The organism is Prevotella sp. C0026C3, assembly GCF_056590795.1.
Genome location: NZ_JBWPWW010000016.1, coordinates 1 through 57671 on the forward strand (window position 1 = coordinate 1; position 57671 = coordinate 57671).

General features: G+C 38.7%; 46 protein-coding genes, 8 tRNA genes and 1 other RNA gene (1 of these 55 running past the window's edge). 28 read left to right on the top strand and 27 right to left on the bottom strand.

Annotation, left to right across the window (positions count from 1 at the left end; all coding sequences use genetic code 11):
- The first annotated feature begins 172 nt into the window (after positions 1–172).
- Positions 173–568 carry an acyltransferase family protein gene (locus AC1EK4_RS09570; protein WP_480358059.1) on the top strand — a complete coding sequence of 132 codons (396 nt, stop codon included), beginning with the start codon at positions 173–175 and terminating at the stop codon, positions 566–568.
- 862 nt (positions 569–1430) lie between these two features.
- Here AC1EK4_RS09570 and AC1EK4_RS09575 read toward each other — a convergent pair.
- Positions 1431–3050 carry a glycoside hydrolase family 10-like protein gene (locus AC1EK4_RS09575; protein WP_480358062.1) on the bottom strand — a complete coding sequence of 540 codons (1620 nt, stop codon included), beginning with the start codon at positions 3048–3050 and terminating at the stop codon, positions 1431–1433.
- 103 nt (positions 3051–3153) lie between these two features.
- Between AC1EK4_RS09575 and AC1EK4_RS09580 the strand changes: the two genes are divergently transcribed.
- The 8 genes from AC1EK4_RS09580 to AC1EK4_RS09615 all read left to right on the top strand — a co-directional run bounded on the left by AC1EK4_RS09580 (position 3154) and on the right by AC1EK4_RS09615 (position 8156).
- Positions 3154–4671 carry a carbon starvation CstA family protein gene (locus AC1EK4_RS09580; RefSeq protein WP_480358065.1) on the top strand — a complete coding sequence of 506 codons (1518 nt, stop codon included), beginning with the start codon at positions 3154–3156 and terminating at the stop codon, positions 4669–4671.
- A 12-nt stretch (positions 4672–4683) separates the two neighbouring features.
- Complete coding sequence (locus AC1EK4_RS09585; protein WP_036900527.1) at positions 4684–5169, top strand: outer membrane beta-barrel protein; 486 nt, start codon at positions 4684–4686, stop codon at positions 5167–5169.
- Positions 5169–5780: a recombination mediator RecR gene (recR, locus tag AC1EK4_RS09590; protein WP_036900529.1), complete on the top strand. Its 612-nt coding sequence runs from the start codon at positions 5169–5171 to the stop codon at positions 5778–5780. The genes AC1EK4_RS09585 and recR overlap by 1 nt, the downstream gene beginning before the upstream one ends.
- Before the next feature lie 8 nt (positions 5781–5788).
- Positions 5789–6220 carry a hypothetical protein gene (locus AC1EK4_RS09595; RefSeq protein ID WP_036900531.1) on the top strand — a complete coding sequence of 144 codons (432 nt, stop codon included), beginning with the start codon at positions 5789–5791 and terminating at the stop codon, positions 6218–6220.
- On the top strand, positions 6217–7410 hold the full coding sequence (locus AC1EK4_RS09600; protein WP_036900533.1) for a glycosyltransferase family 2 protein: 1194 nt from the start codon (positions 6217–6219) through the stop codon (positions 7408–7410). Before AC1EK4_RS09595 ends, AC1EK4_RS09600 begins: the two co-directional genes overlap by 4 nt.
- Positions 7403–7906 carry a GNAT family N-acetyltransferase gene (locus AC1EK4_RS09605; protein ID WP_062434042.1) on the top strand — a complete coding sequence of 168 codons (504 nt, stop codon included), beginning with the start codon at positions 7403–7405 and terminating at the stop codon, positions 7904–7906. Before AC1EK4_RS09600 ends, AC1EK4_RS09605 begins: the two co-directional genes overlap by 8 nt.
- 75 nt (positions 7907–7981) lie before the next feature.
- Positions 7982–8055: transfer RNA gene (locus tag AC1EK4_RS09610), tRNA-Asp, on the top strand.
- 27 nt (positions 8056–8082) lie between these two features.
- Positions 8083–8156 (top strand) — tRNA-Asp (locus AC1EK4_RS09615).
- A 44-nt stretch (positions 8157–8200) separates the two neighbouring features.
- On the opposite strand, the gene AC1EK4_RS09620 is transcribed toward AC1EK4_RS09615, so the two are convergent.
- The 6 genes from AC1EK4_RS09620 to lon all read right to left on the bottom strand — a co-directional run bounded on the left by AC1EK4_RS09620 (position 8201) and on the right by lon (position 17542).
- Entirely contained in the window at positions 8201–9019 is an 819-nt protein-coding gene (locus tag AC1EK4_RS09620; RefSeq protein WP_062434046.1) for a FimB/Mfa2 family fimbrial subunit, read from the bottom strand.
- A gap of 231 nt (positions 9020–9250) precedes the next feature.
- A complete protein-coding gene (locus tag AC1EK4_RS09625) occupies positions 9251–10585 on the bottom strand; it encodes an NADP-specific glutamate dehydrogenase (RefSeq protein WP_036900712.1) in 1335 nt (444 codons plus the stop codon).
- Positions 10586–11058: 473 nt separating this feature from the next.
- Complete coding sequence (locus tag AC1EK4_RS09630) at positions 11059–12648, bottom strand: DEAD/DEAH box helicase (RefSeq protein WP_062434049.1); 1590 nt, start codon at positions 12646–12648, stop codon at positions 11059–11061.
- Positions 12649–12656: 8 nt separating this feature from the next.
- Positions 12657–13928 (bottom strand): LptF/LptG family permease, encoded by a 1272-nt coding sequence (locus AC1EK4_RS09635; RefSeq protein WP_036900714.1) that lies wholly within the window; start codon positions 13926–13928, stop codon positions 12657–12659.
- Positions 13929–13941: 13 nt separating this feature from the next.
- Positions 13942–15069 (bottom strand): tRNA guanosine(34) transglycosylase Tgt, encoded by a 1128-nt coding sequence (tgt, locus tag AC1EK4_RS09640; protein ID WP_062434052.1) that lies wholly within the window; start codon positions 15067–15069, stop codon positions 13942–13944.
- Position 15070: 1 nt separating this feature from the next.
- Positions 15071–17542: an endopeptidase La gene (lon, locus tag AC1EK4_RS09645; RefSeq protein WP_062434055.1), complete on the bottom strand. Its 2472-nt coding sequence runs from the start codon at positions 17540–17542 to the stop codon at positions 15071–15073.
- Between the two features lie 171 nt (positions 17543–17713).
- Between lon and AC1EK4_RS09650 the strand changes: the two genes are divergently transcribed.
- The gene (locus tag AC1EK4_RS09650; RefSeq protein ID WP_062434058.1) at positions 17714–18412 is read left to right on the top strand and encodes a tRNA1(Val) (adenine(37)-N6)-methyltransferase; all 699 of its coding nucleotides are present in this window, start codon (positions 17714–17716) and stop codon (positions 18410–18412) included.
- 3 nt (positions 18413–18415) lie between these two features.
- On the opposite strand, the gene AC1EK4_RS09655 is transcribed toward AC1EK4_RS09650, so the two are convergent.
- Complete coding sequence (locus tag AC1EK4_RS09655) at positions 18416–19447, bottom strand: diacylglycerol/lipid kinase family protein (protein ID WP_036900297.1); 1032 nt, start codon at positions 19445–19447, stop codon at positions 18416–18418.
- A 187-nt stretch (positions 19448–19634) separates the two neighbouring features.
- Between AC1EK4_RS09655 and spt the strand changes: the two genes are divergently transcribed.
- The 6 genes from spt (at position 19635) to AC1EK4_RS09685 (ending at position 28100) form a co-directional block, all read left to right on the top strand.
- On the top strand, positions 19635–20822 hold the full coding sequence (gene spt, locus AC1EK4_RS09660; RefSeq protein ID WP_480358072.1) for a serine palmitoyltransferase: 1188 nt from the start codon (positions 19635–19637) through the stop codon (positions 20820–20822).
- Positions 20823–21250: 428 nt separating this feature from the next.
- Complete coding sequence (locus AC1EK4_RS09665; RefSeq protein ID WP_036900288.1) at positions 21251–24454, top strand: TonB-dependent receptor; 3204 nt, start codon at positions 21251–21253, stop codon at positions 24452–24454.
- Positions 24455–24668: 214 nt separating this feature from the next.
- Positions 24669–24743, top strand: a tRNA-Arg gene (locus AC1EK4_RS09670).
- Between the two features lie 82 nt (positions 24744–24825).
- A complete protein-coding gene (gene mtaB, locus AC1EK4_RS09675) occupies positions 24826–26172 on the top strand; it encodes a tRNA (N(6)-L-threonylcarbamoyladenosine(37)-C(2))-methylthiotransferase MtaB (RefSeq protein ID WP_062434063.1) in 1347 nt (448 codons plus the stop codon).
- Positions 26169–27179, top strand: coding sequence for a glycosyltransferase family 2 protein (locus tag AC1EK4_RS09680; RefSeq protein ID WP_062434066.1), 1011 nt, complete (start codon positions 26169–26171; stop codon positions 27177–27179). Before mtaB ends, AC1EK4_RS09680 begins: the two co-directional genes overlap by 4 nt.
- 150 nt (positions 27180–27329) lie before the next feature.
- The gene (locus AC1EK4_RS09685; protein ID WP_036900278.1) at positions 27330–28100 is read left to right on the top strand and encodes a gliding motility protein GldB-related protein; all 771 of its coding nucleotides are present in this window, start codon (positions 27330–27332) and stop codon (positions 28098–28100) included.
- On the opposite strand, the gene mnmL is transcribed toward AC1EK4_RS09685, so the two are convergent.
- On the bottom strand, positions 28090–29028 hold the full coding sequence (gene mnmL, locus AC1EK4_RS09690) for a tRNA modification radical SAM protein MnmL/YtqA (protein ID WP_036900275.1): 939 nt from the start codon (positions 29026–29028) through the stop codon (positions 28090–28092). The genes AC1EK4_RS09685 and mnmL overlap by 11 nt on opposite strands.
- Before the next feature lie 71 nt (positions 29029–29099).
- Here mnmL and AC1EK4_RS09695 point away from each other — a divergent pair, with 71 nt between their 5' ends.
- A complete protein-coding gene (locus AC1EK4_RS09695) occupies positions 29100–31304 on the top strand; it encodes a S9 family peptidase (protein ID WP_062434070.1) in 2205 nt (734 codons plus the stop codon).
- Positions 31305–31392: 88 nt separating this feature from the next.
- On the opposite strand, the gene AC1EK4_RS09700 is transcribed toward AC1EK4_RS09695, so the two are convergent.
- The 9 genes from AC1EK4_RS09700 to rnpB form a co-directional block, all read right to left on the bottom strand.
- Positions 31393–31659: a PqqD family protein gene (locus tag AC1EK4_RS09700; protein ID WP_036900300.1), complete on the bottom strand. Its 267-nt coding sequence runs from the start codon at positions 31657–31659 to the stop codon at positions 31393–31395.
- A 5-nt stretch (positions 31660–31664) separates the two neighbouring features.
- The gene (locus AC1EK4_RS09705) at positions 31665–32150 is read right to left on the bottom strand and encodes a S24/S26 family peptidase (protein ID WP_480358073.1); all 486 of its coding nucleotides are present in this window, start codon (positions 32148–32150) and stop codon (positions 31665–31667) included.
- Entirely contained in the window at positions 32117–32944 is an 828-nt protein-coding gene (locus AC1EK4_RS09710; RefSeq protein ID WP_231725619.1) for a hypothetical protein, read from the bottom strand. The genes AC1EK4_RS09705 and AC1EK4_RS09710 overlap by 34 nt, the downstream gene beginning before the upstream one ends.
- A gap of 144 nt (positions 32945–33088) precedes the next feature.
- On the bottom strand, positions 33089–33577 hold the full coding sequence (locus AC1EK4_RS09715; RefSeq protein WP_036900260.1) for a hypothetical protein: 489 nt from the start codon (positions 33575–33577) through the stop codon (positions 33089–33091).
- Between the two features lie 22 nt (positions 33578–33599).
- Positions 33600–34463: a sigma-70 family RNA polymerase sigma factor gene (locus tag AC1EK4_RS09720; RefSeq protein ID WP_062434079.1), complete on the bottom strand. Its 864-nt coding sequence runs from the start codon at positions 34461–34463 to the stop codon at positions 33600–33602.
- 172 nt (positions 34464–34635) lie between these two features.
- A complete protein-coding gene (locus AC1EK4_RS09725; protein ID WP_036900257.1) occupies positions 34636–36102 on the bottom strand; it encodes a Do family serine endopeptidase in 1467 nt (488 codons plus the stop codon).
- A gap of 197 nt (positions 36103–36299) precedes the next feature.
- The gene (locus tag AC1EK4_RS09730) at positions 36300–36707 is read right to left on the bottom strand and encodes a YkvA family protein (protein WP_036900255.1); all 408 of its coding nucleotides are present in this window, start codon (positions 36705–36707) and stop codon (positions 36300–36302) included.
- A 27-nt stretch (positions 36708–36734) separates the two neighbouring features.
- Positions 36735–37160: a hypothetical protein gene (locus AC1EK4_RS09735; protein ID WP_036900252.1), complete on the bottom strand. Its 426-nt coding sequence runs from the start codon at positions 37158–37160 to the stop codon at positions 36735–36737.
- Positions 37161–37201: 41 nt separating this feature from the next.
- Positions 37202–37566: RNase P RNA component class A (gene rnpB, locus AC1EK4_RS09740), an RNA gene on the bottom strand.
- 270 nt (positions 37567–37836) lie between these two features.
- On the opposite strand from rnpB, the gene AC1EK4_RS09745 reads away from it, so the two are divergent.
- The 9 genes from AC1EK4_RS09745 to AC1EK4_RS09785 all read left to right on the top strand — a co-directional run bounded on the left by AC1EK4_RS09745 (position 37837) and on the right by AC1EK4_RS09785 (position 41986).
- Positions 37837–38481: an HAD family hydrolase gene (locus AC1EK4_RS09745; RefSeq protein WP_062434081.1), complete on the top strand. Its 645-nt coding sequence runs from the start codon at positions 37837–37839 to the stop codon at positions 38479–38481.
- Positions 38482–38596: 115 nt separating this feature from the next.
- A tRNA-Gly gene (locus AC1EK4_RS09750) sits at positions 38597–38669 on the top strand.
- A 41-nt stretch (positions 38670–38710) separates the two neighbouring features.
- A tRNA-Leu gene (locus AC1EK4_RS09755) sits at positions 38711–38792 on the top strand.
- A gap of 28 nt (positions 38793–38820) precedes the next feature.
- Positions 38821–38907 (top strand) — tRNA-Leu (locus AC1EK4_RS09760).
- A gap of 9 nt (positions 38908–38916) precedes the next feature.
- Positions 38917–38989, top strand: a tRNA-Gly gene (locus AC1EK4_RS09765).
- 30 nt (positions 38990–39019) lie between these two features.
- Complete coding sequence (locus tag AC1EK4_RS09770) at positions 39020–39571, top strand: hypothetical protein (RefSeq protein WP_062434088.1); 552 nt, start codon at positions 39020–39022, stop codon at positions 39569–39571.
- Positions 39572–39602: 31 nt separating this feature from the next.
- Entirely contained in the window at positions 39603–40016 is a 414-nt protein-coding gene (locus tag AC1EK4_RS09775) for a single-stranded DNA-binding protein (RefSeq protein WP_036900893.1), read from the top strand.
- Between the two features lie 16 nt (positions 40017–40032).
- Positions 40033–41358: a gliding motility-associated protein GldE gene (gene gldE, locus AC1EK4_RS09780; RefSeq protein ID WP_082721713.1), complete on the top strand. Its 1326-nt coding sequence runs from the start codon at positions 40033–40035 to the stop codon at positions 41356–41358.
- Between the two features lie 4 nt (positions 41359–41362).
- Positions 41363–41986: a 4'-phosphopantetheinyl transferase family protein gene (locus tag AC1EK4_RS09785; protein WP_036900891.1), complete on the top strand. Its 624-nt coding sequence runs from the start codon at positions 41363–41365 to the stop codon at positions 41984–41986.
- Between the two features lie 40 nt (positions 41987–42026).
- Here the strand turns inward: AC1EK4_RS09785 and AC1EK4_RS09790 are convergent, their stop codons facing one another.
- From AC1EK4_RS09790 to AC1EK4_RS09820, 7 genes are all read right to left on the bottom strand, one after another.
- On the bottom strand, positions 42027–43280 hold the full coding sequence (locus AC1EK4_RS09790) for a phosphoglycerate kinase (RefSeq protein WP_036900889.1): 1254 nt from the start codon (positions 43278–43280) through the stop codon (positions 42027–42029).
- A gap of 263 nt (positions 43281–43543) precedes the next feature.
- Positions 43544–44101 carry a hypothetical protein gene (locus tag AC1EK4_RS09795; RefSeq protein WP_062434106.1) on the bottom strand — a complete coding sequence of 186 codons (558 nt, stop codon included), beginning with the start codon at positions 44099–44101 and terminating at the stop codon, positions 43544–43546.
- Between the two features lie 66 nt (positions 44102–44167).
- Positions 44168–45529: a nucleobase:cation symporter-2 family protein gene (locus AC1EK4_RS09800; protein WP_036899837.1), complete on the bottom strand. Its 1362-nt coding sequence runs from the start codon at positions 45527–45529 to the stop codon at positions 44168–44170.
- 4 nt (positions 45530–45533) lie between these two features.
- Entirely contained in the window at positions 45534–46106 is a 573-nt protein-coding gene (gene xpt, locus AC1EK4_RS09805) for a xanthine phosphoribosyltransferase (protein ID WP_036899830.1), read from the bottom strand.
- A gap of 52 nt (positions 46107–46158) precedes the next feature.
- Positions 46159–49032, bottom strand: a complete 2874-nt coding sequence (locus AC1EK4_RS09810; RefSeq protein WP_480358083.1) for a PD-(D/E)XK nuclease family protein — start codon at positions 49030–49032, stop codon at positions 46159–46161.
- A 5-nt stretch (positions 49033–49037) separates the two neighbouring features.
- On the bottom strand, positions 49038–52241 hold the full coding sequence (locus AC1EK4_RS09815) for a UvrD-helicase domain-containing protein (protein WP_480358086.1): 3204 nt from the start codon (positions 52239–52241) through the stop codon (positions 49038–49040).
- A gap of 3 nt (positions 52242–52244) precedes the next feature.
- Positions 52245–54266: a DUF5686 family protein gene (locus AC1EK4_RS09820; RefSeq protein WP_036899823.1), complete on the bottom strand. Its 2022-nt coding sequence runs from the start codon at positions 54264–54266 to the stop codon at positions 52245–52247.
- 133 nt (positions 54267–54399) lie between these two features.
- Here AC1EK4_RS09820 and AC1EK4_RS09825 point away from each other — a divergent pair, with 133 nt between their 5' ends.
- Together AC1EK4_RS09825 and AC1EK4_RS09830 are read left to right on the top strand one after the other, a co-directional pair.
- Entirely contained in the window at positions 54400–55893 is a 1494-nt protein-coding gene (locus AC1EK4_RS09825; protein WP_036899821.1) for a glycoside hydrolase family 10-like protein, read from the top strand.
- A gap of 8 nt (positions 55894–55901) precedes the next feature.
- Entirely contained in the window at positions 55902–57155 is a 1254-nt protein-coding gene (locus tag AC1EK4_RS09830; RefSeq protein ID WP_480358088.1) for a D-alanyl-D-alanine carboxypeptidase/D-alanyl-D-alanine-endopeptidase, read from the top strand.
- Positions 57156–57276: 121 nt separating this feature from the next.
- On the opposite strand, the gene AC1EK4_RS09835 is transcribed toward AC1EK4_RS09830, so the two are convergent.
- Positions 57277–57347, bottom strand: a tRNA-Cys gene (locus AC1EK4_RS09835).
- A 119-nt stretch (positions 57348–57466) separates the two neighbouring features.
- Positions 57467–57671: part of an IS30 family transposase coding region (locus tag AC1EK4_RS09840; protein WP_480358091.1), annotated on the bottom strand (this coding region is incomplete at its 5' end). 479 nt of the annotated region lie beyond the right edge of the window; the window shows 205 of its 684 annotated nt.

A 57671-nucleotide genomic window follows, 5' to 3' on the forward strand; every position in this document is an offset into this window, starting at 1 on the left:
AAATTAAACTTTTCTACTCCAAAGTGTGAATTCTTCAAATACGTTTTATAATTTTGCACTTGCTGGTTGACTCTGCGGCACTCCATGGTAGCTCGGACTTTCCTTTGTTTCTAGAGAGTATTGTCTATTTATTATTTTATTTTTCGTATCTTTGCAAAATAATAAGAAAAGAATGAAAGCTGATAGCAAAAATCGTATTGCAATATTTGATGAATTGAAAGGTATCGGAATCATCTTAGTCGTATTAGGGCATTCTATTCAATATTGTAGAAAAGGTGATGTGAATAATATATTCTTACTTGATAATGTTCTTTTTGAATTTATATATTCATTTCATATGCCTTTATTCATGCTGGTTAGTGGATACCTTTTTTATTATAGCTGTGAACGAAATTCTTTAAGACATAATCTCGGAAGAAAATTTAAAGGGCTATTAATCCCCATCATTACTTATACCTTTGTTTTATTTGTCTTGGCTCGTCAATGGAGAGTTGATATGCCTGTATTAGAGCATCTAGTCAATTTCTTTGGGAATCTTTGGTTTCTATGGTCAGTTCTTTTTTTCTAGTATCACTTTGGGTATTATACATAGTAAATTTAAAGGTCATAATAAATTTAAAACTTATTGGTTTCTTCAAGCATGTATCATTATTCTTTTTTTGCTATTACCGGATAACTACTTCGTAACATTTGCTCGTATTAAATGGATGTATCTATGCTTTTTATTAGGGTTTGAAATCAATAAATGGAGTTTGTTCGTACAATTTTCTCGAAGAAAAATGATGATTGCTACATCCTTTTTTAGTGTAATATTTTTAATACTGTTTCAGTATTATAATCAAGAGAGTTTTATATATACGTCTGGCTTTTCTTTATATTCTTCAAAGTATTCTGCAATCCATCAATTATATATAGATGTTTTTAGATATATGATTGGTATATTTGGTAGTTTTGCTATTGCAGGTTTGACTTTGTTGTATCCTGTAAATCTATTTCGAAAGAATATTTCCCATGTTATATCAACTCTTGGACAGAATTCAATAGGGATTTATATTTTTCAGTGTTATTTATTCATTGTAGTCCATAGGTTAACAGCAGGATTAGATTATTCTTTACCGAGAAGTGTAGGATGCTGTATTGTGGTTATATCGGTATGTATGCTTTGCACTTCTATCACAAAACGGTCAAAGTATTTAAGTATTTTAATCTTAGGTGTCTAGAGACATAAACAAACAGATAAACTTATAACCTTCATTTGCTGCAAAAGCTTGTCAACATTGCTGTTGGTGCTTTTCAGTATTACTGCGGAGTCGGGGCAGCGATGTTGCCCGGCCATTGCAGTTTTGAGGTTAACAGGTAAATGGGTAAATAAATAGGTGAGAGGCTATCTCATATCTGTGGGATTGGGAGGATAGAAATGTATCTGCCGATTATCTATTAATCGTAAAATAACCGATACGATGGCTTTGACCGTTGGCACTAAGGGTACGTAAGATGTATGAACCATTAGCGAGTTGATGCACATCAACATTGTTGGTACGCACTGTGGCAGTTGAGAGGATGACACCGGTGAGGCTTGTAATTGCCACGGTGAGATTAGGGGAGTCTTGTAAATAGAGTGCAGGAATGGTCACTTTCCGCCCATCGCATGGTAGCGAAACGTTGATATCTTGTTTGGGAGAAACTTGTCTTATGGTACTTGGCCGACTCTCTATGCCGTATCTATCCATTGCTGTGACAGCATAATACATGTTTGTATCTTCTATTTCCAAGTAGTCGGTGGCTATCTTTGCGGCTAAAAGATTGTCTCCATTCTGTATGTCTATAGGCCAAGTGCTACTGCTATATATATTATAATAGGTGTCGTCGGCTTTCTCCCATTTTAGTATCTGTTTCTCCAATCGGAGATTTTGAGGTGCCGGGGGAGTTTGTTTGGAGGCCCATGTCATTGGCGGAACCAAAGCCGGATGTCGGTTGAATTTCGCTGTGAAGTCGTAAATATCTTTCAGATTGTCGGTGAAAAACTTGCTACGGAAAAAGGCGTAGCCCAATTTATAGCTGCGTAACATGTGCATTTCACGTTCAATGACGCTGGAATCCCAGTTTTTTTCTGCCGGAGACATGAAGTAGATGCCTAGTCCGGATACAATTATTCGACCACTAGCTTGTTCAGACCAATCGATAGCAAAAGGGTAGAACTGGTTTCCACGGAAGTACATCATGGGGAAAAGTTCGTCCATCAGGCCGTCGCGTAGCCATCCTTGTGCATCTTGACATACCTTATTATAAGCATTCCAGTCGTAGCTATAGTATCTTGTCAAGTCGTCGGCTTTTCCCACAGGAGAACAACTGAGTTTCACCCAAGGCTTTCGGCTTTTGACGGCATCGTGTATGCGACTTACAATATCGGTGATATATTGACGTGCACGGTCTTTGGGAATCTTGATATTCCATGTCTCCGGATAGCGAAGGTAGTCGAGGTGGATACCGTCAACATCGTAGTTCTCTACTATCTCGCTACATATCCGACTCAGGTACTCGCCTGTACGGGCATCCTCAGGACTCATGTATCCATCGGCACCTATCTTTTTGAGTGTCGTTACTCTTTGATTTTTAAGGTTCTTGATACCCAGTCCATTCCACTTCCCGATGGGTATCGTCACGACCCATGCTTGCAATTCCATGCCGCGTTTATGGCATTCGGAGATGGAAAATTGTAACGGATCGTAGCCCGGAGAACGCCCCGGAATGCCACTCATGCACCCATCCCAAGGCTCATAGCGTGATGGGTAGATGACGGTTCCGCGAATACGAGTTTGCAACAATACCGTATTGATACCTGCTTCTTGCAACTTGTCAAGGATTTGAATGAGTTCTTGTTTTTGTGCTTCGATAGAGGTAGATGAACGGGCATAGCGATGTGGCCAGTCTAGACCGCCAATGGTGGTAAGCCATACGGCTCGAACCTCGTATTTACTTTTTTGAGCCACGATCGTGCTGTCGAAACATAAGAGAAACAGCGTTATAATGATTGCTATTATTCTATTCATTTATTGGGTGTTTATTGTTCCAAATTAGTCACAAAGGTACTTATATTTTTTCTCTTTTCAAATTTAATGTTTACTTTTGCAATAGGCTTAAATTCATATTATAATGATATCTTTTACACTTAGTCTATTGGCTTTAATAGTGGGTTATCTCATTTATGGGCGTTTTGTAGAGCATGTTTTCGAACCGGATAATCGGCCGACGCCTGCTGTAGCAAAGGCCGATGGAGTGGACTATGTGGTGCTTCCGGGATGGAAGGTATTCATGATTCAATTTTTAAATATTGCCGGTACCGGTCCTATTTTCGGTGCTATCATGGGAGCATGGTATGGTCCTTATGCCTATTTGTGGATAGTGTTGGGATGTATATTTGCCGGAGCTATGCATGATTATTTTTGTGGTATGTTGTCGGTTCGGCATGATGGTACAGGTTTGCCCGACTTGGTTGGAAGATATTTGGGATTAAGGACGCAGAAGGTCATGCTTGTCTTCTCGGTATTACTATTGATGATGGTGGGCGTGGTATTCGTATATAGCCCCGCTATCGTTCTGTCTAATATTGTGGGTAGCAAACTTCTTTGGATTCTGCTTATCTTCATTTATTATATCATAGCGACGTTGTTGCCTATAGATAAGATTATAGGTAAGATATATCCACTTTTTGCTTTCTCGCTTCTTTTTATGGCTGTAGCTCTCTTGATAGGTCTGTTTTTGAAGATGCCTACACTGCCTGAGCTATGGAGCGACTTGCCTACGAGCAATTTGAATGCTGTCCCGGCTTGGTTGGGCGTATCTCAATTTGCCGAAACCAACCCTATATTCCCCTGTTTATTTATAACGATTGCATGTGGAGCTATTAGTGGATTCCATGCGACTCAGAGTCCATTGATGGCTCGTTGTATGAAGAGCGAGAAGCAAGGGTGCCCTATCTTCTATGGTGCAATGATAACCGAGGGGCTCGTAGCATTGATTTGGGCTACGGTATCTATCTACTTTTTCTATCATGGAGGATGGAAAGAGGTGGTTTCACCGGAAGTTGCCAATCAGTTTATTGCCCAGTTTGAAGGTGGTAAGACGCTTGTACAATATTTCGATGCACCTTCCGTTGTCAAGTATATCTGTGAAGGATGGCTGGGTGTTGCCGGTGGTATATTGGCTTTGTTGGGTGTCGTGGCTGCACCGATTACGAGTGGTGATACGGCTTTTAGAAGTGCTCGACTTATCGTAGCAGAGTCTTTAGGGCTTGAACAGAAGGCCCTGCATAAGCGTCTGTATATTGCTGTGCCGATGTTTGTGTTAGCTCTTGGGCTACTCATTTGGCAGATGGAGAATCCTAATGGATTCAATGTCATTTGGCAATATTTTGGCTGGGCAAACCAAACACTGGCAGTATTCGCTCTTTGGACGACGACGGTGTATCTAGTTCAACGTAAGAAACCCTTTGTCATTAGTTTGGTTCCGGCAGTCTTTATGACAGTAGTGTGCTCGACGTTTTTGCTGGTTTCAAAGCAAGCGTTCGGACTAAGCCAGTCAAAATCTTATGTAGGGAGCATTGTAGTATTGGTTGCTTCGTTGGTATGGTTCTTCGTATGGTATAGGAAACAGTATAATATTAATCAATAATATCAATTTGTAATGAGAAAAAAAATAGTTTTAATGATTGCTGCTTTGCTTATGACGGTAGCAGCAAATGCCCAGTTTGAAGGTGGCAAGACGTATATAGGAGGTTCATTGACAGGCTTGAATATGAGTTATAATGGCTTGAGTCATTTCAGTTATGGCCTTCAGGCACAGGCCGGATATATGATTGTCGATGATTTGATGGCTTATGGTACGGTCGGATATTCGCACATTGGTAATGACGGGATAGGCGATAGCTACAGTTTGGGTGTAGGTGGTCGCTATTATATTGAGCAGAATGGTATCTTCCTCGGAGTAAATTGTAAGTATAAACATGCACCTCATTACAATGATTTGATGCCGGGTGTAGAGGTTGGATACGCTTTCTTTTTAAGTCGTACGGTGACAATTGAGCCTGCCATTTATTATGACCAGTCGTTCAAGAAGCACAGTGATTATTCCACGATTGGTCTTAAAATCGGTATAGGAGTCTATCTGTAATGTACGAATCATACCCATCTTCGCTACTTGAAAAAGCAGTAGATGAGTTCTCTAAGTTGCCGGGCATAGGGCGTAGAACGGCTCTACGTCTGGTTTTGTATCAGCTTAGACAATCTTCACAGTCGGTGGATAGCTTTGTTGAAGCGATTCATCGACTGCGTCATGAGGTGAAATATTGTACCGTATGCCATAATATCAGCGATACGGATATTTGCTCTATATGTGGAGATCCTAAACGAGATGCCTCCATGGTTTGCGTCGTTGAGAATGTACAAGATGTGTTGGCTATAGAGAATACACAACAATATCGAGGGTTATATCATGTATTGGGTGGTGTTATATCACCCATGGATGGTGTCGGTCCTAGCGATTTGGAGATTGATTCATTGGTAGATAGGGTACAACAAGGCGATGTAGAGGAGGTGATTTTGGCTTTGGGGTCGACCATGGAAGGCGATACCACCAATTTCTATATATCGAAGAAGCTCGCACCTTTCGATATTCATATCTCTGTTATTGCGCGTGGTATCTCGGTAGGAAATGAATTGGAGTATACGGACGAAGTAACATTGGGGCGTTCTATCGTGAATCGTATACCGTTTAAAAGTTAGTTTATAGCATGAGAAGAACCTGTAATATATTATTAGGATTGTTCTGGGGAAGTATCGTACTGTCTCTGCTGATGGTTGTTTTGTTTGAGAGCGACTTGTTGTTACCGGGTGATTGGACTACAGATAAGAGTGCTGAATTTCTTTGGGCGGTTGTGATGGAGTTGCTAACCATCTGCGTGATTCCACTAGCATTGAGATTGTTTCATTTCACAAAAGTAGAGAAGCAGATTATTTCTAGCTCTTCTGAGACATCGGGCGCTTATAGGCGATTGGCTATCCTTCGCCTATTGTTATTAATGATTCCGCTAGTTGCTAATACATTCTTATATTATATGTTTATGAATGTAGCTTTCGGATATATGGGAATCATCCTCTTATTGAGTGCTTGTTTTATTTATCCATCTTTGTCGCGTTGTCTCTCTGAAACCCAAGAAGTTTGAAATTATCGGTTATTATCGTCAGTTATCAAGTCAAATACTATCTTGCGCAGTGCCTTCTATCATTGTCTAAGGCTTTGCAAGAGATAGAGGCAGAGGTGTTTGTGGTGGACAATCATTCTACAGATGGTACTGTTTCATTGCTGAAAAAAAACTTTCCTTGGGTTAAAATCATACAGAATAGTGATAACTTAGGATTTTCCAGAGCCAATAATATAGCTTTTAGACAAGCTGTGGGAGAGTATGTCTTATTGCTCAATCCCGATACAATCGTAGGGGAGGACGTACTTCGTGAAGCCTTGAAGAAGATGGACGAAGATCCGAAAATAGGTGGTGCTGGTGTCAGAATGGTATCAGAAACCGGACAAAAGGCGCCAGAATCGCGACGTGGAATTCCTACCCCCATGACTGCGTTCTATAAGTTGATTGGACTATGTAGTCGTTTTCCGGCGCATCATCGGTTCGGACATTATTACATGGGGTATCTTTCTTGGGATGAAGTTTGCGAAATAGAGATTGTCAGTGGGGCTTTCTTTTTGGTAAGAAATGGTGCCATCAAAGATAAAGACTTGCTAGATGAAGCCTTCTTTATGTATGGTGAAGACATTGATTTGTCCTATCGACTGTTGCAGAATGGCTGGAAGAACAATTATTTGCCATTGTCTATCTTGCATTATAAAGGTGAGAGTACGAAGAAATCTTCTTTTCGTTATGTCCACGTATTCTACAAAGCAATGCTTATCTTCTTTCGAAAATACAACCAAAATCTTTGCTTTTTGGTATTCTGGGCTATACAATTAGCCATTGGACTGAAAGCCGGGCAGGCTTTAGTAGGGCTATTGATTGAACAGTTGAAAAAGAAGTTGGGATTGTTGCCGAGCATTGTTGCGCCTATGACATATTATTATTGGGGTGATGAGGAACAAATATTGCTTTTCGAGAAGTTTGCACAAGGGCATGGATTAGATCTTCATCCGAAGGTGTTAAATGAAAATGAGCAGCTTGATATTGATAAATTGTGTTCTGAAAATCTCACAGGAGAGTTATGTATCGTATTTGATACCGATAGATTTAGATATGATACTATCATAGATACGCTTTCGGAGAATCCTAAAGATAATATTCATTTAGGACTATTCTATCCACAATATCATTGGTTAATAACAGCAAAGGAGGTGCTGACAGATGAGTAAAGTAACTTTGAGGGCTTTAGAACCGGAGGATTTGGATATACTTTATAAGATAGAGAACGATAAATCTGTATGGAATGTAGGGGCGACTAGTGTGCCTTATTCTAAGTATTTGCTACATGATTATATTGCGAATTCTACTTGTGATATCTATACTGATAAGCAAGTTCGACTGATGATACTCAATGAAGATGGTTATGGAGTAGGGGTAGTTGATGTAGTTGACTTCAGTCCTCGGCATCTTCGAGCAGAGATAGGCTTTGTTATTATGAGTCAATATCGTCGAAAGGGCTATGCCGGAGCTGCCATCAAGCAAGTCATGGCCTATTGTAAGAAGACATTGAATATGCATCAATTATATGCAATTGTCGATAAACGGAACACAGTATCAATCAAACTGTTGGAGAAGTGTGGCTTTCATGCCTCTTCAGAGCTTAAAGATTGGCTCTTGGAAGATGGATGTGCTCATTCTGCATTATTATTGCAAACTTTTCTATAAAAAAGTTGTTTGATTCTTGGTGGAATAAAATATAATCGTTACCTTTGCACTCGCAATTGACAAGATGGTCTATAAGGTGCGTTAGTTCAGTTGGTTAGAATGCCTGCCTGTCACGCAGGAGGTCACGAGTTCGAGTCTCGTACGCACCGCCTGAAACCTCTTCGATAAAGCACTTTGGTGCGTTAGTTCAGTTGGTTAGAATGCCTGCCTGTCACGCAGGAGGTCACGAGTTCGAGTCTCGTACGCACCGCTCCAACTTAAGGGTTATTTGTTGAAGCTTTCATTATTTCGTATTTAGAAAGTTACATTATAATAGCTTGAATCCCAACTATCATCTATTGAAATTTTAATTCCTGCTGGTGAGTTGGCTTGAATGCCACTAAAAAACTGTCCGGTGTATTGTGTAATTCGGTTGGTTGTTACAGGTACGAGTGGAAATTCAGCTCCCTGAATGCTATTCCCTGCTACGTCTATTGCATCTATTTTCATTTTTAATTCTTTGCCATCTGCATGTGGAAAGGTATAGACATCGAAGATATAGTATCCATCAGAAGATTTAGTCGGAATATCCCTATATTCCGTTTGGCGTGAGTTGACTTCTCCAAATCCTGTGACACAGTTCAATGTGCTACTTCCACCGGTATAATAGAATTTAAACTGTTTGACTTCTGCCGGTATTTGGTCGTCGTTGATGCGTAGCCGGAACTTGGCAACAGCTCTTTTTAACTCAATATTGTAGTCAGAGGATTGGTCACCCACCGTTATGTTAGCTACATAATTAAACGTATCTGTTACTTTGTTTTTGTAGAAACTAACCTTTGTAGGGCTGGATAAGGTTGCATTACCTAATCCACTATGGGCGACTATCACTATTGTATAGTTGCCTTTGGGGAGTTTGATTTTAAGAGTCCCAAAGCCCGGAGTATCCGAAGTCTGGTCAAAAGAAGTAACTTTGTTTTCGCCTTCAAATACAGCAAGATTAATTCTTGAGCATACTTTTGATAGATCGTTGACCGCTCTTGAAGTGATATTTGACGTTTCAAAGGGGATTTGTTCTAGTTTATCAACTCTAAAGGTGATGTCGACTCCATCTCCACTTGCATATTTCTCCATGTCAACATGTTCACATGCGCAGAGGCAACAGGCAAGTACTAGGAGAAACGCATAAGTCAATCGGTTTGTTTTCATGGTGATGTATAAGTTTGTGTTTAATAGATTTGAACACAAATATAAGAATTATTCAAATATGCTCAAAATAATTCTTACTAATAATTTTGTACAGTAAAGGGGAAGCTAGAATAAAACTAGCTTCCCCTTTCTCATTTATTTTAATCGCAATATCGTTTATACAATACCTTGAGCCATCATAGCTTTCGCTACTTTCATAAATCCTGCTACGTTTGCACCCTTTACATAATTGATGTAACCATCGGGTTGTGTACCATACTTCACACAATTCTCATGAATGTCTTTCATAATGTTGAAGAGTTTGGCATCAACCTCTTCGCGTGTCCAATGGATTCTTTCAGAGTTTTGAGACATCTCAAGGCCTGATACAGCTACGCCTCCTGCGTTAGATGCCTTACCCGGACAGTAGAGAATTTTTGCATCTTGGAATACCTGAATAGCCTCCGGTGTGCTGGGCATATTGGCTCCTTCGCTCACTGCAATCACTCCGTTGGCAACCAAAGTTTTGGCAGCTTCCTCGTTGATTTCGTTTTGCGTAGCGCATGGAGTAGCGATGTCGGCTTTCTCTGCCCAAGGTTTTGCGCCTGCAACATATTTACAGCCATATTTCTCTGCGTACTCTTTGATGCGGCCACGCTCAACGTTTTTCAGTTCCATCACATATGCTAACTTCTCAGCTGTGATTCCATCCGGATCATAAATATATCCATCTGAGTCGGAGAGTGTAACAGGCTTAGCACCTAGTTGAATCAATTTTTCCACCGTATATTGAGCTACGTTGCCGGAACCGGAAACCAATACAACTTTGTTTTTTAAATTTTCATTGCGTGTAGCAAGCATGCTTTGCAAGAAGTATACATTTCCATATCCTGTTGCTTCAGGGCGAATCAATGAGCCACCGAATTCCAAACCTTTACCGGTCAGGATGCCTTGGAACTGATGGGTGAGCTTCTTGTACATGCCAAACATATAACCTACTTCGCGTCCACCAACTCCAATGTCGCCAGCAGGCACGTCTTCGTCGGGGCCAATGTGGCGGTACAGTTCACTCATAAAAGCTTGACAGAAGCGCATTACTTCGGCATTTGATTTGCCACGTGGCGAGAAATCAGAACCACCTTTGGCTCCACCCATGGGAAGAGTGGTCAGTGAGTTTTTGAATGTCTGCTCGAAAGCAAGGAATTTAAGAATAGAAAGGTTTACAGATTTATGGAAACGAAGACCACCTTTGTACGGACCAATTACGTTGTTGTGCTGAATACGGTATCCCATATTGGTTTGTACGTTGCCCTTATCGTCTACCCATGTGACGCGGAATTGTACCAAACGATCTGGAATGCAAAGACGTTCTATCAGATTAGCTTTCTCGTATTCAGGATGTTTATTGTACTCATCCTCAATACTTACTAATACTTCGTGCACAGCCTGAATGTACTCCGGTTCATTCGGGAATCTCCTTTTTAGAGTCTCTAATACTTCTGTTGCTTTCATCTTCTTGTCTTTTATTTAATTGTAAAACGAATCCTGCATGATGATGGAGCTTTTATTGCCCTACATAAACATTCTCTTATCTATTGATATTGCAAAGATAAATCATTTCTATCAAATTAAAAACAAAAAGAAAGAATATTTTATGAAAAAGTAGAAAAAAGATAGTTCTGTGCTCAAAAACGTATATCAATTTACATATATACCTTATTATATATACATTTCTGTTTTTTCCAATTGCATATAAAGACCGTTACCTTTATTTAAAATGTGCGTGATAGAAATTTGATATAGTTATGATGGAAATGGCATATCGAAGTACTTGGATTGCTGCTGAGGCTTTGCAAAATTGCTGCTGGGGCTTTGCAAGATTGTTGGCGAAACTTTGCAGCGATGCTGGAAAGGCGTTGCAGTAAATTAAAAATGAAAAAGGCAGAAGCCAATAGTATGGATTTCTGCCTTGATAAATTAATCTATTATTTCTTGATACCAAAGATACGTTTAAAGAATTTCTTCAGTCCGCCCTCTTGTTTTACTGGTTGTTGGGCAGTAACTTGCTTCTTTTGTGGACGTTGCTTTTTGTTTTGACGATAATTCTTTTTATGTTCTTTGAATTCGGAACCACTGTCATTTCTCCTTGCTTTATTGGGTCTATCTTTCTTGGAACGGTATTCTTTGCTTTGACTAGCAGCATCGCCTTGCCCTTGTTTTGGGGCTGATTGAGGGGTAGGATTGTTGTTGTCGCGACGGTTACGATTCCTTTTAGGATGATGAGAACGCTTTTCTGCCTGCTCTACATTAGGTGTGGTATCGTTAGTTTTGCGACTTGGTTTCCGCTTGTGTGCCGTAACCTCACGGTCTTTTCTTCGCCTATTCTTCGCCTTATCGCCTTGACGCCTATTTTGATAGTCTGCTTTATATTCCGGTCCATTGCCTAATTCCTTTGGCAATTCGTTCTTGACGATCTCTTTTTCTAAGAATTTCTCAATCTGCTGGAAGTAAGATATATCCATATCATTGACCAATGTAATAGCTTGGCCATCTCGGTCGGCACGTGCCGTACGTCCAATACGGTGAACATAGTCTTCTGCATCATGGGGCACATCATAGTTGATGACCATGGCAATATCGTCGATGTCGATACCGCGAGAGACAATGTCTGTGGCTACGAGTACGTCCAGCTGACCGCTCTTGAATTTGAACATGATGTCGTCGCGTTCTGCTTGGTCTAGGTCGGAATGCATCTCTCCTGAGTTGATGTGCTTATCTTGTAGCGCACCGTTGACTTGCTTTACCTTCATCTTGCTGCCACAGAAAATGATGACACGCTTCAAGTCGCCACTCTTGAAGATGCTCTTGATGATACCAAGCTTCTGTGTTTCGTGACAGATGTAGGCACTTTGCTTGATTTTCTCGGCAGGCTTGCTGACCGCCAATTTGATTTCTGTAGGATTCTTCAGCAGCGTTTTGGCCAGTTCTTCTATCTTTGTAGGCATCGTAGCCGAGAACATAATGGTCTGACATGTTTTGGGTAGGCCTTTGGCTATGGTCATAATATCTTCAGAAAATCCCATATCCAGCATTCTATCGGCTTCATCAAGCACAAAGAATGATACTTTGCTAAGGTCTACATTGCCTAGACTGATGTGAGAGATGAGGCGTCCCGGTGTAGCGATAACGACATCGGCACCTAGTCGCAGACTCTTGAGTTCCTGATCATATCTGTTACCATCGTTGCCACCATAGACTGCAACGCTACTTACACTTTGCAGATAATACCCGAAACCTTGCATGGCTTGGTCTATCTGTTGGGCGAGTTCGCGGGTCGGGCTCATTATGATACAGTTGATGGCATCGCTAGGATAACCGCCATCATCAAGTTTACTAAGGATTGGTAATAAGTAGGCTGCCGTCTTTCCGGTTCCCGTTTGTGCTACGCCTAGCACATCGTTACCCTTTAATATTTCCGGTATACAGTTTTCTTGTACGGGTGTACATGTGTCGAAATGCATATCGTATAAGGCATCCAATACATTCTCATTTAATTTTAATTCGTCGAAATTCATATTCTAATTTAATTCGGTGCATGTCGATAGCAGAAATATGCCACGACAGCAAATATAACATTGGGTATCCATGCTGCAATGATGGGGGGCGTGTTAGCCTGAATAGCAAATGTCGCAGAGACAGTTTGCAGCATGATATAAATAAAACTTAATGCCAGTCCGATACCTAAATACATACCCATACCGCCTTTGCGTTTCTTGGAAGAGAGCGAAAGACCGATGATGGTGAGGATAAAGGAGGCGAAACTAGAGGCAATACGCTTGTGATATTCTACCTGATATTGAACTACATTGCCCGATCCACGGTTGATTTGCTTGGATATGTACTCCTTTAATTCCGGACTGGTAAACGTTTCTTGCTGACCTTTGGAGTAGACGAGATCGGTGGGTTCCATTTGGATGAGCGTATCTTTTTCTGTACCACTTGTGATGTGCTCACGCAATCCTTTGAGTTGTCTAATTTTCCAATTGGACACTGTCCAGTGGTATTTGGACTCCGAGATGGTGTCGTATTGTATTTCTACGGCTGTCATGTGGCTGACTAGTTTTTTGTTTTCAAACTTATCAAGCGAGAAGCCGTAGCCACGTTTAGCATTGTTGTCGTAATGTTGAATGTAGGCTATCGTACCTTTGTCCACTTGGAGTTGTACATTATCGGCAGAGGTATTCTTCTTTTTGTTCTTGTACATTGACTCGAAATTCTGACGGATGACGGTTCCGTGCGGAATGACATATGCCGTAAGATAGAAAGAAAGCGCTGAAATGAGTACACAGGAAATCATATATGGACGCATGAGACGCTTGAAAGAGATACCTGCGGCCAGCATAGAGATAATCTCGGAGTTTCCGGCTAACTTGGATGTAAAGAAGATGACGGCTATGAAAACGAACAGCGGACTGAACAAATTGGCGAAGTAGGGCACAAAGTTCAGATAATAATCGAAAACAATAGCACGTAGGGGGGCATGGTATTCCGCAAATTTGGCCAAATTCTCATTGACGTCGAAGACGATGGAGATGGATATAATCAGCAGAATGGAATATATATAGGTACCAATAAACTTCTTGATGATATACCAATCCAAGCGTTTGATATATTTGAAAACATTCAAGACACTCAGCCATTGCAACTGATGGGCAAGCCATCGGAGGGCTTGTCTCTGTCGCGAAGTATGAGCATAACACCATTTAAGCATCCTATGGAACCATGTCGGATGCTTGCTGAGCCATCGTGCTACGCGATAACGCTGGTGATGTTTTCTGAGTTTATAATATTCCATAGATACTCTGTCTTTATACACGGCGACCTAGTTGGTCGATGATAGAGTTCTTCCAAGCCACAAAGTCGCCTTTTTCTATGTGGAATCTAGCATCGGTTACCAGTCGAAGATAGAATGCTAGATTGTGGATGCTAGCTATTTGCATGGCCAACAATTCCTGAGCTTTAAACAAATGGTGAAGATATGCCTTGGTATATATCTTATCTACCTCGCATCCGCTGGCATCGATAGGGGAGAAATCCATTTCCCATTTCTTATTACGGATATTGATAGTGCCTTCGTAAGTGAACAACATGGCATTGCGCCCATTGCGTGTCGGCATGACACAGTCGAACATATCTACTCCACGTTCTATGGCTTCGAGGATGTTTTGTGGGGTTCCAACTCCCATTAGGTAGCGTGGCTTGTCGGTTGGAAGAATCTCATTGACCACTTCTATCATCTCATACATGACTTCGGTAGGTTCACCAACGGCCAGTCCACCAATAGCATTGCCATCAGCACCTTTATCAGCTACATATTTAGCAGCTTCACTTCGTAAGTCCCTGAAGGTGCATCCTTGAACGATAGGGAACAGAGTTTGTTCGTAACCATATATAGGTTGGGTCTCATTGAAGCGTTTGATACAACGGTCAAGCCATCGTTGTGTCATTTCAAGACTCTTTTTTGCGTAAGAATAATCGCTTTGCCCGGGTGGACATTCATCGAAAGCCATCATGATGTCTGCACCAATAATACGCTCGGTATCCATGACACTCTCAGGCGTGAAGATATGTTTCGAGCCGTCAATGTGTGAGCGAAACTCGCAGCCTTCTTCTGTTAGCTTGCGTATTCCGGTCAATGAAAATACTTGAAAGCCACCGGAATCGGTGAGGATAGGGCGTTGCCAACCGTTGAAACCATGCAATCCGCCGGCTGCTTTAAGAATCTCTAAGCCCGGTCGTAGGTAGAGATGATAGGTGTTACCTAATATGATTTGAGCTTGAACTTGCTCTATTAATTCGGAGAAATGTACTCCCTTGACAGAGCCACAAGTACCCACGGGCATAAAGATAGGAGTCTTTATTTGCCCATGTGCAGTTGTGATAAGTCCGGTTCTTGCGTTGCTGGCGTTGTCGGTGTGTTGTAGTTCAAACTTCATCTTACTTGTCTATCGTTGTTTCTATGTCTTTGACAGTCAGGTCTATTGGGTTCTTAACCATCTCATCTGTCAATGCAAAATCCCATACATCTTGTACATTCTCCACATAGTGGAACTCTACTCCTGTTCTATACTTCTCCGGTATCTCTTCTATATCCTTTCGATTGTCTTTGCACATGACGATGTCTGTGATGCCGGCACGCTTAGCTGCAAGGATTTTTTCTTTGATACCACCAACAGGAAGAACCTTTCCACGGAGGGTAATCTCGCCAGTCATGGCTGCATTTTTTCTGACCTTACGCTGGGTGAGAGCTGAAGCAATAGATGTAGCAATGGTAATTCCGGCTGAAGGACCGTCTTTTGGCGTGGCTCCTTCCGGTACATGGATGTGAATATTCCACTGGTCAAAGATTCTGTAATCTACTCCAAGACTGTCTACGTGGGCCTTTACGTACTCCAAAGCAATGACAGCACTCTCTTTCATTACATCGCCAAGGTTTCCTGTTAATGTTAGTTTTCCGGCCTTACCTTTGCTCAATGAGGTCTCGATGAAGAGTATTTCGCCTCCTACACTAGTCCATGCCAATCCCGTAACAACTCCGGCATAATCGTTACCTTGGTATATATCGCGATAGAAAGGAGGATTCCCTAACAAGTCTTTAGCTATTGTTGGAGTGACATTAGGGGAGATAATACTGCCATGAACAGCCTTCTCATAAGCCATTTTTCTTAAGGCTTTGTTGATTTGCTTCTCTAGTTGGCGTACTCCACTTTCACGAGTATACTGTTCAATAATGGTCTCCAAAGACGGTTTGTTGAACTTGATTGCAGTGTGATAGTTTATCAATCCTGTATTCTCTAGTTCCTTTGGAATGAGGTGTCTCTTTGCTATTTCTATCTTTTCCTCTGTGATATAACCACTCACTTCTATGATTTCCATGCGGTCGAGTAGTGGGCGTGGAATCGTATTTAAGTCGTTGGCAGTGGCTATGAACATAACTTTAGACAGGTCATAGTCAACATCTAGATAGTTGTCATGGAATGCATTGTTTTGTTCTGGGTCCAAAACTTCGAGCAAAGCTGATGACGGATCGCCATTGATAGTGTTTTGAGTGACTTTGTCAATCTCATCAAGAATGAAGACAGGATTGCTAGAACCGGCCTTTTGAATACTCTTGATGATGCGTCCGGGCATTGCTCCGACATAGGTACGACGATGTCCTCTAATCTCACTTTCATCGTGTAAGCCACCTAATGACATTCTAACATATTTGCGATTAAGGGCAGATGCGATGCTTTTACCAAGACTTGTCTTGCCCACTCCGGGAGGACCATAAAGGCAAATGATTGGAGATTTCAAGTCACCACGTAGTTGTAAGACGGATATGTATTCGAGAATACGCTCCTTAACCTTTTCCATTCCATAGTGGTCATGGTTCAAAATACGCTCTGCACGAGTCAATCTAAGGTCGTCTTCTGTATATTCTCCCCATGGCAAATTGACCATATTTTGCAGATAATTCACCTGAACGCTGTATTCTGGACTTTGGGGATTGTACATATCCAACTTGTCCAATTCCTTATAGAAGACCTCGGCTACTTCTTCAGGCCACTTCTTTGACTTCGCCTTTTCTTCGAGTTCATGTCGCTCAGGAGAACCATCACCATTGCCTAGTTCTTCTTTGATATTTTTGATTTGCTGTTGGAGGAAGTATTCTTTCTGCTGTTCGTCTAGGTCTTCACGAGTTTTGCTACGGATGTTTTGCTTCAGTTGAAGAAGTTGAATTTCTCTATTCAATACTTTCAATGCAATATATATGCGATCCATCAGGCTATTTGCCTCTAGCATTTTGATCTTGTCAGAGACTGCAAATGGCATATTGGAACAAATGAAATCCACTACGATAGTATCATTCTGAATGTTACTTAGCGCATATTGGGTTTCATCTGCGATGTCGTCATTCAGTTGAATGTATTCTATTGTGCTTTTCTTTAAGTCTTCTACGGCAGCTTTAAACTCCTTATCATTGTCTGCTGGAAGTTGTTCGGGCATAGGAATGACGGTGCCGGCATAGTATGGTTTCTTTTTGGTTACGGCTTGTAACTGACAACGTCCAAAGCCCTGTACGAGTGCAGTAAGATTATTGCCCGGCCCCGGCATCTCTAAGACGCGTAGTAATTTTGCAAATACACCATACTCGTATAAGTCGTCTTTTGATGGCTCGTCAATGTCCGGGTCTTGCTGACTGAATACTCCAAAGAATTGATCGGGATTCTTTTTGAGTCTATTTATGAGTTGTAGACTCGTTTCACGACCAATTAAAATAGGGGTAACAACACCGGGGAAGAGTACAAGATTGCGCGTGGCTAGAATGGGAATTTGCCCAGTAACATCGGTTTCGAATAGTTTGCTAATATCTCCATCGTAGTCAGCTATCATCTGAATAGATGCGTTTTGTTTCTTATTGTTCATTGTCTGTCTTAATAAAATCCCTTATGGGCAATTTTCGAAGTGCAAAGGTACTAATTAAAATTGACATACTCTTCGTTGTCTCTATAAAATAAGTAAAGTACATGCGAATCCATTATATGGAGATAATGGAGTGATACAATAATTTTAGAAAGTTGTCGTTTCATAGGTTGTATGAAGCATGAAGAATTTACATTTAAGCAGTTTATCGTACGTCAAGAGCGTTGTGCTATGAAAGTTGGTACGGATGGAGTTCTTTTGGGGGCTTGGAGTGCTGGTGGAAAACGCATCTTAGATATCGGAACGGGTACCGGACTGATAGCTTTGATGATGGCACAGCGGTTTCCGGAAAGCACTGTTGATGGAGTGGAAATAGACGAAAGCGCCTATACCCAAGCTTTGGAGAATGTAGATGAAAGTTCTTTTTGTGAGCGTATAAAGTTATTTCATGCATCATTGCAGGAATTTCAAGCGAGATATAAGTATAATGCTATAGTTTCAAATCCTCCATTCTTTGTCGATTCTTTAAAGGCTCCAAGTCCTTCTCGCAATATGGCTCGCCATACCGATACATTGACCTATGAAGACTTGTTTGTCGGTGTAAGAAAGCTCTTGTGTGAAGATGGAAAGTTTTCTGTTATTATCCCTGTGGAAAATATAGAGCATTTCCTTGCAATATCTTCTTTATCAGGCTTTTATGTCTCTAGAGAAGTCTCTATAAAAACAGTGCTGAGGAAAACTCCAAAGCGTTGTCTTTTAGAGTTCGTTTTGTGTCAGCCAAAGACAGTAGAGAAGTTTATGGTAACCCTGATGGATGGGATGGGAGGTCGTTCGGAATGGTATAACAACTTGACAGCGGATTTTTATTTGTAGCTGTTAGATGTTAAGCTTGCGTTGCAAAACCTTGCTTAGGGCTTGGGCACGCCTACCTTGTTTGCTAATATCACTACGAATGACGTTGATTTCGTTAAAAAGTTCTGCGGCAGCAGCTTGTAATGCATTCGGTTTTCTTAAATCTCGATTTGCCTCGGGATTGATAAGCATCTTTATGCCTTTCTCTTGTAACGATATATTTATGTCTTCACCAGTCATGACAGGGTCTCCGTCGTAGTGTATGAATCCCGGTTTACTTCTATGTATTTGTAGTTGTTTGCAACGAAACGACTTGATTTTGGAATTTTTATCAAGTGTTTTGTTAAACATATCGATACTAATTTGAGGAGCTTCCAATACGTCGAATGGTTCCATAATCACAATATCCATCAGTCCATCACTCATAGAAGCCTGAGGTGCGATATAGGCGTTGTTGCCATATTGAGAGGCATTGGCACACGAAATAAGAAATGCTTTGTATTTAGCAGAACTTCCCTTGATGTTGATTTCGTATGTCTCCGGTTGATAGCTGAGCCCTTCAAGCAATATATTCTCAACATAAGTGATAGGGCCTCGTTTTCCCGATTCTGCAAATTTATGGCTGACGAATGCGTCAAAGCCCATGCCGCAAGTACAGAAGAAAGGATAACCGTTGATGATACCATAGTCTAAATCCCGAATCTCACACTTGTTAATGACAGCCATAGCTTTCTTGAGATTCATCGGAAGCATGAGATGTCGAGCCAATCCGTTGCCTGAACCGCAAGGTATTATTCCTAAAGCAGTGTTGGAATGTACGATGGAACGGGCTACTTCGTTAACCGTTCCATCGCCCCCGATAGCTACAACAATGTGTACACCATCATTTTTAGCTTTGTTGGCTAGTTCTGCTGCATGACCGGCATGTTCTGTTGTTTTGATGTCATAGTCAAAGAGTTCTTTGTCTAGACATTTGTCTATCAGTTCAGGAATGCCTGCTTTGTTGGTCGTTCCTGAAATAGGATTCATGATGAAAACAATTTTTTTCTTGCCCATTTCCTCTCTGATAGTGTTATTATAAATTCTTTGCAAAAGTAGTAAAAAAACGCTTATATACTGATTTGTTCCTATGATAAAATTACATAAAAGACATATTTCCGGTAAAAAAGAATGATATATAACATCTTTTTCGTATCTTTGCAGCCTATAAAAAATAATGTAGTTCTCTACACCTATTATTAAAATGGGACAGTTACAAGAAAGATACAGAAATTATCGTGAGCCTCAAAAGTTTATGGAGGCAGGAGTGTATCCCTATTTCCGTGCGATAACGAGCAAACAAGGAACAGAAGTTGAAATGGGTGGCCATAAGGTCTTGATGTTTGGATCTAATGCATATACAGGCTTGACAGGTGACCAACGAGTAGTAGATGCGGCAAAGGCTGCACTTGATCGTTATGGTTCGGGCTGTGCAGGAAGCCGTTTCCTTAATGGGACTCTGGACATTCACATCCAACTGGAAAAAGAATTGGCAACCTTTATGGGCAAAGACGAAACTCTTTGCTTTTCTACTGGCTTCTCTGTAAACCAAGGTGTGTTGGCTATGGTCGTTGGAAAAGGCGACTATATCATCTGTGATGATCGCGACCATGCTAGTATTGTGGATGGTAGACGCCTTTCTTTCGCTCGCCAGTTGCATTACAAGCATAATGACATGGAAGACTTGGAGCGTGTGCTGAAAGCGCTTCCGTATGAGGCTGTGAAGTTGATTGTCGTTGATGGTGTGTTCTCAATGGAGGGTGACTTGGCTAAACTTCCTGAGATTGTTGAGCTGAAACACAAATACAACTGTTCTATCATGGTTGACGAGGCGCATGGTGTAGGAGTTTTCGGTAAGCAGGGTAGAGGTGTTTGTGACTATTTCGGATTGACAGATGAAGTTGACTTGATAATGGGAACGTTCTCAAAGAGTTTGGCTTCTATTGGTGGATTTATTGCATCTGATGCTGATACCATCAATTATTTGCGCCATACTTGTCGCACTTATATCTTCAGTGCATCTAATACACCGGCTGCTACTGCGGCCGCACTTGAAGCTCTTCATATACTCCAAGCAGAACCTGAGCGTTTAGACCATTTATGGGCTGTGACTCGTTTTGCATTGAAGCGTTTCCGCGAAGAGGGATTTGAGATTGGTGAAACCGAAAGTCCTATCATTCCGTTATATGTACGTGATATTGATAAAACATTCTTGGTAACCAAGATGGCTTTCGATGCCGGAGTGTTTATCAATCCGGTTATACCGCCAGCTTGTGCTCCTCAAGATACTTTGGTACGCTTTGCTCTGATGGCAACTCATACCGAAGAGCAGGTAGAACGTGGTGTTCAAATCTTGAAGAAGATATTTGTTGACTTAGGTCTTATTAAATAAGACTTTATAAAAGAGACTGTAAATACAGATGGGGATATGTTTTTTGCATATCCCCATTTTTTGTTTCGTTTGGTTGCAACGCCTCGGCAAGGTTGCTGAATAGGCCTGTCAGCAAATCTGTTTGATATAAGCAGGATTGCTGTTAAGCGCTTGCAGCAATTTGATGTCGGATACTCGGTGAGATGATATTATTTATGTGGAATGGTAATTAACGATATTATGAATCTCCTTATAGATAAAATTTTTTGTGGTTTGAAATTAACTTGTTTTCTAGAATGATTTTGTGTTTCTCGGATTTAATGTGGAACTACTTTGTCATTTTAACGTTATTGTAACACTCATTTGGATAAAATTATTTAAATTTGCAGTGAATTATTTATTTAGGGGGATTCCTCATAGGTCTAAATTAAATTTAATTAATCAAAGTTATGCAGAAAAGATTGCTCTTTCTGATGATGCTCCTGTTATTGACAACATCATCTTTAATGGCTCAAGTAACAACATCTAGCATCAATGGTAAAGTCGTGGCTGATGGTCAAGATGTTATCGGTGCTACAATTACAGCCGTACACGTGCCGTCTGGTACACGGTATAATGCTGTTACTAATGACAAGGGACGTTATGTAATCCAAGGTATGCGTGTTGGTGGTCCTTACACAGTCTCTATTTCCTATATAGGTTATAAAGATGATGTAAGAAAGAACATTAGTTTGACTTTAGGTGAAGCTACTGCTATTAATGCCGATTTGAAAGAAGATGCGCAGGTATTGGGTGAAGTAACAGTTACCGGAGTTGCAGGAAGAGGTGGTATGGGTGCTTCTTCAAATTTCTCACAACAGAATATTGATAATGCGCCTACGATTAATCGAAATGTGTATGATGTAGCAAAATTGTCTCCACTGGTAAATTCAAATAAGTTTGGTGGTATCACGATTGCGGGTAGCAATAATCGTTACAATTCGTTCCAGATAGACGGTGTAGTAAGCAATGACGTGTTTGGTCTTGCTTCTAGCGGTACAAACGGAGGTCAGACCGGTGCTAATCCTATATCAATGGATGCCATAGAACAGATTCAGGTTGTAGCATCTCCATTCGATGTTCGTCAGAGTGGATTTACCGGTGGCGCTATCAATGCCATTACCAAGTCGGGTACCAACGTGTTCCATGCTACTGCATACGGATATTATACCGATCAAAACATGTATTCTAGTTGGAGCCAACAATATGGTAAGAAACAGAAACTTACTGATGAAAGCACCAAGACTTTGGGCTTTACTGTGGGTGGTCCTATCATCAAAGATAAATTATTCTTCTTTGGAAGTGTAGAATATAAGAAGGATTCACATCCGGCAACATACTATCCCGGAGCAGAAGGTTACTTCATCTCAGAAGCTACAGCAGCAGCTATCTTGGACAGATATGCTAAAATAACAGGACTTACAGATACTTATAATCCAAGGAATATTGATACTCAATCATGGTCTGTACTTGGTCGTTTGGACTGGAACATCAATGCCAATAACAAGTTTGCCTTGAGATACCAGATGAACGATTCTTATAAAGACGTATATGCTACTTCTTCAAAATCTTATTTCTTTAATAATAGCGGATATAGAATGAAGGATAAGACTAATTCGTTTGTAGCAGAGTTGAACTCACATTTGAGCGCTTCACTATATAATGAGTTGCGTGCAGGTGTAAGTTTTATCAGAGATAAGCGTGGTATAGCTTATTCTGGTCCTAGTATTTATATTTCCGGTGCGGGTAATTACGATGTTAAGACCGGAGCAGAAACAGGCTCTGCTAAATATTCTATATATTTGGGAACAGAATATTCTTCAGGTGTAAACCGTTTGAATCAAGATATTTGGACTTTAGAGGACAATCTTTCTTGGTACAGAGGAAACCATACATTCACCTTTGGTACTCATAACGAGATTTATAACATGGAGAATGCTTTTATTCAAGCGGCTAATGGGCAATATGTGTATAATACTATTACCGACTTCATGAATGATAAAGCAAAGAGTTTTGCTTGGAAGTATTCTGATAAAGATATCACTGGTACAACAAGATGGGCAACTCCTTTCAAGGCTGGACAGTTTGGCCTCTATGCACAAGACAAGTGGGATATATCTACTTTGCTGCAGTTGACTTATGGTATTCGTTTCGATATTCCGGTGTACTTTAATTCTCCATCGACAAACGAAGAGTTTAATGCTTCGGAATATGCAACTACTTATGGCGTGAAAGTTGGTCGTAAGCCCAGTTCTAGTGTGATGGTATCTCCACGTGCAGGCTTCCGCTGGTTCTTAGACGAGAGTCACAAATCACAACTTCGTGGTGGTTTGGGTATCTTCAATGGTCGGGCTCCATTTGTTTGGATTGAAAATGCGTGGGCTAATACAGGTATAGAGATGAAAGGTGTAACTTTCTATAGTCCCAATGTTCCTAGCTTTGCTACTTACGGTACAGATACAGAAAAGGCTGCAAACTCTGCAAAAGGAAAGGCCAATAAACCGGATATCAATACGGTTGATCGTCATTTTAAATTTCCACAAGTATTCCGTACCAATCTTGCTTGGGAGCAAGTATTGCCTTATGATTTCAAGTTGACCTTGGAAGGATTGTACTCTAAGAATATGAACAATGTGTGGTTCGAAAATCTCGCATTGAAACCAAATGGTAAGGTTTATGCGGTTAATAGCGACTTTGAGAATTCTGCTACAACATATTATAATAGTGTAAGAGGTAGTTATAACCAAATTATTAATATGAAGAATACGAATAAGGGTTATAGCTATAGCTTGAGTGCAAAAGTAGAGAAGAGTTTCAAGTTTGGCTTAGATTTGATGGCTAGCTACACATTCGGTCACTCTTATTCCGTAAATGATGGTACTTCCTCGGTAGCGGCATCTAACTGGGGATATTTCTATTGTACAGATCCCAATGTACAAGAAGTTGAATATTCTATGTTTGATACACCTCACCGTGTATTGGCAATGGCTAACTATAATTCGAAGCGTTATGGTAACGGCCGTTGGCAGACCCATATATCTCTTACATACAATGGATATAGCGGACAGCGTTATAGTTTTGTTATGTCTGATAAGTCATCTGCTTCTTTCAATGGCGATTATCGTAGTGGAAATTCGCTGTTGTATATCCCAACAGAACAAGAATTGGCTGTGATGTCATTTGCTGATGTTAAGGACAGTAAGGGAAAAGTAATTACTACGGCAGAGCAAGGGCGTGAAGCTTATGGTAACTGGATTGCTTCTAACAAATATGCACGTAATCACAGAGGACAATACGCTAGACGTAATGGAACTTCTGCTCCTTGGGAGAATCACTTTGATCTTCACCTTTCACAAGACTTCTACTACTTGAAGGATAGAGGAAGCAAGGTAGAGTTAGTACTTGATGTTATCAATGTAGCAAACATGCTCAATCATAATTGGGGTACATATTATGCTAATGTATATAGTGAGAATATCTTGCAAGTAGTTGGTACTTCAAAAGATGCGAAGGGCAATCAAGTAGCACAATACACCTATGTAGGCAATGCTCCTACTATCAGCGATTTCTATAGTAGATGGCATGCACAGATTGGTTTAAGAGTTACATTCTAATATGTAGAAAATCAAATCATAGCAAGTGGATAATCCTGAGAGGGTTATCCACTTTGTTTTTCGTAGATATGGAGGACTTATCAAGAGTTTAGAAGCAGCATTAATATTGTAAAACAAGATAGTGAATGCTCGTAAAATGCGAGGGTAAAATTTGGTGGTTTCACTTTAAATTACTAATTTTGCGGACGGTTTCAGACGGAACTTGTTGGTTAAAGGTTCCGTAGCTCAGTTGGATTAGAGCAACAGCCTTCTAAGCTGTGGGTCTTGGGTTCGAACCCCAACGGAATCACTTTCCAAATATTCGTCTGAAAAGAGGCTGATTAGTGTAATGCTGATTGGCCTTTTTATTTTTAAATTAGTAAAGTGTATCTATGATAGATAGTTCTGCATTTCAGGGTAAGAAAGCAGCTTATTATACATTAGGTTGCAAGCTCAATTATTCCGAGACCTCAACATTTGAACGTATGTTGGGCGAGATGGGCATTGTTCCGGCAGCAGAAAATGAGAATGCTGATATCTGTTTGGTGAATACTTGTTCTGTAACTGAAGTCGCAGACCATAAATGTCGTCAAGCAATTCATAAGCTAGTACGTAATAATCCCAGTGCTTTTGTCATTGTAACAGGATGTTATGCTCAATTGGAATCCGAAAAGGTGAGCCAGATAGATGGTGTTGATTTAGTACTTGGTAGTAATGAAAAAGCTAACTTGATACAGTATCTAAGTGATGCATGGAATACAGTTGGCGAAGGACAAAAAGAACATTTACATCGTTTTCACTCTGTAAAGACAAAGGATATAAAGACTTTCCAACCATCTTGTTCGCGTGGTAATAGGACCCGATATTTTCTGAAAGTACAAGATGGATGCAATTACTTTTGTACCTATTGTACGATACCTTATGCCAGAGGATTCTCCAGAAATCCATCAATTGCTTCGCTTGTGAAGCAAGTAGAAGATGCTGCGAAAGAGGGAGGAAAAGAAATTGTATTGACTGGAGTGAATATTGGAGATTTCGGAAGGACTACCAATGAATCATTCTTAGATTTGGTAAAAGCGTTAGATCAGGTAGAAGGAATAGAGCGTTTTCGCATCAGTAGTCTCGAACCGGATTTATGCAGTGATGAACTTATTGACTATTGTGCTTCTTCACGAGCATTTATGCCTCATTTCCATATTCCTCTTCAGAGTGGAAACAATGAAGTGTTGAGATTGATGCATAGACAATATAATAGAGAACTTTTTGCTCATAAGATTCAGTTGATTAGAGAAAAGATGCCTGATGCTTTTATAGGAGTGGATGTAATGGTGGGATGTCGTGGTGAAAAACCGGAATATTTTGAAGATTGTTATGATTTTCTTGCGTCTTTACCCATTGCGCAACTGCACGTCTTTCCATATTCGGAACGTCCCGGAACGAGTGCACTCTCTATACCTTATGTGGTAGATGATAAAGAAAAGAAGGTTCGTTCGCAGCGCTTATTGGAATTATCGGACTCTATGACTCATCATTTCTATAAGGAATATATTGGCAAAGAAGCCCTCGTTTTATTCGAGAAAGCATCAAAGGGTAAGGCGATGAACGGGTTTACAGAAAATTATATACGTGTAGAATTGCCGCCCTCGCAGTCTAAGGAAGAGTACGACAACCAAATCATGAAAGTTACTTTAGGCGATTTCAACCTAAAAAGAAATGCTTTAAAAGCCATACTTCAATGAAAATTGCTATCGTTATATTAAATTGGAATGGTGTAAACCTACTGAAAGAGTATCTTCCGTCTGTCATCAGATATTCTGTCGGAGCTGATGTTTGGGTTGCTGATAATGCATCTACGGATTCCTCCTTAGCACTCTTGAAGAGCGAATTTCCAATGGTGAGGCTTGTACAACTAGATAAGAATTATGGTTTTGCAGGTGGATATAATAATGCATTGAAGGAAATTTCAGCAGATTATTATGTCATCTTGAATTCTGATGTGGAGGTGACGGATGGTTGGCTTGCACCATTAATAAAGTATATGGAGTCTCATCCGGATGTAGCTGCTTGCCAACCCAAATTACTTTCCATTCTAGATAAGGGGCTGTTTGAGTATGCAGGGGCTTCTGGTGGTTTCTTAGATAGCTTAGGGTATCCTTATTGTAGAGGTCGTATCTTTGATGTAGTGGAGGCTGATAGAGGGCAATACGATGATATTTGTGAAATCATGTGGGCTACAGGGGCCTGTTTGGTTATCCGATCCAAGGATTTTTGGAATATCCAAGGATTTGATGAACGTTTCTTTGCCCACAACGAGGAAATTGATCTTTGTTGGCGTTTGCGAAATCTTGGCCGAAAGATAGTTGTGATTCCACAAAGCGTAGTGTACCATTTTGGTGGTGCCACCTTGCCTCAAGGGAATCCTCAAAAGACTTTCCTCAATTTTAGAAATAATCTCTTAATGCTTTATAAGAATCTTCCGAATAAAGAATTAGGCAAGGTGATGAGTTGGAGATGGCTTTTGGATTATCTAGCAGCATGGCAAACTCTGCTCGTTAACAGGAATGTTGGTGACTTTAAAGCTATTTATCGGGCACGGTGGGCATTTAAGAGAATGCTCAGTGAGTTCAAGTCTGATAGAGAGCAAATTCAAGCAACAAGAAAAGTAACGAGTCGAGATATTGAAGTGTTACCATCTATATTGTGTAAGTACTATTTTTGCAAAAAGAAGTTTTTTTCAAATCTTTGAACTAGCGGATAGTCCGCATAATAATTAAATTTTCAACACAAATTTAATTATTTTAGCTTAAAATTTTGTGAAAAACATAAAAAACACTATATTTGCAGAGAGATATTATATTTGTTTTTGAGGTACTTGTGTTACATATTACTTCCACTCATGTGGCTTTGTTCGGCGTGTGAGTTTAAGTTTAACAATACTGATGAGAAAGATCATCGTAGTATTGCTATACATCGTTTTGACAGATTGGAAAGTAGATATTTAACTACGGGGGATTTTTCTGCGCTTCAACAAATGAATACTGACTACCCAATAGAGACACGTACGTTGATAGAGAATGTGTTGAATCTGGGCGATGTGAATGAATCGGACATTAATAGCAGGTTGTTGAACTATTTTCAGGATGCTCTGTTACAAGATGTTATTTTGGCTGTTGATTCGCAATATGTAGATATGTCAGATATTAGTAAACTTATGTATAAGGCTTTTAGGAGACTTGGGCATGCAATTCCTAGTATACCTATTCCTGAAATTTATACTCAAATAGGAGCATTCAATCAGAGTATTGTTGTTGGCGATGGAATGATAGGTATTTCCTTAGATAAATATTTGGGTAATGATTTTGGTCCTTATGCCAAGTTCTATAATCAGCAGCAACGTGCTACAATGACACGCGAAAATATTGTTCCTGATTGTATTAGTTTCTATCTACTCAGTTATTATCCTGCACCTATGGGGAAAAATGAGAAGGAAACACTTAGATTGAAAGCTGTGCACATGGGGAAAGTGATGTGGGCTGCCAATAAATTAACTGATAGCCATATCTTTCAAACAGCCTATGTAGATAGGGTAGAGCAATTTATGAAGAAGCATAAAAACTTACCTATCAAGCAATTGATGGAGTTGGAAGATGGAGGATTTATGAATTAATATGCTCAAAGGAGCAATATTTTTGTCCTTGATATATGCCTTTCTGTTGCAAATAATTGTTGAATAAGTTCGTAAATTGGTAGTTTTTAAGCCCCCATCTAGGAGCTATTAATTTGTTTTCAGGCGATTGGCTGACAAATCGATCCAGTGTAATTGTGGGATTTAATCGGGTGATATATTCTGCTAACAATTCTATATATTCTTCAACATTAAACAGATGAAAAGGGTGTTCTTGGTATTCTCGTGCCATTTCTGTTCCTGTTATGATCTGTAGTTGATGTATTTTTAGCAGGTCTAAGGGAAGTCTAGAAATGTCATCAGCTTGTTTGAGCATGCTATTTCTATCTTCGCCGGGGAGTCCAAGAATGACGTGTCCTCCTGTGAGGATTCCATAATCATGAGTCAGTTGAACAATATCTTTGCTACATTGATAAGTATGGCCACGGTTGATGCGCTTTAGTGTCGTTTCATTGGTACTTTCAATTCCATATTCTATTAACACAAATCTCTCTCGGCCTAGTTGTTGGAGATATTGTAATAGCGATTCATCGATACAATCGGGTCTAGTTCCAATTACAATACCAACGACATCTTCTACAGAAAGGGCTTGTTCGTATTTGAATTTGAGTGTATCTACAGATTCGTATGTGTTGGTATAGGCTTGAAAGTAGGCTAGATATTTCATTTCAGGATATTTTTTTGAGAAAAACATCTTACCTTCTTGCAGTTGTTCTTTAATAGATTTGTTGTTGCTACAATATGCCGGACTGAATGTACTATTGTCACAAAAAGTACATCCACCATAACTAATTCTACCATCTCTGTTTGGACATGTGAAACCTGCATTGATAGAAATCTTTTGGACTTTGAATGGTAGCTTGGCCTTTATCCAGCTTCCAAAGTCGTTATAGTGTAGTTCTTGAGCCATAAATACGAGTAATAGATTGCAAAATTAGTGATTTTTCAGTAATTTTGCAGTTAAACCGAAACATTATTCAAATGAGAAAATTACTAACCATGCTCGTTTCTAGTCTATTGTTAACAACTAGTCTTTATGCGGTAGAAGAGATTACGATACCTGATATAACTAGTGGCATGTTTGCCGGCAAACGCTTGAATGGCCTTAATCCGATAGCGGGAACAGACTCTTATGCTAGTATCAGTGCTGATAGGAAACAAATATTGAAGTATTCGTTTGCGACCGGTAAACGGCAAGAAATACTGTTTGATGTTTTCAATACGATTGGTCATAAGATTACTGAAGTGGATGGATATCAGTTTTCGCCCAATGGAAAATTCATCCTTATTCAAACAAATACAAAACGTATTTATAGAAGATCGTATAGTGCAGTGTACTATATATATACGATAGCTTCAAAGAAATTGGTACCATTATCGGATGGTGGATCTCAGCAGATGCCCGTTTGGTCGCCCGATGGGTACCAAGTGGCATTTGTAAGAGAGAATAATATCTATCTTATAAAGCTGTTGTACGATAATGCCGAGTCGCAAGTGACGAAAGATGGAAAGCCGAATTTTATTATAAATGGAGTTCCGGATTGGGTAAACGAAGAAGAATTCTCAACGAATTGTTCATTGAGTTTTAATGCTGATGGTTCTATGTTATGTTGGATAAAATATGATGAATCTAAGGTTAAAACCTATGATTTGCAGATGTTTAAAGGTGATACACCTGTAAAAGAAGAGAACTCGGACTATCCTTCTCATTATTCCTACAAATATCCTAAAGCCGGATATGACAACTCGGTAGTGTCTGTATGGAGTTATGATATAAAATCTCATCAAACCAAACAGCTTCAAATTCCGGTTGATCAAGATGGCTATATTCCACGTCTCAAGGTTGGGAATGAGCCTAACAGTATGATTGTGTTTACCATGAATAGACATCAAGATGAGTTATGTCTTTATTCTGTAAATCCTAGAACAACTCTTTCGCAACTCCTTATCAAGGAGAAATCTGATAAATATGTGAAAGAAGAAGTATTGGAAAATGTAATTATCGGAAAGAATAGTATACTACTTCCTAGTGATAGAGATGGGTATATGAAGCTATATTTGTATACGCTGTCTGGTCAATTCAAGCGAAAGATAGGTGCAGGTGACTTTGATATTACCGATATTTACGGATATGATGAGAGTACTGGAGACATTTATTGCCAAGCAGCGTTACAAAATCCACACGATAGACAGGTTTTGATCTTTCACCAAAATGGTAAAATGGAATCATTAACCAATCAAGCAGGTTGGAACTCTGCAATATTTTCTGGAGATTATAAGTATTTTGTGAATACCTGGAGTGATGCAAATCATCCTTATGTGTATACTATACGAACTAGTTCTGGGAAAGTGTTAGATACTCCAATTGATAATGCTGAGTTGGCAAATAAAATTTCTAACTATGGGTTTACGGCTAAAGAGTTCTTTACGTTTACAACCTCTGAGGGAGTCAAACTAGATGGTTGGATGGTTAAGCCTATTGATTTTAATCCATCAAAGAAATACCCCGTCATTTTATATCAGTATAGTGGACCGGGCAGTCAACAAGTAGTTAACTCTTGGAATATTGGTTCTATGGGGAATGGAGGAGCCTTTGATTACTTCTTGGTACAGCAAGGTTTTATAGTCGTTTGTGTGGATGGACGTGGGACTGGAGCCCGAGGATCGGAATGGGAGAAGTGTACTTATTTGAATCTTGGAGCTTTGGAAGCTAAAGATCAAGTTGAAACTGCATTGTGGTTATCTAAACAAAGTTATGTTGATGGGAAACATATTGGAATATGGGGATGGAGTTATGGAGGATTCAATACACTTATGAGTATGAGCGAGGGACGTCCTGTGTTTTATGCCGGAGTTGCTGTTGCTCCTCCAACAAGTTGGAAGTATTATGATACCGTATATACTGAGCGCTATATGCGTACCCCTAAGGAGAATCCTAATGGATATAATGAAAATCCAATATCACGGGTAAAAGCTTTAAATGGAGATCTATTGATTTGCCATGGTGTTGCGGATGATAATGTTCATATACAAAATTCATTTGAATACTCAGAGGCATTGATTCAAGCAGGGAAGGATTTTAAAGAGAATTTCTACGTAAATCGAAATCATAGCATATATGGCGGAGAGACGCGTAATCACTTGTTAAAGCAAATTACTTCTTGGTTTAAAGACCATCTGAAGTAAAAGATAATACATAGTTAAGGCTCGGCTACTTTCACTAGTAGCCGAGCCTTAACTGTTATAGAGATAAATGATTGAACGTAACGTTGTGTTATATGATAATCTTCATGTCTTGTAAGTGATTGATAAACACTTGGGCATCGTTCTTTGCAACTTCGTAAGTAACCTCATATTCATTGGTTAACAAGGATGCTAAAGTATCCACGGTGAAATCTTTATCTTTGATGTTCTCCCATAGGAAACAAGCACTCTCGCTCAAACTGAGTATATTATTGAAGTCAATATTTGTTTCCCCTTCTGCAACTACGATACTCTCTCCACAAACATTCAATAATGTAAATCCTTCTTTTATTCTCATAATCATTATTTTTTTCTAGTTATTGGAATCCAAATTCTACGATATACTGCAAGTAGATATCTTCGTAATGGAATATGCATCCATATCCAAGAATAGATTTTCCATTTATAACCATCGGTACTGTCTAGTATTTTACGTCCTTTTCTATAGAAGCCAATACCGATGGCCTTTATATTTTCTACTTTACAATATTCTTTACTAATATTCCCATCTCCGCATAAAGTTACATCATCTCCGTCAATTTTAATGATACGATGAAATACATACTTCTTAGGACTTATCTCTGCTAAGACGGCATCGCCCACATGTAATGACGTGACTTTGGCTAATAGGGCTATATCACGGTTATTATCCAAGAATGGTTGCATACTCCAACCGCTCATACGAAGTGTGACAGTGTGGTGCCCCTCCTCTATTAATGAAATGATTTTGGGAATCAAAACAGAGTTTGGAAGTACTATTCTGTTTGGCTTTTGACCGTCTTGTAACATAATAAAGCAGATTCTTTATTGGGTAGACAATGTAGAATATAGCTAACTCTTGCTTCAATAAGAAGAGATAACGTTTTGCATAAATCAGTAAATAATGTATGATCCCATTTCATAGCAGAACAAGAGGGAAGTATGGAAGCAAATGCTTCTGTTGGCTTCAATTTGTCAATACTATTTTCACTTGCTCTATCTATTCTGACAATTGCTCCTAATTTCATCCGTATATTGCGATAGCAGGCTGTCTTTCCACTCCAAGGGCTGCCATATATATATGGTGTATTATCAATGATTCGAACGATAGGGTTATCATCATTGATAAGTTCGCATCCAGAAATACTTTGTAGCCACATACTAGATTGCGTACTTTTTCCTGTACCACTTTTTGCAATGAAAGCGTAAGCATAATTATCTTTTCCCACAACAGAGGCATGTATCAATAGTGTTTGATACTTGCATGAAGCGAAAGCAAAAATGAGCATAAGTGCATTATTCAGACCAAAGCACCAATTCATATAGCTCCCATTCAAGGCACAATGACAGTTGCTAAAATCCTTATTGGTTTGTAGTAAGCAACACTGCACCTTATTGATATTGGCAATGATATATTGATAGCCTCCATTGTCTATATGGAATACAGCAGTATCACCATTACCAGTATCAAATTTTCTTATGAGCTTTAGCTTTGTTTTTTCTATCGGGGATAGTTCCTCGTCAATAGTAAGAGTGAATAAAAAACTTTCGTTAGTAGGTGTATTTTCAATCTTAAATGGTGTAAATGAGGGTATCAAGTCCATTATATCATATTTGTTGTTATCAAATATGATACGAATGTAGAATCCGGCGATTGCAAAATAGTATGTCACGAAAAAATCTTTTGCTTAAAATAATGAGTTATTATTATTTTGCTTGTGGCTACATGAGTCTGCCGCACATCAAGCTTATTCTCCTTGTTTCTGCTTACGTGCTTTTTTCTTATTGGCTTTCTTATTTGCCTTTTCTATTTCTTGCTCATCTGGAACAATTGGCTTGTAGGCAAAGTCTGAAGATGTAATGTATTTGACAGTGTAATGGTTTTTATCTTTACCCTTTCCTTTTACTGTGGTATATTTCTTTTTAGTCTTTAAATATTTCTTCTCTATATCTTTTCTATTATCACTATAAGTGGTAATACAAGTAGCATGACTGAATCCTAATTTGGCAAGATAGTCTTTTAATTGGTAGGAATAGTTGTCTCTACTATATAAGAATCCTTCATGGTCTATCCAAGCTGAACTCAGTTGTTGAATATCTGTGAAATATACAGTAGAATCATTGAACGATGCTGCTACCCCGTACATGTATACTTGATTACTATTCTTCTTGCTGGCATATACATGTGATGTAAAAAATACACCGGCAAGCAGCATGACAAAAAATCTTAGTTTCATTATTATCTTATTGTATTTAATATTATTGACCTAGATATGGCTTCAGAAGTTTGTTTTGTCCATGATGACGTAATCTTCTTATAGCCTTTTCCTTTATTTGTCTAACCCGTTCTCTAGTCAGATCATATTTGTTACCTATTTCTTCAAGTGTCATCTCAGGTTGTCCTATACCGAAGAATGCTACAATGATGTTTTTTTCACGTTCATTGAGCAATTGCAAAGCATGAGAGATTTCATCTTGCAAAGATTCTTGGACGAGTTGACTATCAGCTTGAGGAGCATCAGTATTAGTTAATACATCAAGCAAGCTGTTGCCTTCTCCTTCAGCAATTGGTGCATCCATTGATAAATGCCTGTTATTGACTTTCATGGCGTCCGCAATCTTATCTTCCGGAATATCTATCTTCTCGGCAATCTCTTCGATGCTAGGACGCCTCTCATGCTCTTGTTCGAATTTGTTTAAGATTTGATTAATCTTATTGACCGAACCAACTTGGTTAAGTGGTAGTCTCACTATTCTGCTTTGCTCGGCTATAGCTTGAAGAATACTTTGTCTAATCCACCATACGGCATACGATATGAATTTAAATCCTCTAGTCTCATCGAACTTTTCTGCAGCTTTAATTAATCCTACATTACCTTCATTGATTAAGTCTGGTAGACTTAGTCCCTGATTTTGGTATTGTTTTGCTACTGATACGACAAATCTTAGATTCGCTTTAGTTAAGCGTTCTAATGCACGTCTGTCTCCCTTACGGATGCGTCGCGCCAATTCAATTTCCTCATCTACCGAAATAAGGTCTTCGTGCCCAATCTCCTGTAAATATTTATCTAGAGAAGCACTCTCTCGATTGGTAATAGATTTTGTGATTTTCAGTTGTCGCATTAGCCGTTAATTTTAAGCTAAATGCAAAGTTAAGTGTTTCTTATAGAATGTGCAAATGTTTTACTCTTTTTTGCATAGTATGATATTAGCATATAAAACTAAAACAAAAAAGGACTTGATTTCTTTGAAAATGAAAATCAAGTCCTTCCTTTATTTGTAGTAGAGTTGTTTATTAATTAATCTTCACTACCTTATAATCTTTCTTTCCTGTGGGCCATATACCTTTGATAATGAGTACAGGGTCTTTACTTGTTGAAGCTGCTTTGACAGCATCTTGTAAATCGCTAATCGATTTAATTGGAGTGTCATTAGCGTATTGTATGATGAAGCCCGGAGTAATTCCACCTTCTTTGATAGCACCATTTGAGACCTTAGTAACTTCAAGTCCGAAGTTGATGTCAAGTTGCTCTTTAGTCGAGTTGCCTACAGGTCGGAAGCTAGCACCAAGTACATCAAGATCGGCAGTCTTCATTACTTTTGTATTGCCCTGAGCATTTTTCAGTGTAACAGTCTTTGTTGATTTAACCTTGTTGCGTAAATAGGTGATGCTAACTTTCTCGCCGGGGCGCTTCTTGGCCAATACTTCTTGTAGCTCAGCCATCTTAGTTACCTCTTTACCATCGACATTCGTGATTACATCACCGGCTTTAAGCCCTGCAGTTGCTGCCGAACCTCCTTCTTCAACTTCTGCTACATAGATACCGTCATTTGTTCCTAAATCAACTTCCTTATTTTGTTCTTTCTGTGCATTGATATAGTTTAATACATCTTGTCCTTTGATACCCAAAATAGCTCTTTGGACTGTCCCGTATTGTTTCAGATCGGCTACTACCTTATTCATAATAGTTGTAGGTATGGCAAAGCCGTAACCACTGTATGAACCTGTCTGAGAATATAGCATCGCATTGATTCCTACCAATTCACCACGAGCATTGACAAGCGCACCACCAGAGTTTCCGGGATTGATGGCAGCATCAGTTTGAATAAAGCTCTCAACACCATTTGCATACAATGAGCGTGCTTTCGCACTGACGATACCTGCCGTAACGGTGTTGTTAAGGCCATAAGGATTACCTACGGCAATCACCCATTCTCCTACTTTCAGGTCGTCCGAGTTTCCTATAGGCAGGGTAGGGAGGTTTTTGCCATTGACTTTGATGAGAGCTAAATCTGTTGTTTTGTCTGTTCCAATGATTCTTGCAGAGTATTCTCTGTTATCATTCAGTGTAATGGTTAACTCGTCTGCACCTTCTACCACATGGTTATTGGTTACAATGTAACCATCTGAACTGATGATGACTCCACTTCCGGTAGCTTCTTTTTTGGGAGTTTGAATCTTTCTTCTCTGCCTACCACCGTTGCTACCATCGTTTGGATTACCGAAAAAACCAAAGGGATCAAAGAATCCGCCAAATGGGTCGCTTGGTACATCGACTGTTTGGGTCTTTGAATTTTGGACATATTTTATATGGACAACTGCTGGAAGAGCTTTCTCCGATGCGTAAGTAAGGTCAATAGGCTGACCTGCTATCGCTGCATTTGTGCTACTGGTTGCATTTGCTTTGATGAATGAGCCTGCTGAAAGGCCAATGGCTACTATGCACATTGTGCCTAATACATACTTTGAATAATTCTTCATATTTATATTTGTTTTGAAACTTATTCTATATTCGCTGTTGAATTTATGCTTGCAAATATAGACGCAAAAAATCGAAAACTGCCATTATGTCGCAGTTCTTTATTCGATTTTAACAGTTGAATTTAACACTTTAACGGCTCTTAAATCCGTTACGAGATAAATTTACTTTGTTTTATAAATGTCTAGATGTAAGTTGCTTAAACCGGAGACTGTGTTGGGTCTTCTTTGAAGAGCTCGTCCATATTTGGAATCTCATCTTTATCAAACCATTGACAGAGCTTGTTTTGTGCCTTTAACTTTATTTCATCGGAGACCTCATTCCAAACTTTGTGTAAGACGAAGAACAATACAGCAAGGTCATCACCTAGTCCGGCGATAGGGATTGCGTCTGGAACTACGTCCAAAGGGGTGATAAGATAGCCCAAGGCGCCAAGGATGATGGCTTTGTCTTTTACGCTCACCTTATCATTATCCAAGGTGTAGTAGAGTAGGAGGGCTGCATATACCAATTTGGCACCGGCTCGTTTGGCTATTTGAGATATTTTGTCTAAGAAGCCTTTAGGGCTGAATTTGTCTTTATAACGCAGAATGTCTGATAATTCCATAGTCTGATTTTTATAGGAGTGTAATAATTACTTCTGATAGGACAATACTAGGCTTATGTATTCCTCTATTTTTGGGTTGTTCAGTTTCTTCAATCGGTAATAAATATATAATTTGGATATAGCTTTGTATAATAAGTACAGGCAGAAGCCTATAGCTATACCTACAAAGATGGAGTTTCGCCCCCAAGGTAAACTATCTTGCGGATATAGCGACATAGCCAAAATTGGTAAAACAATGAGAAAGCCCGAAACTGTCAGTTTGGTCCGTTCGCTTCCTAGGCTGTCCAAGATGGCTTGCTTGTCGAAAAGATAGTCGGTTAATTGTTCATCGCAGAGTTGGTAATCTTCCAGCTTGGGGAAGCCTGCTTCGCCTTGATGTGCTTTTATTTTGTTTGAAACTTGTTGCTGGATGTCATCAACAGCCTTGTCCAGCTGGTTTAATTGAAAAGCCATATAGCAATGTGTTTGTGATTTTAATACATTAGATAAAAAATGAAAGCAGTATCCCTGTAAGCCGGGTTCTGTTAAACTGTAAAAACAGCTACTGTCATTTATCTACTATGCAGGTCGCCCTACATCTCTAGCATCCTACCCTCCGTAGTTAGCATATGCTATTGAGCGAGTAACTCTTTGACTACGGTTTACATGGACTTGCAGCTTCCAGAAAGTACAGCCTGTTGATCACCCAACAGCTGGTAGGCTCTTACCCTGCCTTCTCACCCTTACCACCGAAGTGGCGGTTGTTCTCTTCTACTTATTCCTACTGTCACCAATAGCTTCTGTTTCAGAAGTGGAATACTCTGTGCTGCCCGGACTTTCCTCTTGCAATATATTGCCAGCGACAGTACCGAGACACTGCTTTCACGTGCAAAGATAGTCTAAATTCTCTTACTAATCAAAATTTATGTTCTAAAAACTCTTGCTCTTCTATTTGAAAAACTACTTTCGTGCCTTATCTGTTGCTGCAAAAAAATTACAGCATTTCTGATAACTTGTTTCAGCAATGCTGTTGTGGCTGTTCAATAACTTTGCTTGGCCTTTGCAGTATTTTATGATTTCTTGTTCGGACGTACTTTTAAGTCGTCAAAAATATCTACTTTTGCAATGTTTAGAAATGGAAATGTAGATTATGGCAAAATATCAGGCATATATATTTGATTTAGATGGTACGTTGTTGGACACTTTGGCCGATTTGGCAAACAGCTGTAATTATGCGTTGAGAAAACATGGAATGCCTGAACGAACGATAGAGGAAGTTCGCCAATTTGTTGGAAATGGAGTTCGGAAATTGATGGAACGCGCTATTCCCAATGGAGATAAGAATCCAAAATTCAATGAAACTTATCAGGCTTTCAGGGAACATTACCTCATACACAACCTTGACACGACCCGTCCTTATCCCGGTATCATAGAACTATTGCACCGGCTTCAAGCAGAAGGTGTTGCTATGGCGGTTGTCAGTAATAAATTTTATGCGGCTACAAGCGAACTTTGTGCGCACTTTTTCGGCGATTATATCAAGGTTGCTATCGGTGAACGTGAAGATATTCGTAAGAAACCGGCTCCGGATACTGTCATCGAAGCTTTGCACCAACTGCATGTAGAAGCAAGTAAAGCTGTCTATGTAGGTGATAGTGAAGTGGATGTACAAACTGCTCTTAATTGTCAAATGCCATGTATCAGTGTGTTATGGGGATTCCGTAGTAAGGATTTCCTTCTAGAGAAAGGTGCCTCGAAATTCGTTCAAACGCCGTTAGAAATCTTGGAAAAGTAATATATATAATAGGTGGTGTACAAAAAGAAAGTAAGAATGAAAAAAAATAAGCGAAAAATTTGTTGGCTCGGAAAAAAGCACTACCTTTGCAACCGCATTTAGAGAAGTGCTTAACGCGGAAATAGCTCAGTTGGTAGAGCACGACCTTGCCAAGGTCGGGGTCGCGGGTTCGAGTCCCGTTTTCCGCTCAACATTCTGAATAAATCCAATTGAAACAAATGTTTCAGAGGCCCAGGTGGCGGAATTGGTAGACGCGCACGTTTCAGGTGCGTGTGTTTCACGACGTGCAGGTTCGAGTCCTGTTCTGGGCACTTATTTGTTTAGAATGCTTTTTATGTTGGAGAGGTGGCGGAATTGGTAGACGCGCTACTTTGAGGGGGTAGTGATAATTGCATCGTGGGAGTTCGAGTCTCCTCCTCTTCACCAGTTTTTTTCGCGGAAATAGCTCAGTTGGTAGAGCACGACCTTGCCAAGGTCGGGGTCGCGGGTTCGAGTCCCGTTTTCCGCTCAGTTTTTAAGGAAAACATACTAATCCACAATGAATTTATATTTAAGATATTTCGATAAAGAACTATTGGCTACCAGTGTTGATGAGGCTATTGATTTTTTAAGTTCCATCCGCGAAATAGGGATGAATGAGGAATTGGAGGCTGATATCCGTGATTATGCAGCAAGTGATGTTTTCTATCCTAAACGTTATAAGGTTCGTCAACGCGTTTATTTCATTATCATTAAGACTACAGCGGCAACGATGGCTGATTTCAAACAGAAGAAAGCTTTACGTCCGATACCTGCCGGCCCGGTTGCTGAAAAGAGAGATTTAGCAGCTACGGCAATGACACGTTTGACAGAAGAGCGTCTAGGATGGTATGAAGGAGAATTAGATTTTAAACGCGTTGTGATGATACCCACTACCGGTAAACATGAATATCGTGATACTCATTTTGTGGTTCAATGCAAAGCTGTTTCCGGACAAGATTGTTACAATCGTATAATAGATCATCTTCGTGCCCGTGTAGATGGGAGATCTCAATTCCCATCAGCTAAAGGGAAAAACTTCCGTTTTCGTTATTTAGGTCTTTGGAAATAAATATTCATTCATTGTAAAGAGGCTATCCTATATGAATAAAGTAATGCTTATTGGTAATGTCGGTAAAGAGCCGGATGTTAGATATTATGATTCTGATCAAGCTGTAGCACAATTTCCTCTAGCTACAACAGAGAAAGGCTATGTCTTGCAGAATGGCACTCAAGTACCTGATCATACCGATTGGCACAATATAATCATGTGGAAAGGCCTTGCCAAAGTTGCGGAGAAGTATGTACATAAAGGAGATAAACTCTATATAGAAGGTCGTATTCGCTATCGTTCTTATGATGACCAAAAGGGACAACGTCGTTATGTAACAGAGATTATGGCCGAAAATATGGAATTGCTTACGCCAAAGTCTCAATCTGTAACGAGTACTGAATCGGCTTCAGGGCAGAAAACGAAGACGGAACAAACGGAGTCGCACGAGCCACTTCCCTTTTAACTAGCTATTTATTACATTGGATATATCTTTCATATTAGATTCCTTTCATGCGGTAACTTTTGTCCCGCCAACATTTGGTGTGCTGATTGCAGCCGGATTAGCTTTCTTGCTCTTGTTGCTTTCTGGTTTTGCCAGCTCATCAGAAATTGCTTTTTTCAGTTTGTCACCGACTGAACTTTCTCAGTTGGATGAGAAGAACCATAGAGACCGTTTAATACAAATATTGCGTGACGACAGTGAGCGTACTTTGGCAACTATTCTTATTACCAATAATTTTGTCAATGTAACGATTATCATGCTTTGCAATTATGTCTTTGGGGCTATACTTCATTTTGGACCTGAGGCATATTGGTTACAGTTTGTTTGCATCACGGTGATTTTGACATTTCTCTTATTGCTTTTTGGAGAAATCATGCCTAAAGTATATAGTCGTCAGAACTCTTTGCGCTTTTGCCGATTTAGTGTAAATGGAATATTGTTTTTCCGAAAGCTATTTTGGCCATTGGAATCGATACTCCTACGTAGTGGTGTGTTAGCCGAGAAAATAATTCAAAGTCATGACCATGTACTGAGTGTCGATGATTTGGAGCAGGCTTTGGAACTTACGAATAAGAATGATATCAAGAATGAAAAGAGTATGCTTCAAGGTATTATTCGTTTTGGCGATGAAACGGCAAAAGAAATCATGACGAGTAGACAAGACATTGTTGATTTGGATATTCGTTGTACTTATACAGATGTATTAAAGAGCATCGTAGAAAATAACTATAGTAGAATTCCTGTTTATCAAGATAATACAGACAATATTCGAGGTATACTCTATATTAAGGATTTGTTGCCTCACTTGTCGAAACCTGCTAATTTTCGCTGGCAAAGCTTGATACGACCACCTTATTTTGTTCCTGAAACGAAGAAGATAGATGATTTGTTGCGTGATTTCCAAGAAAATAAAGTGCATATTGCCATTGTCGTCGACGAATTTGGTGGTACGAGCGGTCTTGTGACAATGGAAGATATATTGGAAGAAATTGTCGGTGAAATCAATGACGAATATGATGAAGAGCAATCTATCTATTCAAAATTGAATTACAACACCTACATCTTTGAGGGTAAGACTTTGTTGAGCGATTTTTGCAAAATACTTCAAATTAGCGACGATGAATTTGCCGAAGTTGAAGGTGATGCTGATTCGTTGGCAGGTTTACTCTTGGAAATCAAAGGAGATTTCCCTAGTATTCATGAAAAGATAATCTATCGGAATTATTCTTTTGAAATTTTGTCTATTGAAGATAGAAGAATCAGCAGGATAAAGGTTGTTATTCTGCCAACAGAAATAAAATAGGCTTATGGCTTTGATGAGTGTGGAGACACTTGCTCCGGACGTTTTACTGGGCTTGTGGAAAATAGATGAGTTGCGTGTTGAGGACTTCTTGACTGCAAAACCCCAACTACATCCTATTTATGAGCAACAAATAAGTCTACATAAGAGTATTGCTCGCCAGATAGAGAAGTTAGCTATTTACTCCTTGTTAGACGAGATGACATACTCAACTTCGTTTTCTTTGATTCAATATAACGAAGATGGTAAGCCTTTTTATGAAGGATATAAGATAAGTATAAGTCATACAAAAGGTTATGCCGCTTTAATTTTGTCTAAAGAGCGAGAAGTCTCTATAGATATAGAGTATTTTAGTAGGCGTGTTGAAAGGATATTTAGTAGGTTTATTCGTCCAGACGAACAGTCGCATACTCTTAATGAAAAACTCATTAATTGGAGTGCTAAAGAAACAGTCTATAAATATTACTCCGCCCAGCATCTTGGTTTCTTTGCTATACGTTTGCTTCCCTATGAGGTTAAGAAATCTGGGATGGTTATTGTAGACAACTTAAAGACAGAAGAGCATTTAACGGTTTATTATCGAATGACACCGGACTATGTCCTTACATATACATACAAAGAAAGGGAATAGAGTAGAACTCCATTCCCTTTTATATTTAGAACGTATTTTATTATTCGCCCTTAATAGCTGCTACACCGGGAAGTACTTTGCCTTCAATAGCTTCAAGCATAGCACCACCACCTGTAGAAACATAAGAAACCTTGTCAGCCAAGCCAAACTTGTTAACAGCAGCTACAGAGTCGCCACCACCAACAAGTGAGAAAGCGCCATTCTCTTGTGTTGCTTGAGCAACATATTTTGCGATTTCGCCAGTACCGTGTGCAAAGTTCTCCAACTCGAATACACCAACAGGGCCATTCCACAAAATAGTCTTAGATGAAAGAATAATCTTCTTCCACTCTTCCAAACTTTGTTCTGCAGCATCCATACCTTCCCACTCATCTGGAATCTCGTTGATAGGGAATGTCTGGCGTTCTGTATCGTTAGAGAATTCTTTACCACATACGGTGTGGGTAGAAAGAGAAAGCGTAACGCCTTTTTCCTTGGCAGCAGCCATCACGTTTAATGCTTCTGGAATCAAATCATCCTCGTGTAGAGATTGTCCAATCTTACCACCTTGAGCTTTGATGAATGTGTAACCCATACCACCACCGATGATGAGGTTGTCTACCTTGTCAAGCAGATTCTTGATGACACCAAGTTTAGAACTAACTTTTGAACCACCAATGATTGCTGTGAAAGGATGCTGAGCATTCTTCAGAACGTTGTCAATAGCAGTTACTTCTTTTTCCATCAAGAAACCGAGCATCTTAGCATCTGCATCGAAGAAGTCGGCAATAACAGCTGTAGAAGCATGGCGACGGTGTGCAGTACCGAATGCGTCGTTTACATATACATCTGCATAAGAAGCTAATTTCTTAGCAAAATCTTTCTGACGAACTTTCATTTCTTTCTTAGCTTCGTCGAATTCTGGAGTACCTTTCTCTACACCTACAGGTTTACCCTCCTCTTCAGGATAGTAACGCAGATTTTCAAGGAGAAGAGCCTCGCCTGGTTTCAAAGCTGCGGCAGCTTCATCTGCTTTTCCACAATCTTCTGCAAATTTAACGTCTACACCAAGAGCTGCAGATACATTTTTAACAATCTGACCTAATGACAGTTCAGGCTTCACCTTGCCTTTAGGCTTACCCATGTGGCTCATCATAATCAACGCACCACCGTCTGCCAAAACTTTCTTCAAAGTGGGAAGAGCACCACGGATACGTGTGTCGTCAGTTACATTTCCATTCTCATCCAATGGTACATTGAAGTCCACACGGACGATTGCCTTTTTGCCGGCAAAGTTGAATTGTTCGATTTTCATTTTACCTTAATTATTTTGATAAGTTTAGAATTTCAATCTTGACGCAAAGATAATAATAATTCCTAAGACAGAAGAATACAAAATTGATAATTAATAGTTTTTATTGCTGTGTGTATTGAAAAGTTCATAATAGAGTAAAGCTGAACACAACAGTTCAGCTTTACTCTATTATTGAGAGGGATAATGCTTAGTACAATATAAACTTTATACTAATCTTCAAAGGTGATTTGGATGCGTCAACACTGGTTAACATACCATCCAAGTTACCTTCGATACCCGGCCCATCTATGCCCGGTAAAATTCAATTTGTATTCATACTGTTTTGTTGAATTTTTATAGCCTTTATCGACCGTCATCATAAATGTTTTCCACACAATTTTTATAGGTGATGAATGTGTAGGATGGTAGATAGATGTCGTATTATTCTTTAAATCTTTGACCGTAGCGTAGCAAGTAGTTTTGGTCTTAATAGGTTCTTTATCGTTTGGAGAATATATTACATCGTAGGTCTTCTTTACATCTTCAACATGCAGATGTAGTGTGATGACCGAGTCTTTTGTCTCAATCAACTTCACTTCCCAATCAAACCATGCGGGAATATCTGTTTGCTTTCCAGAACTGAAGTCAAAATTAGATCTGTCAATCAGTATATTAGCATTGATATCGTTCATCACAATATTCTGATTGTTGAGTTTCCCTTGAACGTAGCTCTGATGTAAAACGGCTTCTTCTGTATCATTGTCATTGCTACATGAAGTTACAGACGTTATTACCACCAACATGAGCAAAATTCCTATTTTTAATTTTTGAAGATATGCCATTTTACTCTGATTTTATCAGAGTCTTTACGGTGCAATCACAATATCTATTGCATCGCGACAAATCTATTATTCCTGTTCTTCTTTGATATGGATGAAAGCATTTGCAAGAATAGCAGTAAGACCACCGGTTGTAATACCAGAAGAGAATATATTCTTGATAGTTTCAGGCATTTGGTCAAGTATTCCCGGCACCATTTCAACACTGAGTCCCATAGCAAAGCTAAGTGCAATCACTAATATAGCTTTTCTATTGAGCCTAGTAGACGCAATAATCTTAATACCTGCGGCAGCTACTGTTCCGAACATGAGGAGGGTAGCACCACCAAGAACCGGATCGGGAATTAACGAGAAGATCAATCCTACAATAGGGAACAGGCCTAGTACAACCAATGCGGCTGCAATAAAGTATCCAACATATCTTGATGCAACACCCGTAAGTTGAATCATACCATTATTTTGTGCAAAGATGGAGTTAGGGAAAGAATTAAATATAGCTGCAAGGAAAGAATTAAAACCATCGGCGAGGATACCACCGGAGGCTCTTTTTATAAAAACAGGACCTTCTACCGGTTCTCCGGAAATCATAGAGTTGGCAGTGATGTCACCATAAGCCTCGATGGCTGTAATTAAGTAAATAAGTCCCAGTGAAATGATTGCTGAAATATCAAAATTTAGTCCATATTTAAATGGGACAGGAATGTTAAAATGGTTGTATGAACTTATCTCACTAAAATTAATCATATTGAGTCCAATAGCTACTCCACATCCTATCAATAGTCCCAAAACTATAGATGACATACGAAGAAATCTATTGCTACTTCTGTTGAATAGTATAATAGAGACAAGAACCAATGTGGCGAGTGCAAGATTGGTAAGGCTTCCAAAGGTACCATTAGCTTGGGCTGCAGCGCCACCACCGCAAGAATTAATACCGGCTTTAATAAGACTCATACCGATGAGCGTTACTACAATGCCAGATACTAAAGGAGTGATAATTTTACGTGTATATTTCAGTAAACGGCTGATAAGCATTTCTACAACAGAAGCAACCATACAAGCTCCAAAGATGTAGCTAAGGGCTAATTCCGTGTTTAGTTTACCAGAAACCATGCCTAAAGCTCCTGCTCCGATAATAGGACCAATAAAAGAGAAGCTAGTACCTTGAATACATAGTAAACCTGTACCGACAGGACCTAGCTTATGGCATTGTATAAATGTAGCGATACCTGATACAAATAATGACATGGAAACGAGGAAACCGGTAGTTCCAAGGTCAAATCCTAGAGCACTTGAAATAATCAAAGGTGGGGTAATGATTGCTACGAAGATAGCCAGTAGATGCTGTAGTGCTGCGAAAAGAGTTTCTTTGAGTGGTGGACGATCGTTAAGACCGTAGATAAGTTCTTTTGGTGAATAGTTGTTAGCCATGTTTTTATTCATCTCTTAATTTGATTTCACAATTATCAAGAGAGTCTACAATAGCCAAGGACTCGCATCTGACACCTTCGGCCTCAATGACATCACGTCCATGTTGGAAAGCTTTTTCGATTATAAATCCCATACCCACTAATTCGCATCCCGCTTGTCTACATAGAGCAATGACTCCTTTGGCAGCATTGCCATAAGCAAGGAAGTCGTCGACAAATAGTACCTTGTCGTCTTTTGTGAGATAATCTTTAGAAATGACAACATGGTATTCGCGCTGTTTAGTGAAAGAGAAAACTGTAGTTGAAAGCATGTTATTCATTGTTGATGGCATCTTTTTCTTGGCAAAAACTACAGGTAAATCCAATAGGAAGCCCATCATAATGGCCGGAGCTATACCAGAAGCTTCAACTGTGAGAATTTTATTAATTTCAGTAGAAGCATATCTTCTTATTAGTTCTATTGAAATTTGTTTCATCAGATTAGGATCCATCTGATGGTTAATAAACTTGTCTACTTTTAGAATTCCACCCGGAAAACATTGGCCATCTTTGAGAATTCTGTCTTTTAATGCTTTCATTGATTTTAAATTTGATGTGCAAAGGTACTCATAATATTTGAATGTATATAATTCAACACTTGCAAATTTTCAGATAAGGACAATTTATACACCGATTATTGTCGCTAGTAGGAGAAAATGGTATGTGTGAATTAAATAATTCTTCTAGCTTCTGTTTCAATAATTCTCTATATATATGGCTATAGTCTTGTATGTCCGAAATCCTATTACCATTGATTTTTAGAGTAGATTCAAAGTCTTCTTTGATTGCATGTTGGATGAATAACAGGGAAGGGGATACAGGCAAGTTTGAAGGATTTTCCTTATTGTCATTTCTAACAATTATGGCATAAAGCATTGCCTGCAGAAAGTAATCTGTATGATTTTTTAAATTCGTACCGGCAAAAATGCTTTCTACATCTTTAACACTCATCTTGTCATTGCTACCGGTCTTGTAATCTATGACACGGATAGAAGACTCTTGATTTATAGCTTCAATACGATCTAAGCGGTCGATACTCCCATAAAGTACCAAATTCTTTTTCCCTCTTTCTGTATTAAGTTCAATAGAAGTCTCAACTTTTTTTTCTAATCCCAAAATTCTAAAAGGAGTATGCTTTACATCCAATTTTAACAATTGTCTAAGATAGGTCAATAGTACTTCACGATTGATAAACTGTAAACCGCTATATTCTAATTTTACCTGATTCGACGTCTTAAAGAGTTCGGTTCTAAAGGCTTCATCTATATAGTATTCTAATTTTAGACGATCTTTTCCTTGAATAACCTGCTCCAAATCTGATTTCGTAACTAAACGCTGTTGCTCCAAGAATGGTTGATAAAATAATTCTGCTGCTTTATGAAAAATATTACCAAAGACGCGATTGTCTACTCCCTCATCATCGGCGTTATCCGGTTCTGCTATGCTGGCTATATATCTATAATAAAATCTTAATTGGCATCTGATGTAGGTGTTAATTGCCGTGGGTGATAAGCGTTCTATATTTGTTAGTATATCATAAGCTTCTCCTTCTTTTGAAATCTGTTTAGCTATCCCCGGACTAGGAGCTTTATCAGAATTCATGATGTAACGCTTAATATTATGGGGGCTTTCTACTAAGAGCTGGAGCATAAATCTACTCATCTCTCCAGTTTGTCCGTCTGTCGTAGAGTTATTATACGTGATGGTTATATCTTTAGCTCGCTGAAGTAGTCTATTGAAATAGTATGCATAAATAGACACCTTATTATCTATTGTAGTAAGGTTGAAAGCCTTTTTAATAGAATAAGGTATAAAAGATGTATCATGAATCCCCTTAGGCATATTACCTTCGTTGCATGAGAGTATCAATAGGTGGTCAAAGTCTAGATTTCTAGTTTCGAGGACTCCCATGACTTGGATACCTACTGCAGGTTCTCCATGGAAAGGAATGGTAGTGGTCTGTATAAGTTGATTTAACAGCTTTTGAAATGTTGTAAGGTCAACATCTAGATCACCATTTATAACAAGTCCAAACAAACGATTTACAAGGGTATAAGTTTTGAAAATCGATTCTTGAAAGAAAGGAGAAGTTTCCTCGCCTCCCTCTTTGCTGTCTCTAGCATAGTTGATGCCTATTTGTTTGAGAATTTGAACTAGCCAAGTTGTTATTTCGCCAATGTTATCATGGAATGTAAAGAGGTGCTTTAAATCTTCGGTTGTTGACAACTCATCAGTAGAATAATAGAATTGTCTTTTTTGATGTATGTGATCTAATAATTCCCTTGTATATGATGTGATTAATCTTGCATGAGGATGTCGTAAGACTTTCTCTATCCAATGTGTTCGAAATTTTTGTGTATCTCTTCTGTATCCTTGTAGTTGGAGTACTACGAGTAATCGTATTAAGGAGGCTATGGGAGTAAGTTGCAAAGGATAACCTGTAGTAATATTTATCTGCTCTGCTTCTGCTGGTATGCTATGAATAATAGTTGGTAATAGATTCTCATTACATAAAACAATAGCACTCTTCTTGCCAGCTTTTATACGATTGTTATCGCGTAACCATTGACCAACATATCTAGCTTGCATATTCTCTGTAGGGGAAGCTATAAATGAAAAGTCCTTTGGGCTAGACATATTATTATATATTTCGGCAGAAATAGTATCCAACTCATTTGGGTAACGCATAAGATGCTGAGCAATATAGTATCCTGCTTCATTTTGATGAGAGATATAGCTATTGTCAAAATCCCAATAGAAGAATGCTTTTCCTTCTTTTTTTAGCCTGTCGCAGAGTTGTAATTCAACCTTTTGCATCATGTTGAATCCAACAAAAAGATAATAATCGTATTGAAAAACTATACTATTATCTTCAGCCACCTCTCTATATAATTGTCCTTCATAGGCTAACCCTTGCGACCGAAGAGTATCTCTAAATTGATTATAAATGGTATCAAGATGATTCCATAGGTTTTCAAATCTCTGCTTTAAGAGAGATTGGTGATCTGCAGGGAAATTGGAAAAAAACTTCTTTAAAGTTTGTATCTGTTCTTCATTTAAATAAGATGAATCGTCCAGCCTGTGTATATCTTTGAGATTGGTGAAAAGTGTTTGGGCTGATGCCATGTTTTTATCAATGTCATCAAAATCGTTTAATAATATTTGTCCCCAACTATAAAACTGATCTAATGTTTCTATTGATTGGGTACATGATACGAATACTTTATGTAAATCACAGACTAGCTTAATAGAATCGGCAATCTTTAATGTGGAATGTTTACAAAATAAATCGCTAATAGTAATGTAGTTAGGACTCCAAATGGGACTATCAACCATTCTAGCTAATTCTTCATTCAAGAATAAAGACGCTCTCTTATTTGGAAAAACCACTGCAATATGGGAGAGGTTGTTACCAAATTTCTGAATGATATTTTCTGCTACATGATGTAAAAAAGATGTTGCCATGATTCTTATTTAACTTCTTTAATTTGATTAGAGTACACAAACCAAAGATAACCTTTAACATAGGTATATCCCATATCAGTCAAAATTGTTATATATTCCCTTACCTGTTGTTCGTATTCTGGATGATAAATGCCAAACTTAAAATCAACTACAATAACCTGTCTATCGTTAACCATGACACGATCGGGACGTCTAACTTCAACAATATTGGACAACTGATTGTAACGTAAGATGTTACATTCGTTGAAAAGTTGCCAGTTGCCAGAAAACCATTCTTTAATAATAGGATGCTCAAATCGCTTATTAATTAGATTGGATATTCTATCATAAGTAAAAGAGCTATCATTGTCATTAAATATTCCCTCCATTTCTAGTTTGCTAAGAATTTGAGGTATATCTTTCGAAGTGTTGATGGAAGAGAATATTTTGTGTAAAATATTGCCATGGAGAATATAGTTAGTTCTCTCCGTCAGAGAGATTTCTTTATCCATGTTGTTAATGAAATCGTTGCTACTATTGCTTTGCCTAAATGTAAGATTGATGGTAGGGCGATTTTGTATTTGTAAATCCATCTTAAGATAGTTTGGAGTAAATACATTGGCTTCATCTTGTTTGTGGCTTTTTTCCGTAGACGCAATATCAAGTTCACCTTCTTCAAATGAGTAACCTTCTATAAAGTCTTGAATAACTTTGGAACGACCAGATTCTTTATCGTCTTGTTTGCCATATACAAACAAATTTCTTTTGGCTCTTGTAAAAGCTACATACAATAAATTGATATTATCAACTACATTCTGTAGATATTCATGATAATAATCTTCTTCATAGATGGAACCAACCATCCATTTGGAAGAGTAATCAACAGGGACGATAGGTAGGAGATTGTATGGGTATTCTTTTGGGGAACACCAAATCTGCCTGTCGGTTCTGTCTAACTTCCAGTCACAAAACGGAATGATGACATGGTCAAATTCCAATCCTTTACTTTTATGTATTGTTATAAGTCGAATACCGTCAGTTTCGGTTGTCTGTATTGTATTTTGATGTAAGTTGTCATCCCATTCCTCTAAAAAGGAGCCAATATCAGGAATATTGTCTTGCATATATCTTTCTAAAATATCATAGAATGCACAGATATATGTATTTTGTGACTGTATGGTCTCGATATGGAAAATGCTATATATCTTTTCGACCATATCTATTATCGGCATGTGTTGTAGCTCTTCGATATGTTCTGAAAATTGTTTTGGCAATATGTCGTTGATATGTTCTGATTTCTCGATTACTACATTGCTAGTTACATTCTTTATATAAGTATTATATGCCTTGGATAAAAAAGCTCTAGCAATAAGGTCATCCGGTCGCGCGATAACTTTCATGGCATTTATGAGAATATTTACAGCTATAGATGAATCTAACCGAAAGGCTTCGTCTGAAACTATTGGGATGTCGGGCCATGTAGCTGTAAAGTATTCACTGATGGTTTGTATGCCTTTGTTGTCTCTTACAAGAATAGCAATGTCATGTATTTGAGCGCCATTTACCAGAAGAGTGTGAATCGTGTCTGCAACGCTTTGAAGCATGGCCTCTTGATACAAATCGTTAGAATTAAGTAGCTCTATTTTAATGAGCCCCTTAGGTTCTTTCTCTGCAGGAATTTCTTGGACAACATCTGAATATGCCCTTTTCAACTCTTCGGCTTCTTTACTTTTTAGTTCTGTGAGTTTGTCGTACTCAGCCTCAACAACTTGAGTGAAGAAGCGATTATTAAATTCTATAATATTTCTGTTGGAACGATAATTAGTACTTAGTGAATGGCATGCTACTGTTTCTGTATCCTCAAACTGCTGGGTAATATTATTTAAGAGTCTCCAATCTCCAGAACGCCATCGATAAATACTTTGTTTTACATCTCCGACAATAAGGTTTGGGCTATATCCATGACTCATGCATTCTAGTAAAAGTGTTTTGAAGTTTTGCCATTGGACAGTACTGGTATCTTGAAACTCATCTATCATAATATGTTCTAGCTGCGAACCTATCTTCTCGTAAATAAATGGTGCATCGTTCCCTTGTATCATCTGTGAGAGCAATGTTTGGGTATCACTTAACAAAAACCTATTTGATAGTTGGTTGATTTCATGAACCTTGTTTTCTATACTATTTAATAGTCTCAATTGGTACATGTGTCGAAGGGTAAGTGTGGCACTTTTATAATTACGTGCTTCTACTACTCTTATTGATTCTGTTGCGTGGAGGAGGGGAGAAAGTTGAGTTTTTGCTAATTCATAAATAGGCTCTCCATCTTTACAGAACTTTTTAGTTACCCATGCATCAGGGTTTTCTGATGCGTTTTGAGCTGATTTATTGTAGATCTTTTCATCTTCCCAAAACTCTCCAGATTTTAATTTTAGAAAATAGCCGCATGCCCCTCTGTCTCCCTTACTAAAATCATTAATATTAAATCCATGCTTTTCTACTATATCAAAGAATATTTGTGCTTGAGCAGCCATTTTATCTTTAGCTTCTTGCTGAATCTTTTTAATCTCCTTCGTATATTGATAGAAAAACTTATCATCACCAATGGTGGCACGGAGCTTTTCACTATGTTGCTTATAGTACTCTTTAAAGATACTCTCCCCAAACGACTTGATTTTTCCAATGACATTCCAAGATTTGCCATCATCCATATTTTCTTGAATATAGTCAAGAATCCAATAGATGATTTTATTGCCTTTTTCTAATTGGTCTATTAGTTCGTCAGTTGCCTGATGTTCGATTTGAATATCATTGAGCCCTACGTTAAGTATTGCCGAGAGCTCTAGTTCTCTAGCAAGATTTCTCAAAATGGTTTGGAAAAAGGCATCAATGGTCTCTACCTTAAAATAGTTATAGTTGTGTAGAAGGTTATGGAGGGCTTGACCACAGCGATTCATTATGATTTTTATTGGTAGTTTTGTTTCGGCTGCAATCTTGTCTAAATAAGGCTTGCTAGCTAGTTGGTTTTTCCAAATCCCATAAAGCTGCCCAAGAATACGTAGTTTCATCTCTTCGGTAGCTTTATTTGTGAAGGTAACAGCTAAAATTGATTTATAGTTGACATTTTCATCAATTAGTAATTTGATATATTCTATAGTAAGCGTGAATGTCTTTCCCGAACCTGCGCTAGCCCGATATACTGTTAAAGTATTATTTTGATGTTGAGTCATAATCTACCAGTGTCTAAATAATTCGAAACCCAATTTACATCCGAAATCTCTGAATCGTCCATTTTCATTATTGACGAACATACCGATGGAGAATAATCTTGTTGTAAACCCATATCCCATTTCTATGTATGGATGAATTGTTTTCACACATAAACCACTAAGATAGAAACGTTCCATTTCTATAAAGTGACCAACCAATGGAAGTCTTGAAATAAATAGTAATGGGCTTTCGTATGTAAAATTCGTTCTTGCGTACCATTTAGAGGCATTATATATGTTAGAGTTTAGTAATTCAAATTCGCCACTCCAGTCGTCGTTCCAACCTCCGGGAAGATTGTTCTCTCTAAAATTCTCAAAATCAAGGAAATAAGCGGACTCACCTTTCTTGGTATATAAACCGGTACCAATTCTCATTTGTAGAGATTGGAGACGTGTCAGACGTTTAATCCATTGCATATCTAACTCCCAGCGTTCATAATTAATATCTCCACCAAGAAAATTCTTTATACCGCGTTCATAATCTAATGCTATCAAAGGCCCGTTCCAAGTTCTTGGACGCCATTGAATTTCGGCCATTGGAGCTACGGATACATAGTTAGATGGTAATCCTGCGGCTTCATATCTTTCGTGTTCCATGGCTGAGCGCTTATGAGCAGAGATTCCAACTTGAAAGCTTATGTATTTATTAATATCAAGATTATTCTTGATTTTTACATGCATGTCCTTGAAATATTTACTTCGGCTATAATCACTATAGGTAGATTTAACTCTCTTTTTATCTAGTTCACTTTCTATAAGTTCATTTCTAATCCAGTTCCCGTTTTCTAGCTGCATTTCTATATAAGCATTTTTTTGCTTATTATAATAAAATACGGTTGGAAGTTTGAAATAGAATTGATGTCTTTTAAATGAATAGCTCGATTTTAAGCGAATATAAAACTCTCTATTGGAATCAAAATCATAGTTTGTTCTTAAATCAAGTTTGTAGATGAATCCGCGTCTATCGTCATATCCCATATAAAGAGGATTAAAGATGGGATCCATCCTAAAATATCCTTGGTTTGCTTTTCCATAGTTAGATCTAATTCGGTTTAAAATATTGTCACCAATTATATCCCATAATATTTTTTTTAGTGGACTTGTAGTTTTGGGTTGAATTGTCCTTGTTTTGATTTTGTTGAAATACTCTGTATACGTATTTTGCTCTTCTGCAGAGAGAGGAATAGGGCGCAATTTTTCCATGAGCTGGTAATCATGGGAATCACCAATGCTATCCGTAAAATGTGGAGTTAAGCCATATACAGCTTGAAAGTGTCCATCGGTTTTATTGCCCAAGAAAGAGAAATTACAGGTCAGTATAGCTTCTTTTGGAACTAATGCATACGCTCCATTTCTATTCATATTTAAATTCAGGGTGAATTTGACCATATCGTATTCACCATTTATTAGCGTTTTAATAATGCTGCCGGTTTCAATATCTATAAGTGCTTGACCTTTTATCAGTTGTGTGTTCTTCAGTCGTGGCTTGAAGTGTAGGTTTGCTATTCCATTTTTCATAAATGCAATGGAATATTTATAATATCGTCGATTATAATAATTAAAAGGAGATAATAGGTTGTCACCAATCATTGTCTCTGCATAAAGTCGAGGTGTAAGATATTTCAGCACGTTAGACATGCTCTTTTTATGATGGGGTACTGTAGTTACATCTAGCAGATTGCGGGTTGAGTATCTCTCAATATTTTGTGAAGTAATTTGTTCTAAGGTCTCACCTATATACTTTCGGCTCTCTCCATGTGCTACAGCATACATCGTAGGAACCGCTAATAAAATAAAGTTACGTTGTTTTACATTTAATGAGTATTTGGTATAAGTATAGGATGTATTTGGCTTGATATTCGTAGTGTCAACAGTTGCTGCAAATGAGAAAACTCGGTGTAGCAAGAGCGTATCAGAATGCGCTTTTGCAAATACATTGGCAGATGACAGTGCCAGTAAGATTATATAGAGCCATTGCGTTTTCATCAAATTGTATTTAGGCCAAAGTTAATAAAAAGCAATCGAATACAAAAAATAATGGTGTTTTTTTATTAACTTTGCCATCTGTCTACCAGTTATTTTACTGTTCAGCCAAATATGTACATTACACTTATTTAATATGAAACGCTTAATATTTCTATTTTTGATTTTTCTTTTATTGATTCCATGTTTTGGTCAAGCTCAAAATAAACGTGAGTTTCGTGGAGCATGGATTCAGTGTGTCAATGGCCAATTTCAGGGGCTAGGCAGTCAAAGGATAAAACAAATGCTAACTAGCCAATTAAATGAACTACAACGGGATGGGGTTAATGCTATTATCTTTCAAGTAAGGGCTGAATGCGATGCTCTTTATGCTAGCCCATACGAACCTTGGAGTAGGTTCTTGACTGGCCAACAAGGATTGGCGCCACAGCCCTTTTGGGACCCGTTAGAATGGATGGTAAAAGAATGTCATAAGCGTGGAATGGAATTACATGCATGGATAAACCCTTTTAGGGCGAAGACAAAATCTACATCAACGTTGGCTTCAAATCATATTGCTATTTTACACCCAGAGCGTGTCTTCTCATATGATGGTCAATTTATATTGAATCCCGGACAAGCCGTGAATAGAGAATTTATATGTCGCATAGCTACCGATATTGTAAAACGTTATGATATTGATGGCTTCCATATTGATGATTATTTCTATCCGTATCCTGTAGCTGGTTCTATGATTCCTGATGATAAAGAATATGCCGAAAGTAGAAATGGTATTAACAATCGTGATGACTGGCGAAGATATAATGTGAATCTATTTATTAAGCAGTTGTCTGATTCTATTCATTCTGTAAAACCTTGGGTCAAGTTTGGAGTCTCACCGTTTGGTATATATAGAAATAAGGCAAATGCTCCACTGATAGGAAGTGAGACTAGGGGATTACAGAACTATGATGATTTGTATGCTGATGTCCTTTTATGGGTTAATAATGGCTGGGTAGATTATTCTGTTCCACAGTTATACTGGCAGATTGGTCATCCTACAGCAGATTATGCTACTCTTATTCGCTGGTGGAATCGACATGCTTCTCATAGGCCTCTTTATATCGGCGAGAGTGTAGAGCGCTCTGTTAGTACTCCGGATTTAACTAATCCACAAAAAAATCAGCAAACCGCAAAGTTTGAACTCCATAAACAAATGCAGAATGTAAAAGGAACTGTCTTGTGGTATGCTAAAGCTGTTACAGATAATATGGGTAACTATGGTACAATGTTGCGTGAACATTATTGGAGAAATCCTGCACTCCAACCTCAAATGACATTTATTGATGATAAAGCACCAAAGAAACCTAAAAAGGTGAAGCCGGTGTGGACGAGCGATGGTTATATTCTATTTTGGAAAGCGCCTAAAGCGAAGAAATGGTATGATGTTGTGACCAAATATGTTATCTATCGTTTTAAAAAAGATGAGAAAATAGACATAGAGAATCCTAATTGTATTGTAACGATAACCGATAACACCTTTTATAAATTGCCCTATGACAAAGGTATGGAGAAATACGTCTATGTTGTAACGTCTTTAGATCGCATGAGCAATGAGAGTAAAGGGGTAAAGAAAAAAATTAAGTTGTAGAAGGTTAAATGAGTAGAAGGATTATTGATAATAGGTTATATTCTCCCTTGCATGTAATTGTAGTATTGGTTGTAATATTTTTATTCTATGCATGTGGAAATGATAACAGAACGAAAGAAAAAAGACAAAGCCTAGTATCAGAGAATGTCGAAATTGATAATGCTCTGTATGAGCGACTCGTAGAATTTGCAGCGAAGCCGCGGGCAAAAGGAAATTTTGGCTTTTTTGTTTATGATCTTACAGCAGATAAGCCTGTCTACGGAGTGAATGAGAATGTAGCACAATCTTCAGCTTCATGCTTGAAGCTACTTAGTGGGGTTGCCGGGTTGCAATTGCTGGGTACTAAATATCTATATACAACATCTTTGTACACATGTGGAACTGTAAGTGATGGAATACTACACGGTGATTTAGGTTTTCGAGCGGATTTAGATCCACAGTTGCAAGGAACTGATTTCACAATGTTCGCTAAAGAGCTAAAACGGCGTGGTATTAAAAAAATCAGTGGTAAAATTCGTTTGGATTTATTACTTCATAAGCCAGTACAGAGTGAGAAGCATTGGTATCCTTGGGATTTAAGTTTTTCACACTATAGTATTCTTTACAAAGGAGCACCACGTGTTATACGTGACTTTAAGTCTTCACTTCGTTTATATGGAATCCAAGTGGCCGATAATCAAATTGTTATAGCAAAGATTTCCAAGAAATTTCATTGTATTTTTCGCTTTTATCGTTCAATAGACAGAGTGACGCGACGCATGTGGAAGAATAGTTCTAACACGCAAGCTACATCTATGCTCTACACTATTGGACATCGTGTGAATCCTGATATAGAACCAACTACCGCAGGTGTACAATATTTAAAGACCTTTTTAAAAGATACATTACAACTACATGATTCGACATTAGTTGTTCACGATGGTTGTGGATTATGTACTCATAATCATCTTTCACCAGTCGCTCTCACAGCAATATTACGCTATGGTTATCAACACAAATCTATTTTCCGTATGTTATACAATCAATTGTCTATTGCAGGTGTTGATGGTACACTGCGTAGAGAAATGTCCAGTTCTAAATTAAGAGGAAAGGTGAGGGCCAAAACTGGAACTCTTTCTCATCCTTATGGTATCAGTTCGCTTGCAGGATATTGTATTGGTAGTAATGGGCATCTTCTTGCTTTTGCTATTATGGATACAGATATGTCAGTGTTAGATGCGCGTGTGTTACAGCGTAAATTATGTGAAGCATTGGTACAATAGGGGAAAAAGCATTTCATAGATAATATTTAGGCTCAAAAGATAGAATCTTGCTGAGCCTTTTTTGTATGTGTATTAACCAATAAAAATACAAAGAGTGAAGATAATTCTTCACTCTTTGTAGAGGTACCTAGCAGAGTCGAACTGCTCTACACGGTTTTGCAGACCGTTACCTAACCGATCGGCCAAGGTACCTTGTTAATTGCGGATGCAAAGATAGAGTATTTTTTTGATATGGCCAAAGATTTGTTTGCTTTTTCTGTAGATTTTTTCTCTCGCAGACTCAACCGCAGAGTCAACCCACAAGTGCAAATTTATAAAACGTATTTGAAGAATTCACACTTTGGAGTAGAAAAGTTTAATTTTTCTCTCGGTCTTTCGTTCAATTTCTTTTGTATCGACATAATTCTCTTTTCTGTATAATGTTCAAACGAATCCTTTTTCGGTATATATTGTCTGATTAGTTTATTTGTATTTTCAATAGCTCCCTTTTGCCAAGAACAATATGGATCAGCGAAG

What these genes read in the sequence shown, in the direction of transcription:
- AC1EK4_RS09570 (WP_480358059.1), top strand. Translation starts at nt 173, where the DNA reads ATGAAAGCTGATAGCAAAAATCGTATTGCAATATTTGATGAATTGAAA.
- AC1EK4_RS09575 (WP_480358062.1), bottom strand. Translation starts at nt 3,050, where the DNA reads ATGAATAGAATAATAGCAATCATTATAACGCTGTTTCTCTTATGTTTC.
- AC1EK4_RS09580 (WP_480358065.1), top strand. Translation starts at nt 3,154, where the DNA reads ATGATATCTTTTACACTTAGTCTATTGGCTTTAATAGTGGGTTATCTC.
- AC1EK4_RS09585 (WP_036900527.1), top strand. Translation starts at nt 4,684, where the DNA reads ATGAGAAAAAAAATAGTTTTAATGATTGCTGCTTTGCTTATGACGGTA.
- recR (WP_036900529.1), top strand. Translation starts at nt 5,169, where the DNA reads ATGTACGAATCATACCCATCTTCGCTACTTGAAAAAGCAGTAGATGAG.
- AC1EK4_RS09595 (WP_036900531.1), top strand. Translation starts at nt 5,789, where the DNA reads ATGAGAAGAACCTGTAATATATTATTAGGATTGTTCTGGGGAAGTATC.
- AC1EK4_RS09605 (WP_062434042.1), top strand. Translation starts at nt 7,403, where the DNA reads ATGAGTAAAGTAACTTTGAGGGCTTTAGAACCGGAGGATTTGGATATA.
- AC1EK4_RS09620 (WP_062434046.1), bottom strand. Translation starts at nt 9,019, where the DNA reads ATGGAGAAATATGCAAGTGGAGATGGAGTCGACATCACCTTTAGAGTT.
- AC1EK4_RS09625 (WP_036900712.1), bottom strand. Translation starts at nt 10,585, where the DNA reads ATGAAAGCAACAGAAGTATTAGAGACTCTAAAAAGGAGATTCCCGAAT.
- AC1EK4_RS09630 (WP_062434049.1), bottom strand. Translation starts at nt 12,648, where the DNA reads ATGAATTTCGACGAATTAAAATTAAATGAGAATGTATTGGATGCCTTA.
- AC1EK4_RS09635 (WP_036900714.1), bottom strand. Translation starts at nt 13,928, where the DNA reads ATGGAATATTATAAACTCAGAAAACATCACCAGCGTTATCGCGTAGCA.
- tgt (WP_062434052.1), bottom strand. Translation starts at nt 15,069, where the DNA reads ATGAAGTTTGAACTACAACACACCGACAACGCCAGCAACGCAAGAACC.
- lon (WP_062434055.1), bottom strand. Translation starts at nt 17,542, where the DNA reads ATGAACAATAAGAAACAAAACGCATCTATTCAGATGATAGCTGACTAC.
- AC1EK4_RS09650 (WP_062434058.1), top strand. Translation starts at nt 17,714, where the DNA reads ATGAAGCATGAAGAATTTACATTTAAGCAGTTTATCGTACGTCAAGAG.
- AC1EK4_RS09655 (WP_036900297.1), bottom strand. Translation starts at nt 19,447, where the DNA reads ATGGGCAAGAAAAAAATTGTTTTCATCATGAATCCTATTTCAGGAACG.
- spt (WP_480358072.1), top strand. Translation starts at nt 19,635, where the DNA reads ATGGGACAGTTACAAGAAAGATACAGAAATTATCGTGAGCCTCAAAAG.
- AC1EK4_RS09665 (WP_036900288.1), top strand. Translation starts at nt 21,251, where the DNA reads ATGCAGAAAAGATTGCTCTTTCTGATGATGCTCCTGTTATTGACAACA.
- mtaB (WP_062434063.1), top strand. Translation starts at nt 24,826, where the DNA reads ATGATAGATAGTTCTGCATTTCAGGGTAAGAAAGCAGCTTATTATACA.
- AC1EK4_RS09680 (WP_062434066.1), top strand. Translation starts at nt 26,169, where the DNA reads ATGAAAATTGCTATCGTTATATTAAATTGGAATGGTGTAAACCTACTG.
- AC1EK4_RS09685 (WP_036900278.1), top strand. Translation starts at nt 27,330, where the DNA reads ATGTGGCTTTGTTCGGCGTGTGAGTTTAAGTTTAACAATACTGATGAG.
- mnmL (WP_036900275.1), bottom strand. Translation starts at nt 29,028, where the DNA reads ATGGCTCAAGAACTACACTATAACGACTTTGGAAGCTGGATAAAGGCC.
- AC1EK4_RS09695 (WP_062434070.1), top strand. Translation starts at nt 29,100, where the DNA reads ATGAGAAAATTACTAACCATGCTCGTTTCTAGTCTATTGTTAACAACT.
- AC1EK4_RS09700 (WP_036900300.1), bottom strand. Translation starts at nt 31,659, where the DNA reads ATGAGAATAAAAGAAGGATTTACATTATTGAATGTTTGTGGAGAGAGT.
- AC1EK4_RS09705 (WP_480358073.1), bottom strand. Translation starts at nt 32,150, where the DNA reads ATGTTACAAGACGGTCAAAAGCCAAACAGAATAGTACTTCCAAACTCT.
- AC1EK4_RS09710 (WP_231725619.1), bottom strand. Translation starts at nt 32,944, where the DNA reads ATGGACTTGATACCCTCATTTACACCATTTAAGATTGAAAATACACCT.
- AC1EK4_RS09715 (WP_036900260.1), bottom strand. Translation starts at nt 33,577, where the DNA reads ATGAAACTAAGATTTTTTGTCATGCTGCTTGCCGGTGTATTTTTTACA.
- AC1EK4_RS09720 (WP_062434079.1), bottom strand. Translation starts at nt 34,463, where the DNA reads ATGCGACAACTGAAAATCACAAAATCTATTACCAATCGAGAGAGTGCT.
- AC1EK4_RS09725 (WP_036900257.1), bottom strand. Translation starts at nt 36,102, where the DNA reads ATGAAGAATTATTCAAAGTATGTATTAGGCACAATGTGCATAGTAGCC.
- AC1EK4_RS09730 (WP_036900255.1), bottom strand. Translation starts at nt 36,707, where the DNA reads ATGGAATTATCAGACATTCTGCGTTATAAAGACAAATTCAGCCCTAAA.
- AC1EK4_RS09735 (WP_036900252.1), bottom strand. Translation starts at nt 37,160, where the DNA reads ATGGCTTTTCAATTAAACCAGCTGGACAAGGCTGTTGATGACATCCAG.
- AC1EK4_RS09745 (WP_062434081.1), top strand. Translation starts at nt 37,837, where the DNA reads ATGGCAAAATATCAGGCATATATATTTGATTTAGATGGTACGTTGTTG.
- AC1EK4_RS09770 (WP_062434088.1), top strand. Translation starts at nt 39,020, where the DNA reads ATGAATTTATATTTAAGATATTTCGATAAAGAACTATTGGCTACCAGT.
- AC1EK4_RS09775 (WP_036900893.1), top strand. Translation starts at nt 39,603, where the DNA reads ATGAATAAAGTAATGCTTATTGGTAATGTCGGTAAAGAGCCGGATGTT.
- AC1EK4_RS09785 (WP_036900891.1), top strand. Translation starts at nt 41,363, where the DNA reads ATGGCTTTGATGAGTGTGGAGACACTTGCTCCGGACGTTTTACTGGGC.
- AC1EK4_RS09790 (WP_036900889.1), bottom strand. Translation starts at nt 43,280, where the DNA reads ATGAAAATCGAACAATTCAACTTTGCCGGCAAAAAGGCAATCGTCCGT.
- AC1EK4_RS09795 (WP_062434106.1), bottom strand. Translation starts at nt 44,101, where the DNA reads ATGGCATATCTTCAAAAATTAAAAATAGGAATTTTGCTCATGTTGGTG.
- AC1EK4_RS09800 (WP_036899837.1), bottom strand. Translation starts at nt 45,529, where the DNA reads ATGGCTAACAACTATTCACCAAAAGAACTTATCTACGGTCTTAACGAT.
- xpt (WP_036899830.1), bottom strand. Translation starts at nt 46,106, where the DNA reads ATGAAAGCATTAAAAGACAGAATTCTCAAAGATGGCCAATGTTTTCCG.
- AC1EK4_RS09810 (WP_480358083.1), bottom strand. Translation starts at nt 49,032, where the DNA reads ATGGCAACATCTTTTTTACATCATGTAGCAGAAAATATCATTCAGAAA.
- AC1EK4_RS09815 (WP_480358086.1), bottom strand. Translation starts at nt 52,241, where the DNA reads ATGACTCAACATCAAAATAATACTTTAACAGTATATCGGGCTAGCGCA.
- AC1EK4_RS09820 (WP_036899823.1), bottom strand. Translation starts at nt 54,266, where the DNA reads ATGAAAACGCAATGGCTCTATATAATCTTACTGGCACTGTCATCTGCC.
- AC1EK4_RS09825 (WP_036899821.1), top strand. Translation starts at nt 54,400, where the DNA reads ATGAAACGCTTAATATTTCTATTTTTGATTTTTCTTTTATTGATTCCA.
- AC1EK4_RS09830 (WP_480358088.1), top strand. Translation starts at nt 55,902, where the DNA reads ATGAGTAGAAGGATTATTGATAATAGGTTATATTCTCCCTTGCATGTA.